General features: G+C 61.6%; 52 protein-coding genes, 1 tRNA gene and 1 riboswitch (1 of these 54 only partly in view). Of the genes, 40 read left to right on the forward strand and 13 right to left on the reverse strand.

The window, feature by feature from the left end:
• Positions 1–154 precede the first annotated feature (154 nt).
• Positions 155–373: a hypothetical protein gene (locus tag P0G09_RS12525; protein WP_080545308.1), complete on the reverse strand. Its 219-nt coding sequence runs from the start codon at positions 371–373 to the stop codon at positions 155–157.
• 655 nt (positions 374–1,028) lie between these two features.
• Between P0G09_RS12525 and P0G09_RS12530 the strand changes: the two genes are divergently transcribed.
• Both P0G09_RS12530 and P0G09_RS12535 read left to right on the forward strand, forming a co-directional pair.
• The gene (locus tag P0G09_RS12530; RefSeq protein ID WP_275252833.1) at positions 1,029–2,948 is read left to right on the forward strand and encodes a flavocytochrome c; all 1,920 of its coding nucleotides are present in this window, start codon (positions 1,029–1,031) and stop codon (positions 2,946–2,948) included.
• The gene (locus P0G09_RS12535; RefSeq protein WP_005935033.1) at positions 2,945–3,307 is read left to right on the forward strand and encodes a NusG domain II-containing protein; all 363 of its coding nucleotides are present in this window, start codon (positions 2,945–2,947) and stop codon (positions 3,305–3,307) included. The genes P0G09_RS12530 and P0G09_RS12535 overlap by 4 nt, the downstream gene beginning before the upstream one ends.
• 62 nt (positions 3,308–3,369) lie before the next feature.
• Here the strand turns inward: P0G09_RS12535 and P0G09_RS12540 are convergent, their stop codons facing one another.
• A complete protein-coding gene (locus P0G09_RS12540) occupies positions 3,370–3,774 on the reverse strand; it encodes a DUF1284 domain-containing protein (protein WP_005935032.1) in 405 nt (134 codons plus the stop codon).
• Positions 3,771–4,322 carry a biotin transporter BioY gene (locus tag P0G09_RS12545; RefSeq protein ID WP_035394764.1) on the reverse strand — a complete coding sequence of 184 codons (552 nt, stop codon included), beginning with the start codon at positions 4,320–4,322 and terminating at the stop codon, positions 3,771–3,773. The genes P0G09_RS12540 and P0G09_RS12545 overlap by 4 nt, the downstream gene beginning before the upstream one ends.
• 235 nt (positions 4,323–4,557) lie before the next feature.
• Between P0G09_RS12545 and P0G09_RS12550 the strand changes: the two genes are divergently transcribed.
• The 30 genes from P0G09_RS12550 to P0G09_RS12695 all read left to right on the forward strand — a co-directional run bounded on the left by P0G09_RS12550 (position 4,558) and on the right by P0G09_RS12695 (position 36,397).
• Positions 4,558–6,201, forward strand: coding sequence for an HlyD family efflux transporter periplasmic adaptor subunit (locus P0G09_RS12550; RefSeq protein WP_275252834.1), 1,644 nt, complete (start codon positions 4,558–4,560; stop codon positions 6,199–6,201).
• A gap of 12 nt (positions 6,202–6,213) precedes the next feature.
• Entirely contained in the window at positions 6,214–6,963 is a 750-nt protein-coding gene (locus tag P0G09_RS12555; RefSeq protein ID WP_005935028.1) for an ABC transporter ATP-binding protein, read from the forward strand.
• Positions 6,960–8,165 (forward strand): ABC transporter permease, encoded by a 1,206-nt coding sequence (locus P0G09_RS12560; RefSeq protein ID WP_275252835.1) that lies wholly within the window; start codon positions 6,960–6,962, stop codon positions 8,163–8,165. Before P0G09_RS12555 ends, P0G09_RS12560 begins: the two co-directional genes overlap by 4 nt.
• A gap of 206 nt (positions 8,166–8,371) precedes the next feature.
• Positions 8,372–10,561, forward strand: coding sequence for an S-layer homology domain-containing protein (locus P0G09_RS12565; RefSeq protein WP_275252836.1), 2,190 nt, complete (start codon positions 8,372–8,374; stop codon positions 10,559–10,561).
• Positions 10,561–11,340, forward strand: a complete 780-nt coding sequence (locus tag P0G09_RS12570; protein WP_275252837.1) for a ComF family protein — start codon at positions 10,561–10,563, stop codon at positions 11,338–11,340. Before P0G09_RS12565 ends, P0G09_RS12570 begins: the two co-directional genes overlap by 1 nt.
• A 72-nt stretch (positions 11,341–11,412) precedes the next feature.
• A tRNA-Pro gene (locus P0G09_RS12575) sits at positions 11,413–11,487 on the forward strand.
• Positions 11,488–11,598: 111 nt separating this feature from the next.
• Entirely contained in the window at positions 11,599–12,870 is a 1,272-nt protein-coding gene (locus P0G09_RS12580) for a glycerate kinase (RefSeq protein ID WP_275252838.1), read from the forward strand.
• 38 nt (positions 12,871–12,908) lie between these two features.
• Positions 12,909–13,129, forward strand: a riboswitch (cobalamin riboswitch).
• Positions 13,086–13,310, forward strand: a complete 225-nt coding sequence (locus P0G09_RS12585; RefSeq protein ID WP_275252839.1) for a hypothetical protein — start codon at positions 13,086–13,088, stop codon at positions 13,308–13,310. (Overlaps the previous riboswitch by 44 nt.)
• Positions 13,307–14,542: a sirohydrochlorin cobaltochelatase gene (locus tag P0G09_RS12590; protein WP_097773372.1), complete on the forward strand. Its 1,236-nt coding sequence runs from the start codon at positions 13,307–13,309 to the stop codon at positions 14,540–14,542. The genes P0G09_RS12585 and P0G09_RS12590 overlap by 4 nt, the downstream gene beginning before the upstream one ends.
• A gap of 118 nt (positions 14,543–14,660) precedes the next feature.
• The gene (locus P0G09_RS12595; RefSeq protein WP_275252840.1) at positions 14,661–15,512 is read left to right on the forward strand and encodes an iron transporter; all 852 of its coding nucleotides are present in this window, start codon (positions 14,661–14,663) and stop codon (positions 15,510–15,512) included.
• Positions 15,512–16,648 (forward strand): ABC transporter substrate-binding protein, encoded by a 1,137-nt coding sequence (locus P0G09_RS12600; protein WP_275252841.1) that lies wholly within the window; start codon positions 15,512–15,514, stop codon positions 16,646–16,648. Before P0G09_RS12595 ends, P0G09_RS12600 begins: the two co-directional genes overlap by 1 nt.
• Positions 16,649–16,651: 3 nt before the next feature.
• Complete coding sequence (locus P0G09_RS12605; RefSeq protein WP_223455106.1) at positions 16,652–17,668, forward strand: iron ABC transporter permease; 1,017 nt, start codon at positions 16,652–16,654, stop codon at positions 17,666–17,668.
• Positions 17,665–19,581, forward strand: a complete 1,917-nt coding sequence (cbiD, locus tag P0G09_RS12610) for a cobalt-precorrin-5B (C(1))-methyltransferase CbiD (RefSeq protein WP_275252842.1) — start codon at positions 17,665–17,667, stop codon at positions 19,579–19,581. Before P0G09_RS12605 ends, cbiD begins: the two co-directional genes overlap by 4 nt.
• 1 nt (position 19,582) lies before the next feature.
• Positions 19,583–20,344 (forward strand): precorrin-4 C(11)-methyltransferase, encoded by a 762-nt coding sequence (gene cobM, locus P0G09_RS12615; protein ID WP_005935005.1) that lies wholly within the window; start codon positions 19,583–19,585, stop codon positions 20,342–20,344.
• Positions 20,341–21,339 (forward strand): cobalamin biosynthesis protein, encoded by a 999-nt coding sequence (locus P0G09_RS12620; RefSeq protein ID WP_275252843.1) that lies wholly within the window; start codon positions 20,341–20,343, stop codon positions 21,337–21,339. Before cobM ends, P0G09_RS12620 begins: the two co-directional genes overlap by 4 nt.
• On the forward strand, positions 21,332–22,066 hold the full coding sequence (gene cobJ, locus P0G09_RS12625; protein ID WP_005935001.1) for a precorrin-3B C(17)-methyltransferase: 735 nt from the start codon (positions 21,332–21,334) through the stop codon (positions 22,064–22,066). Before P0G09_RS12620 ends, cobJ begins: the two co-directional genes overlap by 8 nt.
• Positions 22,063–22,800, forward strand: a complete 738-nt coding sequence (gene cobK, locus P0G09_RS12630) for a precorrin-6A reductase (RefSeq protein ID WP_156059719.1) — start codon at positions 22,063–22,065, stop codon at positions 22,798–22,800. Before cobJ ends, cobK begins: the two co-directional genes overlap by 4 nt.
• Positions 22,797–23,999, forward strand: a complete 1,203-nt coding sequence (gene cbiE / locus P0G09_RS12635; protein ID WP_275252844.1) for a precorrin-6y C5,15-methyltransferase (decarboxylating) subunit CbiE — start codon at positions 22,797–22,799, stop codon at positions 23,997–23,999. The genes cobK and cbiE overlap by 4 nt, the downstream gene beginning before the upstream one ends.
• Entirely contained in the window at positions 23,996–25,381 is a 1,386-nt protein-coding gene (locus P0G09_RS12640; protein WP_275252845.1) for a cobyrinate a,c-diamide synthase, read from the forward strand. Before cbiE ends, P0G09_RS12640 begins: the two co-directional genes overlap by 4 nt.
• Positions 25,378–26,442, forward strand: coding sequence for a nicotinate-nucleotide--dimethylbenzimidazole phosphoribosyltransferase (cobT, locus tag P0G09_RS12645; protein WP_275252846.1), 1,065 nt, complete (start codon positions 25,378–25,380; stop codon positions 26,440–26,442). The genes P0G09_RS12640 and cobT overlap by 4 nt, the downstream gene beginning before the upstream one ends.
• Positions 26,436–26,957: a bifunctional adenosylcobinamide kinase/adenosylcobinamide-phosphate guanylyltransferase gene (locus P0G09_RS12650; protein ID WP_275252847.1), complete on the forward strand. Its 522-nt coding sequence runs from the start codon at positions 26,436–26,438 to the stop codon at positions 26,955–26,957. The genes cobT and P0G09_RS12650 overlap by 7 nt, the downstream gene beginning before the upstream one ends.
• Positions 26,954–27,706: an adenosylcobinamide-GDP ribazoletransferase gene (locus P0G09_RS12655; RefSeq protein WP_275252848.1), complete on the forward strand. Its 753-nt coding sequence runs from the start codon at positions 26,954–26,956 to the stop codon at positions 27,704–27,706. Before P0G09_RS12650 ends, P0G09_RS12655 begins: the two co-directional genes overlap by 4 nt.
• Entirely contained in the window at positions 27,703–28,020 is a 318-nt protein-coding gene (locus tag P0G09_RS12660) for a bifunctional adenosylcobinamide kinase/adenosylcobinamide-phosphate guanylyltransferase (protein WP_005934987.1), read from the forward strand. The genes P0G09_RS12655 and P0G09_RS12660 overlap by 4 nt, the downstream gene beginning before the upstream one ends.
• A complete protein-coding gene (locus P0G09_RS12665) occupies positions 28,014–28,613 on the forward strand; it encodes a histidine phosphatase family protein (protein ID WP_156059725.1) in 600 nt (199 codons plus the stop codon). The genes P0G09_RS12660 and P0G09_RS12665 overlap by 7 nt, the downstream gene beginning before the upstream one ends.
• A complete protein-coding gene (gene cbiB, locus P0G09_RS12670) occupies positions 28,610–29,560 on the forward strand; it encodes an adenosylcobinamide-phosphate synthase CbiB (RefSeq protein ID WP_275252849.1) in 951 nt (316 codons plus the stop codon). The genes P0G09_RS12665 and cbiB overlap by 4 nt, the downstream gene beginning before the upstream one ends.
• A gap of 96 nt (positions 29,561–29,656) precedes the next feature.
• Entirely contained in the window at positions 29,657–30,706 is a 1,050-nt protein-coding gene (locus P0G09_RS12675; protein WP_275252851.1) for a histidinol-phosphate transaminase, read from the forward strand.
• Positions 30,703–32,205 carry a cobyric acid synthase gene (locus tag P0G09_RS12680; protein WP_275252852.1) on the forward strand — a complete coding sequence of 501 codons (1,503 nt, stop codon included), beginning with the start codon at positions 30,703–30,705 and terminating at the stop codon, positions 32,203–32,205. Before P0G09_RS12675 ends, P0G09_RS12680 begins: the two co-directional genes overlap by 4 nt.
• Entirely contained in the window at positions 32,202–32,873 is a 672-nt protein-coding gene (locus P0G09_RS12685) for a precorrin-8X methylmutase (RefSeq protein WP_156059729.1), read from the forward strand. The genes P0G09_RS12680 and P0G09_RS12685 overlap by 4 nt, the downstream gene beginning before the upstream one ends.
• Before the next feature lie 123 nt (positions 32,874–32,996).
• Positions 32,997–34,367, forward strand: a complete 1,371-nt coding sequence (locus P0G09_RS12690; RefSeq protein ID WP_275252853.1) for an MATE family efflux transporter — start codon at positions 32,997–32,999, stop codon at positions 34,365–34,367.
• Positions 34,368–34,549: 182 nt separating this feature from the next.
• Entirely contained in the window at positions 34,550–36,397 is a 1,848-nt protein-coding gene (locus tag P0G09_RS12695; RefSeq protein ID WP_275252854.1) for an HD domain-containing protein, read from the forward strand.
• Positions 36,398–36,540: 143 nt separating this feature from the next.
• Here the strand turns inward: P0G09_RS12695 and pflA are convergent, their stop codons facing one another.
• The 7 genes from pflA to P0G09_RS12730 all read right to left on the reverse strand — a co-directional run bounded on the left by pflA (position 36,541) and on the right by P0G09_RS12730 (position 45,716).
• On the reverse strand, positions 36,541–37,296 hold the full coding sequence (gene pflA, locus P0G09_RS12700; protein WP_097773391.1) for a pyruvate formate-lyase-activating protein: 756 nt from the start codon (positions 37,294–37,296) through the stop codon (positions 36,541–36,543).
• Positions 37,283–39,535, reverse strand: coding sequence for a formate C-acetyltransferase (pflB, locus tag P0G09_RS12705; protein ID WP_275252855.1), 2,253 nt, complete (start codon positions 39,533–39,535; stop codon positions 37,283–37,285). Before pflB ends, pflA begins: the two co-directional genes overlap by 14 nt.
• Before the next feature lie 635 nt (positions 39,536–40,170).
• Positions 40,171–40,623 carry a hypothetical protein gene (locus P0G09_RS12710; RefSeq protein ID WP_275252856.1) on the reverse strand — a complete coding sequence of 151 codons (453 nt, stop codon included), beginning with the start codon at positions 40,621–40,623 and terminating at the stop codon, positions 40,171–40,173.
• Positions 40,624–40,713: 90 nt separating this feature from the next.
• Entirely contained in the window at positions 40,714–41,739 is a 1,026-nt protein-coding gene (locus P0G09_RS12715; RefSeq protein ID WP_005934962.1) for a lysylphosphatidylglycerol synthase transmembrane domain-containing protein, read from the reverse strand.
• A 303-nt stretch (positions 41,740–42,042) separates the two neighbouring features.
• On the reverse strand, positions 42,043–43,644 hold the full coding sequence (locus tag P0G09_RS12720; RefSeq protein ID WP_275252857.1) for a glycosyltransferase: 1,602 nt from the start codon (positions 43,642–43,644) through the stop codon (positions 42,043–42,045).
• 23 nt (positions 43,645–43,667) lie between these two features.
• Positions 43,668–44,495: a hypothetical protein gene (locus P0G09_RS12725; protein WP_249259423.1), complete on the reverse strand. Its 828-nt coding sequence runs from the start codon at positions 44,493–44,495 to the stop codon at positions 43,668–43,670.
• 60 nt (positions 44,496–44,555) lie between these two features.
• The gene (locus P0G09_RS12730) at positions 44,556–45,716 is read right to left on the reverse strand and encodes an acyltransferase (RefSeq protein WP_275252858.1); all 1,161 of its coding nucleotides are present in this window, start codon (positions 45,714–45,716) and stop codon (positions 44,556–44,558) included.
• A gap of 376 nt (positions 45,717–46,092) precedes the next feature.
• Here P0G09_RS12730 and P0G09_RS12735 point away from each other — a divergent pair, with 376 nt between their 5' ends.
• The 4 genes from P0G09_RS12735 (at position 46,093) to P0G09_RS12750 (ending at position 50,732) form a co-directional block, all read left to right on the forward strand.
• Positions 46,093–47,601: a class I adenylate-forming enzyme family protein gene (locus P0G09_RS12735; protein WP_275252860.1), complete on the forward strand. Its 1,509-nt coding sequence runs from the start codon at positions 46,093–46,095 to the stop codon at positions 47,599–47,601.
• 29 nt (positions 47,602–47,630) lie between these two features.
• Positions 47,631–49,103, forward strand: a complete 1,473-nt coding sequence (locus P0G09_RS12740) for a class I adenylate-forming enzyme family protein (protein ID WP_275252861.1) — start codon at positions 47,631–47,633, stop codon at positions 49,101–49,103.
• 182 nt (positions 49,104–49,285) lie between these two features.
• Positions 49,286–49,528, forward strand: coding sequence for an acyl carrier protein (locus tag P0G09_RS12745; RefSeq protein WP_005934955.1), 243 nt, complete (start codon positions 49,286–49,288; stop codon positions 49,526–49,528).
• Positions 49,529–49,535: 7 nt separating this feature from the next.
• Entirely contained in the window at positions 49,536–50,732 is a 1,197-nt protein-coding gene (locus P0G09_RS12750; RefSeq protein WP_275252862.1) for a hypothetical protein, read from the forward strand.
• A 51-nt stretch (positions 50,733–50,783) separates the two neighbouring features.
• Here P0G09_RS12750 and P0G09_RS12755 read toward each other — a convergent pair whose 3' ends face one another.
• On the reverse strand, positions 50,784–51,746 hold the full coding sequence (locus P0G09_RS12755; protein ID WP_275252863.1) for a biotin--[acetyl-CoA-carboxylase] ligase: 963 nt from the start codon (positions 51,744–51,746) through the stop codon (positions 50,784–50,786).
• A 335-nt stretch (positions 51,747–52,081) separates the two neighbouring features.
• On the opposite strand from P0G09_RS12755, the gene P0G09_RS12760 reads away from it, so the two are divergent.
• From P0G09_RS12760 to P0G09_RS12775, 4 genes are read left to right on the forward strand one after another with little or no spacing between them, the layout of a single operon-like run.
• Entirely contained in the window at positions 52,082–52,612 is a 531-nt protein-coding gene (locus P0G09_RS12760) for a sigma-70 family RNA polymerase sigma factor (RefSeq protein WP_005934952.1), read from the forward strand.
• On the forward strand, positions 52,596–53,174 hold the full coding sequence (locus P0G09_RS12765) for a hypothetical protein (protein WP_275252864.1): 579 nt from the start codon (positions 52,596–52,598) through the stop codon (positions 53,172–53,174). The genes P0G09_RS12760 and P0G09_RS12765 overlap by 17 nt, the downstream gene beginning before the upstream one ends.
• Before the next feature lie 10 nt (positions 53,175–53,184).
• Entirely contained in the window at positions 53,185–53,865 is a 681-nt protein-coding gene (locus P0G09_RS12770; RefSeq protein WP_275252865.1) for a hypothetical protein, read from the forward strand.
• Complete coding sequence (locus P0G09_RS12775) at positions 53,846–54,340, forward strand: hypothetical protein (RefSeq protein WP_275252866.1); 495 nt, start codon at positions 53,846–53,848, stop codon at positions 54,338–54,340. Before P0G09_RS12770 ends, P0G09_RS12775 begins: the two co-directional genes overlap by 20 nt.
• Before the next feature lie 169 nt (positions 54,341–54,509).
• Here the strand turns inward: P0G09_RS12775 and P0G09_RS12780 are convergent, their stop codons facing one another.
• Together P0G09_RS12780 and P0G09_RS12785 are read right to left on the reverse strand one after the other, a co-directional pair.
• On the reverse strand, positions 54,510–55,655 hold the full coding sequence (locus P0G09_RS12780) for a glycoside hydrolase family 88 protein (RefSeq protein WP_005934947.1): 1,146 nt from the start codon (positions 55,653–55,655) through the stop codon (positions 54,510–54,512).
• Between the two features lie 3 nt (positions 55,656–55,658).
• Positions 55,659–57,120 carry the 3' portion of a glycoside hydrolase family 28 protein gene (locus P0G09_RS12785; protein WP_275252867.1) on the reverse strand. 95 nt of this gene lie beyond the right edge of the window, so 1,462 of the gene's 1,557 nt are visible here — the last part of the coding sequence; its start codon lies beyond the right edge, outside the window; its stop codon occupies positions 55,659–55,661.

Genomic DNA, 57,120 nt, shown 5'->3' on the forward strand with positions numbered 1-57,120 from the left:
GATTTTCAAAAAGTATGGGTTTTCGTGAGAGCAAGAATCGTCCCGTGGCCACAAATTTTCAATTCTTGAAAATTCTTGCCCTTTTGGGACAGCTTCTTGTTGGGGCGTGCCTGCCCCAAACCCTGCTTAGGAGTGAGTGCGATATACTAGGAATTTATTTATTGCTTGCATCGGTTTTGTCGTTTCCCTTTTTCTTACGAGACAAACCTAAACAAAGATGCGTCGAGCCAAGGCAAAGAAATGATGAACCAAGACACAACCATACAACAGCCATAGAATTATCATTTCCACTTATGAAGCTAATAAGTGAAGCCATATATAACAGAGCAGAAGCTGCATAGAATAAGATAGATTTCTTGGTTTCTTTTTTCATAAATAATCGCCTCCACAAATCGATTTGTTGAGTCAATTATACCACGTTCTTTATCGAAATTACACCCTCTACATGGGAGAACTTGGCCGATTTACTGCGTACGTGCGTACCCATCTTCCGTATACACGTATGCGGCGATTTGCCCGAAACGCACTCTATACAGCCGTTCCCCCTCGGAGAGCCCACTACACTTTGCAGACCACAGGGATGAAAGTGTCATAGTGGGTTATTACACTTCCGCAGAAGTGCCTTTCCCTCGCCGCAGACAGCCGGGTGTGCCTTTGCGAGAGCCTTTTGTGCGGCGAACCCACATCGCCCATGGGCGATGTGAGCAGGGATTCCAAGGGGCGTAGTACCCTTGGCACACGGCTTTGGTACAAAGTCTAGTGTGTTACACCTTGATAGAGGTGTACAGACCCCCGATATGCAAAAAGTCCCATGTTCAACACCTTGACGGTGCGAACATGGGACTTGATGATTCCTCGGCCTAGCTGGGTACTCGTAACCAATCCTGACAGGCAGTTGCCATGTCACTTCTCGAAAACTGTTTTACGAATACCCAGCAAATGGGCAGCCCCCTTTTTATGCTGAGATATGTTCGCGCAGGCTAACTGCCTGCAACGTTGCTTCAACTAAGAAGGAAAAAGAAGAAACCATGAAAAACACGAAGATGAAACAGAGCATTGCAGCGCTGGCCATGGCTGCTGTCGTTGCAGTGAGCCTGCTGGGCTACGGCTGCGGCAGCAAGTCCGCCTCCACCACCGGCGCTGGTGCTACCGGCGATTTTACCGGCACTGCCAAGGGCTTTGGCGGCGATGTTACCGTTACCCTGACCCTGACCGACGGCAAGATCACCGGCTGCACCGCTGAGGGTGCCGATGAGACCAAGGGCGTTGGCTCCAAGGCAATCGAGCAGCTGCCCGGCGAGATCGCCGAGAGCGGCAGCATTGCAGTGGACGGCGTGTCCACCGCAACCATCACCTCCAATGCCATCAAGGAGGCAGCCGCTGCTGCTATCACCGCTGCTGGTCTGAAGCCTGAGGATTTCCAGACCGCTGTGGAGAACAACGCTGAGCCTGCTGAGGACTCTACCGTTGATACCGACATCGTCATCGTGGGTGCAGGCGGCGCAGGTATGACCGCTGCCCTGACTGCCACCAGCGAGGGCAAGAGCGTTGTCATCGTGGAGAGCCAGTCCATGGTGGGCGGCAACTCCGTGCGCGCTACCGGCGGCATGAACGCCGGCAAGACCGTGTATCAGGATGAGAACGAGTTTGCCGAGGGCGCAGGTGTCGAAAAGACCCTGAAGGCTGCTGCTGAAAAGTATGCTGACAACGAGACCATCACCGCTCTGGCTGCTACCGTGGCCGAGCAGTGGGCTGCCTACCAGGCCAACCCCACCGGCTACTTTGACAGCGTTGAGCTGATGGAGCTGGATACCATGATCGGCGGCAAGGGTATCAATGACCCTGCTCTGGTGGAGACCCTGTGCTCCAACAGCGCTGATGCCATCGACTGGCTGGGTGAGCAGGGCATCACCCTGCACAGTGTTTCCAGCTTCGGCGGCGCATCCGTCAAGCGAATCCACCGCCCGGTGGACGCTGAGGGCAAGACTCTTTCCGTGGGTTCCTACATGATCCCTCTGCTGGAGGAGAATTGCCAGAAGGCTGGTGTCCAGATGATGCTGAACACCACCGCCACCGAAATCCTGACCGATGACAACGGCGCTGCTGTTGGCATCAAGGCCACCGGTGCTTCCGGTGAGACCATCACCATCAACGCCAAGGCCGTGATCCTGACCTCCGGCGGTTTCGGCGCAAATCTCGATATGGTCGTTGAGTACAAACCCGAGCTGAAGGGCTTTATGACCACCAACGCCCCCGGCATCCTGGGCCAGGGCATCAAGATGGCACAGGCCATCGGTGCTGACACCGTGGATATGGATCAGATCCAGATCCACCCCACCGTTGAGGCCAACACCGCTGCTCTGATCACCGAGGGTCTGCGCGGCGACGGCGCTGTGCTGATCAATGCCGAGGGCAAGCGCTTCATTGATGAAGTCGGTACCCGTGATGTGGTTTCCGCTGCCGAGATCGCTCAGACCGGCAGCTACAGCTGGCTGGTGGTGGATCAGGCTATGGTGGATGCCTCCAGCGTCATTCAGGGCTACATCAAGAAGGGCTACACCGTGACCGGTGAGACCTATGAGGAACTGGGCAAGGCAATGGGCGTTGATGAGGCTGCTTTTGCCGAGACCATGAACACCTGGAACGGCTATGTTGAGGCCAAGAACGACCCCGACTTCGGCCGCACCAGCTTTGCAGACAAGCTGGATACCGCTCCCTACTATGCCATCAAGGTCACCGCAGGTGTGCACCACACCATGGGCGGCCTGAAGATCAACACCAACACCGAAGTCCTGAACGAGAACGGCGAGGTCATCCCCGGCCTGTTCGCAGCAGGTGAGGTGACCGGTGGTGTCCACGGTGCAAACCGCTTGGGCGGCAATGCCGTGGCTGACTTCACTGTCTTTGGCCGCATTGCAGGCGCAGCTGCAAGCAAGTACGCTGCATGAAACGCCTGAAAAGCTGGCAAAAAAATCTGATCTTTGCGGCCGTGGTGCTGGCCGCGGCAGCACTCCTGTTCGTGCTGTACCGTGCCAACGCCCCCAAAGCGGAGCCGCTGGTGGCCGTGGTCGATTTCGGCGACGGCATTACCGAGACGATCCCGCTGGACGAGGACCACGATTATCTGTATGATGTGGGCGATTACATCGTGCATCTGCAGGTAAAGGATGGGGCCATCGCCTTCCTCGACAGTCAGTGCCCGGACCATGTGTGCGAGCAATTCGGCTGGCTGAGCGAGCAGGATGCCTGGGCCGCCTGTGTCCCCGCAGGGGTCTATGTAACGGTGCAGGCCGCAGAAACAGAATAAAACAAAGAGGCCGCCGTGCAGGAGATGATCCTGCACGGCGGCCTGTTGTATAGGGGGAAATGTTATTTCACGTATTTGCCTTCGCAGATATTCTTGCAGCAGGCGCTGATGGGGAACCAGCAGCAGTCCCGGCAGATATCGGCCAGCATCTCGGGGGTGGCTTTGGCATCGATCTCCCGGATGAGGGCCTGATAGTCGTATTCCTTTTCCTCCAGCCCGAAATACTCCACGGTCTTGCGGTCGTACCGCTTGACCTTTTCCTGTGTGTCGCACAGGTCGGTGCCCAGCTTGTTGGGGCAGCAGGAACAAAGGGTGTCGGTGGAGAAGGTGAGCTGGATCTTCGTCCCGGGCACCTCCCGCAGCTGGTGAACGACATCGTTCATGTGCTCCACAAAGGCTTCGCTGTAGCCATGGCCGGAATAGCCCTGGGTGCAGAGCAGGTGATGCGGGCGCAGTACGATGCTCATGCCTTTTTTACCCCCGGGATCCGCTTCCGGATGTTCAGGCCCAGCACGCAGGCCAGCACAGCCTTGATGATGGCGGTGGGGATGAAGGGAAGAACGCAGGCGGAAACGGCCACAGACACGGTGCTGTGGGCGACGATCACGAACAGGATGACACCCACGATATAGTTGACCACAGTGCCCACGACAACCGCCACGGGAAAAGCACCCTTGAAGGCATCCCTGTGCTCCACGCCCAGGCCGATGATGTAGGCCATGATGGGGAAGGAGATCAGGAAGCCGCCGGTGGGGCCGACAAACTTATCGATGCCGCCGGAGAAGTTGGCCAGCACCGGCACGCCCACAGCGCCCAGCAGCAGGTAAACGAGCGTGGCAATGGCGGACAGCTTGGAGCCCAGCACCACGGCCGCCAGCGTGATGGCGAAGGTCTGCATGGTCATGGGCACACCCAGCGGCATGGGGATGGAGATCTGTGCCATCACGGCGATGACGGCGGCAAACAGGCCCGCGTAGCAGATATCGCGCACCGAGAACTTACTGGTCTGATTCATAGAAAAAATCCTCCTCTGGTTTGGTACAAACAACGTCCCGATTAAACCAGAAAGCGGCAGACAGGTCAACTTGTGATTTGCGCAAAGGTTTACAATCTGTGAAAATTTGCTGAAAAGCGTTCAAACGAAATTTGGACGCTTGTGTATCCAGGCAAAATGCGATACACTACATCTATACATAGGAAAGGAATCTGACAGGCCGCCCTATGGTGGGCCTGAATCTGATAGGAGGAACATGATGATCTGGAACAAGAAGAAGGACGGCGCGGAGAACCCGGGTGCGGAAACGCCTGCGGCACAGACAACCAAGGCCCCGGTGCTGTTTTTGCAGAAGAACTGGAAATGGCTCGTGCCGGTGGTTTGTGTGGTGATCGCGGGCGGTGTGTTTTTGCTCAAGCCCAAGAGCGCCAACACCACAGCCGTGGACCCCAGCTATCTGGAAGCCAGCCCTGAAGTGCGGGATGTCTCCAATACCCTGAGCGGCACCGGTACCCTGAACCCTGCCAACACCTACACCGTGAAATCTCTGGTGGAAGGCAAGGTGCTCACCGGCGAGTTTGAGGAGGGCGACGTGCTGGATGAGGGGACCGTCCTCTACACGCTGGACAGCTCGGACGCTTCCACCAATTTTGAAAAGGCTGAGATCGCCATGCAGCAGGCACAGCGTAGCTATGACAAGGTGGTGGACCGCCAGTATGTGCGTGCCGAGGTGGACGGCACCGTGAGCACCCTGAAGGTCGCCAAGGGCGACGAGGTGACCAGCGGGCAGGAGGTCGCCATTATCCGCGACAGCTCCAAAATGCTGCTGACGCTGGAATTCCCCGCCGCCGATGCCGCCAATTTCAGCGTGGGCCAGACCGCCCAGGTGACGCTGGACGGCACCTTTGAGCAGCTGGACGGCACCGTGACCAGCGTGACCGGAACGGATGCCCTGAGCACCGGCAACCTGCTCACCCGCACCGTGACCATTGCCGTGCAGAACGCGGGCGGCCTGACCACCGCGCAGGCGGCCACCGCCTCCATCAACGGGGTCAGCTCCATCGGTTCTGCCACCTTTGGCTATCAGGCGGAGCGCACCCTGACCGCACAGGCTGCAGGTACTGTGACCTCCATCCATGTGCAGGAGGGCCAGACCGTTGCCGAGAACGATATCCTGATCGAGCTGAGCGGCGATGACCTGACCGAGAGCATCCAGTCTGCCTCTGAGACCCTGCGCAGCGCTGAGATCTCCCTGCAGAACCTGCAGGATACCATGGCCAACTATACCGTCACCTCTCCCATCAGCGGCACCATCATTGAAAAGGATGCCAAGGTGGGCGATGCGGTCAAATCCGGCGATACCCTCTGCGTCATCTACGACCTGAGCTATCTGGAAATGGTCATCAACGTGGACGAACTGCAGATCAGCTCCCTGTCTGTGGGCCAGAAAGTGCAGATCACAGCCGATGCCGTGCAGGATAAGAACTATGTGGGCACTGTGACCCGCGTCTCCATGAAGGGCGCTTCCAACGGCGGTACTACTACCTACCCGGTGACCATCCGCATTGACGAGACCGACGGCCTGCGCCCCGGCATGAACGCCAACGCTGAGATCGTGGTGGCTGAGGCTGCCAATGCCCTGACCGTGCCCAATGCGGCCATCGTCCGGGGCGGCTATGTGCTGGTGACCCAGGATTCCCCCAGCGCTTCCAAGGCGGATGCCACCATGGAGGCACCCGAGGGCTTTGTCTATGTGGCCGTCAAGACCGGTGTCAGCGATGATGATTACACCCAGATCGTCAGCGGCATCCAGGAGGGGGACACCATTGGTTACGACCCCAACTCGGTCAGCAGCGACAGCTACTACTATGACGATGGCAGCAGCATGATGATCTTCTGATGGGAGGATGGAATGAGCGCTCTGATCGAATTTGATGCGGTCTGCAAGTATTACCAGATGGGCGACACCACGGTAAAAGCTGCCGACCACATCACCATGAAAATAGAAAAAGGCGAGTTTGTTGCCATTGTGGGCCAGTCCGGCTCCGGCAAGTCCACCTGCATGAACATCATCGGCTGTCTGGATGTGCCCACGGCGGGCACCTACCGGCTGAACGGCCGGGATGTGGGCAAGATGAGCCGGAACGAGCTGGCCTCCATCCGCAACGAGATGCTGGGGTTCATCTTCCAGCAGTATAATCTTCTGCCCAAATTGAACCTGCTGGAAAACGTGGAGGTGCCGCTGGTCTATGCGGGCATCCCCCGCGCCGAGCGCCACCGCCGGGCCCGCGAGGTGCTGGAGCAGGTGGGGCTGGGCGATAAGCTGAAAAACAAGCCCAACCAGCTTTCGGGCGGCCAGCAGCAGCGCGTATCCATCGCGCGGGCGCTGGTGCGCAACCCGGCGATCATTCTGGCGGATGAGCCCACCGGCGCGCTGGACAGCCACACCGGCCGCGAGGTGCTGGGAATGCTGCAGGACCTGCATGGGCAGGGCCATACGGTGGTGCTCATCACCCATGACAACTCCATTGCCGTGCAGGCCGACCGCATCATCCGGCTGGAGGATGGTCAGGTGGTCTACGATGGCGACTCCCGCGCGCCGGAAGCCATCGTCCAGCCGACGCTGAACTTTGAACCGGCAGAACAGGAGGGGAACAAATGATCATTGAGACCTTCCGTCAGGCCCTCCAGAACGTGTGGAGCAACAAGCTCCGCACCTTTTTGACCATGCTGGGCATCATCATCGGTGTCATGGCGGTCATCGTCATCGTGGGTCTGGGCAACGGCATGACCCAGAGCATGCGGGACAGCTTTTCGGCGCTGGGCACGAATGCCCTGTCCATTCAGGTCTGGGGCTACGGCTCCCGCACCGCCTCGGTGGAGGATGTGTATAAGATCGCGGATAAGAACAAGGAGCTCATCTCCGCAGTCTCGCCCCAGATCGATTTCAGCAACAACACCCCCAAGGTGGGCACCACGACCTACCGCTACGGCACCAGTGTTTACGGTGTGGACGAGCACTACGCCGAGATGAAAAACTATACCCTCGCCCAGGGGCGCGGCCTGCAGTACATGGACATCAAGGACAACAAGCAGGTCTGCATCATTGGTGATTACCTCAACCGGGTGGCCTACGGCGGCAACGCGGTGGGCCAGACCATCAAGCTGGGGGCCTACAAGTTCCGGATCGTGGGCGTGCTGAACGCCAAGGTGACGGACAAGAACATGCAGCAGGGCTCCGACGATGACTGCATCTATCTGCCCTACACCACGGCCATGCGGCTCTCCAACCAGTCCAGTGCCAAAAACTTTGTTGCAATTATGACGGACGAGAGCCGGGCCAACGAGGCCAAGGCGGTGGTGGAAAGCGGCCTGTACGACCTGCTCAAGAGCGACAACGCTTATTACATCTACAGCGCCAGCGAGTGGCTGGAGGAGATGAACGAGATGATCAACATGGTCATCATCATCCTTACCGGCATTGCCAGCATCTCGCTGCTGGTGGGCGGCATCGGCATTATGAACATCATGCTGGTGTCGGTGACCGAGCGCACCCGGGAGATCGGCATCCGCAAGGCACTGGGTGCCAAGGAGCGGGTGATCCTGTCGCAGTTTGTGGTGGAAGCCGCCACCACCTCCGCACTGGGCGGCGTGCTGGGCATCGTCCTTGGCTATATCGTGTCCATGGCGGCAAACCGCATCCTGCCCATGATCTCCAGCAGCATTGATGTGACCGTCAGCCCCTCGTTCAACTCCATCGTGGTGGCCTTTGGCATCTCAGTGGGCATCGGTGTGCTGTTCGGCTATCTGCCCGCCAAGCGCGCCGCAAGGCTGAACCCCATTGAAGCGCTGAGATATGATTAAACCTCTTACCGTTTCGGTCTGGCTTTGCCAGCGCCTTGCGGAGCTCCCCTAATAGGGGCAACAACGACGACCGCCGCCAGTGGCGGATGAAGGGAGGAGTTGTTGGGGCCGCGGCCAGCAGGATGCAAGTGCAAGGCTTTGCACGAAGCAGATGCTGGGAGCCGCAACCCGGAATACATTAGAAACTATTTTAAGGAGGATTTTCCATGAAAAAGCGAATCCTTGCATTTCTGCTGGCGGTAAGCATTGCCGTGTCGATGCTGGTGCTGCCGGCATCGGCAGCGGGCAACGCCAACACGGCGGTCCAGCTGTCCATCACGCTGAACGCGATGGACAGCAGCCAGCAGGCTGCTCTGAACGCTGTGGTCACCCGCGGTGCACTGGCCCGGATGCTGGTGTCCTACTCCACCTACCGCGAGAGCGTGGGCTCTCAGGGCACGGTGGGCACCCTGTTCACCGATCTGCCCGGCACTTCGCCCTATGCCCCCTATGTCCGCATTGCAGTGCAGAATGGCTGGATGAACGGCTACACCGACGGCTCTTTCCGGCCCGACAATGCCGTGACGCTGGAAGAGGTGGTCACGGCCATCCTCAAGCTGATGGGCTATAAGATGACCGACCTGAGCGGCTCCTTCCCCAACGCACAGCTGAACAAGGCCAGTGAGCTGGGCCTGCGCAATCAGGTGGACCGCAGCCAGGGCGAGGTGCTCAACTACGAGGAGTGCGCCCTGCTGTTCTACAACGCCCTGACAGCCAACACCGCCAGCGGCAGTGCCTACGGCAGCAGCCTGGGCTTCACGGTCTCCAATGGTCAGGTGGATACCTCCAGCGTCATGCTCAAGAGCCTGAAGGGCCCCTTTGTGGCGGGCGATACGGTCCAGCTGCCCTTTGTTCCCAAGATGGTCTACCGCAACGATAAAGCGTCGGAATCTGCGGAACTGAACAAATACGATGTGTATTATTACAGTGAGAGTTTACAGACACTGTGGGTCTACACCCGCCGCGCCGCTGGCCGCATCACGGCAGTTTCGCCCAGTGCCAGCGCCCCCACCAGTGTAACGGTGGCAGGCACCAGCTATACGCTGGGTTCCTCTGCGGTGGCCTCCCAGGTGTCCTCCCTCAACGGCGGCGGCGTGGGCGAGGTCGTCACCCTGCTGCTGGGCATGAACAATGAGGCTGCCGGGATCGTGACCGGCGAGGAAGCCGACAGCGTGTTCTACGGTGTCGTGCAGACCGCCACCCGCAGTCTGGTGGAAGAGAACGGCGCGGATGTTCTGCAGAAGGTCTCCGTCATGTGCACCGATGGCATTGCCCGCACTGTGAACGTGGACAAGAGCCTGAACTTTCCGCAGGGGTGGCTGGTAGAGATCAAGGTCACCCCGGAGGGCGAGAGCGTGGAACACATCGAGGACCGCCGCGTCAACGGCACCATCAATGCCACTGCGCTGGGCGCTGCCGCCCTGGCCGACGATGTAGAGATTCTGGATACAACTTCGGAGGGTGTGGCTGGGACGGTTCGTCCCAGCCGCCTATCGGGGGTAACGCTGAGTGACCTCGATGTCCGCTACTATACCGTCAACGATGCCGGACAGATCGACCGGCTCATCCTGAACGATGTGACCGGCGACCTGTGGAGCTACGGCGTGCTGGACGATGTGAAAAATCTGGCCATGAATTATTCTGACCTGAAGAGCCTCGTCACCGGCATTGCGGCGGGAGATTCCGCTTCCGGCACCACGACCACGACAGGCACCACCACCGGAGCGGCCACGGGCGGCACCGACGGCTCCGACGGCTCCGGCTCTACCTCGGATACCACCACCACTGTGACCGGTGCCACGGCGGTAGACCGCCTGTCCAACCTGCTGGTGCCCACCACCAGCGAGATTCTGTGGGGCATCGTCTCGGGCGATATCCTGAGCACGGCCTGGCAGAAGCTGACCAGCAACACCGGCTCCCTGATGAGCATTGGCTTCCAGCAGATCGCGGAGATCACGGGCACCCCCTTCAAGCAGATCTTCAATTACATCGGCGGCGGGGCGACCTATATCTGCTACGTCAACGGCGCGGTGGCCAGCTACACCACGGCCATCAAGTATCCGGTGCTGGCGGGCGGCATTGCCGTGCGGCAGGAGACCACCGGCTCTGTCAAGGCCATGATGCAGCTGATGCCCCTGAAGATCGACAAGGTCGGCGCGGCCTCGGTGCTCTCGGGCAATGAACGCTACGAGATGGCAGACAATGCGCAGGTCTACCTGTGGTACAAGGGCCAGTATTACCCCACCAAGCTGGCTCAGGTGGATGCGGACGGCTACCAGCTGACCGGCTGGTACGATAATTTCGGCTGCGCTGCCGGAAAAAAGGTCCGCGTCATCATTGCGGTCAAGAACGACTGATGCTTTATTACAGCGGCCTGAGCCGCACACTGCGGCAGCTGCGCTGGGTGCTTTACCCGCGCCGCTGCCCTTTTTGTGATCGGGTGCTGGGAAACCAGCCTGCCTGCCCGGACTGCGCCGATGGGCTGGCAGAGCTGCGCCGTGCACCCTCCATGCGGCTGCGCGGCTCCGAGCACTACCTGGGGCGGCTGGATGGGGCAGCCGCACCCTACCGATACACCGGCCTTGTCCGCCGCGCGGTGCTGCGGGCGAAATATCAGGGCGCGCCCTGGGCAGCTGTGGAGCTGGGCGTGGAGATGGCCCGCCTGCTCTTTGGCAGCGAGATCAGAATGTGCGGCTCTGAGCCCCTGCCCGAACCGGTACCGGGCCTGGACCGGAGTTACGACTGCATCCTTCCGGTACCGGCCTCCAGCAAAAAGCGCGGCTACAATGTGCCGGAGCGGATGGCACAGCCCCTTGCCCGGGCGGTGGACGTGCCGGTGGTCACGGACGCGCTGACCCGTGCCCGCTCCACCCGGCGGCAGGAGGGACTTTCCCTTGACGAGCGGCTGGCCAATGTGGCGGGTGCCTTCCGGGTGGCCCGGCCGGAGGCTGTGGAGGGAAAGCGCATCCTTCTGGTGGACGATGTTCTGACCACCGGAGCCACGGCCTCGGCCTGCGCGCAGGCTCTGCTGGATGCCGGTGCGCAGAGCGTGTTCGCTGTGGCGCTGGCTACGGTGGAGTTTCCGCAACCGGTGGGCAGCACAACGGCCATTGCCGAAAATGAAGAAGAAATTTGAAAATAGTGCTTGACAAAACACCATTCTTCGGGTATACTGATTGAGCTGTGAGCGACAAGCTCGATCAGATGTCCGGGTGTAGCGCAGTTTTGGTAGCGCGCTTGAATGGGGTTCAAGAGGCCGTGAGTTCGATTCTCGCCACTCGGATTGAAACAAGACCGACGATTTCAAAAGAGATCGTCGGTCTTGATTTTTTATTCGGCTGTTTCTGGTGCGCTGTCCCGGAGGGGCGGGCACCGCTGCAAGGAGGGCGAGTCTATGAATGCTGCACTGCGCCGGGATGCGGATGTGATCCTTCGTTCCAGCCTGAACGCTGTTCTGCCGGATGAGGCGGTGCGCCGCGCGCTGCGGGATCTCCGGCCCGGGAAGGGCCGGGTGCTTCTGGTGGCGGCGGGCAAGGCGGCCTGGCAGATGGCACACGCGGCTGTCAGGGTGCTGGGCCGGGTGGACGGCGGCGTGGTCGTGACCAAGTATGGCCATGTGAAAGGTGAGATCCCCGGTGTGGCTTGCTGTGAGGCGGGCCACCCGGTGCCGGATGCAAACGGTTTTGCGGCCACCCAAAAGGCGCTGGAGCTGGTGCAGGGGCTGACCGCCGGGGATACGGTGCTGTTCCTGCTTTCCGGCGGCGGCAGTGCGCTGTTCGAGCAGCCGCTCGTTCCCGGGGCAGAGCTGCAGGACATCACGAGCCAGCTGCTGGCCAGCGGGGCCGACATTGTGGAGATGAATACCATCCGCAAGCGGCTTTCCGGTGTGAAGGGCGGGCGGTTCGCGCAGCGCTGTGCCCCTGCGCAGGTGTTCAGCATCGTGCTGAGCGACATTCTGGGGGACCCGCTGGATATGATCGCCAGCGGCCCGGCGGTGCCGGATACCTCCACCTGCGCCCAGGCGCTTGCCGTTGCCGAAAAGTATCATCTGGCACTCTCAGCACAGGCCCGGGCCCTGCTGGCGCAGGAAACGCCCAAAACGCTGGACAATGTGACCACCCGGATCACCGGCAGCGTGCGGGAGCTTTGCCGTGCCGCGGCCAGCGCCTGCCGGAATCTGGGATATGAACCGGTTCTCCTGACCGACCAACTCTGCTGCGAAGCACGGGAAGCAGGCAGCTTTCTTGGCTCCATTGTCCGCACCCAGGCAGGGCAGGGGAAAAAGCTGGCCTACATCGCGGGCGGCGAGACCATCGTTCACCTGACCGGAAAAGGGCTTGGCGGAAGAAATCAGGAGCTGGCCCTTGCGGCTGCGCCTGCCATTGCCGGGCTGAACGCGGCGGTATTCTCTGTGGGCAGCGATGGCACAGACGGCCCCACCGATGCCGCCGGCGGCTATGTGGATGGGGATACCCTTGCCGCGCTGGAGGCCGGGGGCTGGAGCGGATACGCTGCTTTGCAGAACAACGATTCCTACCACGCCCTGAAAGCAGTGGATGGCCTGATCATCACCGGGGCAACGGGCACCAATGTCAACGATGTGGCGGTGGCCCTGATCGGGGAAAAAACACCGCCTGTGAGCCCGGAAGTTTCCCCGGAGTGGTGATTGCATTCCTCCGTTGAGTATGTTATACTGAACAGCGAACTGAATAGAAAACAGCAGGTGCGTACCGCCCCGCGGCTCTGGCCGGGGGCAGGCACGTTAAAAGGGAAGCGGGTGCAGATCCCGCACGATCTCGTCACTGTGATAAGGGAGTTTACCGCCAGGGTGCAGCTGCATCGGTCACTGGAACGCATGTTCCGGGAAGGCGGCGGTGGATGTTGAGCTTTCAGCCAGGAAACCTGCCCGCTGTTGGTACGGGGGCGCAAGCCCCAGATCACGAGGAATTGGTTGTACCCAAAAAGCCTGAAAAAACTGAAAAGGGTCTTTTTGCTTTGCCGTCCCGCAAGCAGAAAGGCCCCTTTTGTTTTGCCGGGCACTCTTTCCTGTACCTTCTGTTCAGCAAAAATTATGTTCAAAAACAGGAAAGGAACGAACAAAAATGAGAAAACGCACCATCCACAAAGCAGCGGCCGCTCTGACCGCTCTGGCCCTCTGCGCCGGTGTACTGACCGGCTGCGGCGGTGCCGCAAGCAGCACCACTGCTTCCAGCACGGCAGGATCTGCTGCCAGCAGCGAGGTTTCCGGCGAGGAGGCTGACGAATTGGCCGCAAAGAACGTTGCAGACCTGATCGATGCCATCTATGTGCAGGAGCGCACCGATGACACCGATGCCCAGTGTGAGGCCGCCAAGGCCGCATGGGATGCCCTGACCGATGCCCAGAAGGAGCTGGTCGAGGGCGAAGAGGCTGACCCTGACTACTTTGGCCGCGACACCGGCGATGCTTCCAAGGACGACAGCCGCAATCAGGACGACATCGGCGAGAATGAGCTGCTGGTGGTCTCCTTCGGCACCTCTTTCAACGACAGCCGAGTGAAGGATATCAAGGGCATCGAGGATGCGCTGCAGGCCGCTTATCCCGATTGGTCTGTCCGCCGCGCCTTTACCGCACAGATCATCATCAACCATGTTCAGGCCCGCGACGGCGAGAAGATCGACAACATGCAGCAGGCTCTGGACCGCGCTGTGGCCAACGGCGTGAAGAACCTGGTCGTCCAGCCCACCCACCTGATGCACGGTGCAGAGTACGACGAGATGATGGAGATGATCGACGAGTACAAGGACAAGTTCGAGAGCGTCGCCGTTGCTGAGCCCCTGCTGGGCGAGGTTGGTGCCGACGCTGCCGTCATCAACGCCGACAAGGAAGCTGTTGCCAAGGCCGTTACCGCTGCCGCTGTGAAGGATGCCGGTTTCGACAGTCTGGAGGCCGCCGCTGAGGAGAAGGTCGCCTTCGTCTTTATGGGCCACGGCACCTCCCACACCGCAAAGGTGAGCTACAGCCAGATGCAGACCGCCATGCAGACCCTGGGCTACAGCAACGTGTTCATCGGCACGGTGGAGGGTGAGCCCGAGGAGACCGCCTGCGAGAACGTCATCGAGGCTGTCAAGGCCGCCGGTTACACCAAGGTCATCCTGCGTCCCCTGATGGTCGTTGCCGGTGACCACGCCAACAACGATATGGCCGGTGCGGATGACGATTCCTGGCTGAGCCAGTTCCAGGCCTCCGGTGACTTCGCATCCGTGGAGTGCCAGATCGCCGGTCTGGGTGAGATCGAGGACATCCAGCAGCGTTACATTGAGCACACCAAAGCCGCCATTGATTCCCTGAACGGCTAATATTCCGCATTCCAATGCCCGAAGGGAGAGATCTTTTCGGGCATTTTTTATGGAGAGCTTCCCCGCATGAGGAGAAACACTCCCATTTCAAATTCTGAATTTTTGAGGTATTTTGTTTATGCACTGCAAACAGCTTGTTTCCCTGTCCGTTGCTTCTCTGATGCTGGCCGCCGTCCTCACCGGCTGCGGCGGGGCTTCTTCCACTGCTTCCTCTGCTGTCAGCTCGGAAGCCGCTTCTGCCGTGAGCGCTGCCGCCGCTTCCGAAAGCACCGAAGCCGCCCTGCCGGACGGCGTGTACACGGCTGAGTTCGACACCGACAGCGGCATGTTCCACGCCAACGAAGCCTGCAATGGCATGGGCACCCTGACCGTGGAGAACGGGCAGATGACCTTCCACGTCAGCCTGGCCTCCAAGAAGGTCGTCAACCTGTACGTTGGCATGGCCGCCGATGCCGAGGCCAACAAGGCAGACTGGCTGCTGCCTACCACCGACACCGTCACCTACTCCGATGGCACCTCGGAGGAGGTCTACGGCTATGATATCCCCGTGGCCGCTGTGGACGAGGACTTCCAGCTGGCACTCCTCGGGACCAAGGGCAAGTGGTATGACCACACCGTGAGCATCCGCAATGCGCAGCCCAAGACGGAAGAAGCTGCCGAGACCCCTGCGGACGGTGAATACAGCGTGAATGTGACCCTGGAGGGCGGCTCTGGCCGTGCCACCGTGGAAAGCCCTGCCGCCCTGACCGTGGCGGACGGCAAAATGACCGCTGTCATCCTGTGGAGCAGCCCCAATTATGATTACATGATCGTGGATGGCGAGAAGTATCTGCCCACCAACACCGAGGGCAACTCCACCTTTGAAATCCCTGTTTCTGCACTGGACACCCCGCTGGCTGTCACTGCCGATACCGTAGCCATGAGCACCCCCCATGAGATCGAGTATACGCTGACCTTTGCGCTGAACTGATGAAACTGACGAGACAACAATTCCTGCGCGTTCTGCCTGCTACAGTACTGGCCCTGTCGGGTTGCGCCGCCTCCGAAACAGCGCCCGCCAGCACAGAAGAACTGGTCTTTGACCATGCCTGTCCACTGGATTACGCCACGCAGTTTACTGCCGACTGCTATGAGGGCGGCTATACCATGCTGACCCTGACCGAATCGGGGGAGCAGTTCCTTGTGACCCCGGAGGATGCCGCTGCGGTGGAAGGCCTGCCCGAGAGCGTGACGGTGCTGCGTCAGCCCATCCGGAACATCTACCTTGTCTCCACCTCGGTGATGGACCTGTTCCTCGCGCTGGATGGGCTGGACAGCGTGACCCTTTCCGGTACCCAAGCGGAGGGCTGGTATCTGGATGAGGCCAGAGCCGCCATGGAGGACGGGCGCATTGCCTATGCGGGCAAGTACAGCGCTCCGGACTACGAAAAGATCCTTGCGGCCAACTGCGGCCTTGCCATCGAGAACACCATGATCTACCACACCCCGGAGGTCAAGGAGCAGCTGGAACGGTTCGGCATCCCGGTGCTGGTGGAGCGCTCCAGCTATGAGAGCGGCCCGCTGGCCCGGCTGGAATGGCTCAAGTTCTGGGGCATCCTGCTGGGGAAAGAGGAGCTGGCGGAACAGGAGTTTGCCCGGCAGGTGGAGCGCCTTGCACCGCTGGCCGAGCAGGCTCCCACCGGCAAGCGCTGTGCCTTTTTCTCCATTACAGCCAACAACCTTGCCAATGTGCGCAAGGGCGGCGACTATGTGGCCCAGATGATCGAGATGGCGGGCGGTGATTATGTTTTTGCGGACCTGACCGACAACGGCAACAACCTTTCCACCATGAACCTGCCGCTGGAGGATTTTTACGCCGGTGCAAAGGATGCGGATGTGCTCCTTTACAACAGCACCATTGAGGGCGTGGTGCATACCACGGAGGAACTGGTGGCAAAATGCCCCCTGCTGGCCGAGTTCAAGGCCGTGCAGAGCGGCAGTGTCTGGTGCACCACCCAGAGCTTTTTCCAGCAGAGTACGGCGCTGGTCGATTTTGTGCTCGATCTGCACCGTGTCTTTACGGAGAACGACCCCGCCGACCTGCAATTTCTGAGGAAAGTAGAGTAACCTATGACCAGCAAAAAGCGCCTGATCCTTTCTTACGGCATCCTTGCCCTGCTGCTGGCGGTGCTGTTTGCCGCCAACCTGTTCTGGGGCAGTGTGTCCCTGACACCGGGGGCAGTGCTGGCGGCCCTGACCGGCCGCGGGCAGGACGCTTTGAGCGTGGGCATCATCACCCAGCTGCGCCTGCCCCGGGCCGTGATGGTGGTGCTGCTGGGGGCGGCGCTCTCGGCGGCAGGCTACCTGCTGCAGACCTTTTTTGCCAACCCCATTGCAGGCCCCTTTGTCATGGGCATTTCCAGCGGGGCCAAGCTGGCCGTGGCACTGGTCATGGTGGCTTTTCTGAACCGTGGCCTGCTCACCAGCTCCCTTACCCTGATCACAGCCGCCTTTGCGGGGGCCATGGCCTCCATGGCCTTTGTGCTGGCGGTCTCCCGGCGGGTGCAGCGGATGAGTATCCTTGTCATCTGCGGCGTAATGATCGGCTACATCTGTTCGGCCGTTACGGAGTTTGTGGTGGCCTTTGCCCAGGACAGCAACATCGTCAACCTCCACAACTGGTCTCAGGGCAGCTTTTCCGGCATGACCTGGGGCAATGTGCGGGCGGCGGCGCTGGTGGTGCTGCCCGCTCTGGCGGCAGCGTTCTGCCTTTCCAAGCCCATGGCCGCCTACCAGATGGGGGAGGCCTACGCCCGGAGCGTGGGCATCAATGTCAAAGCCTTTTCCCGGCTGCTGGTGCTGCTTTCCAGCCTGCTGGCCGCCTGTGTCACGGCCTTTGCGGGGCCCATCTCCTTTGTGGGCATCGCGGTGCCCCATCTGGTCAAGCAGCTGTTCGGTAGCGCAAGGCCGCTGGTGGTGCTGCCCGGGTGCTGCCTGGGCGGGGCGGCCTTCTGCCTGCTGTGCGACCTCATCGCCCGCAGTATGTTTGCCCCCACCGAGCTTTCGATCAGCGCCGTAACGGCAGTATTTGGTGCACCGGTGGTCATCTGGCTGCTGGTGCGCCGGGGTCAGGAGGGTGTGCGATGAAATACCGCTGTGAAACGAAAGAACTGGCCATCGGCTATGGCAGCGCGCCCCTTGCTTCCGGCATCACGCTGGGGGCGGTGCCGGGGCAGATCCTGGCCCTCATCGGGCCAAACGGCGCGGGCAAATCCACCCTGCTCAAAACGCTGGCGGGCCAGCTGGCCCCCCTGGGCGGGGATGTCCTGCTGGATGGCCGCAGCCTGACCGATTACACCGGCCCGGCCCGGGCCCGGAAGCTGGCCCTGATGCTGCCCCACACCCGCCGCACCGAGCTGACTTCCTGCTTTGAGTTTGCCGCCGCCGGGCGCATCCCCTATACCGGGCGGCTGGGCATCCTGTCCGATGCCGACCGGCAGGCCGTGCGGGACGCGCTGGAACTGGTGGGGGCTTCCCCTCTGGCGGGCCGGGATTTCAACTGCATCAGCGACGGCCAGCGCCAGCGCGTTCTGCTGGCCCGCGCCATCTGCCAGCAGCCCGGAGTTCTGCTGCTGGACGAGCCGACCTCTTTTCTGGATGTCAAGGGCAAGATCGAGCTGCTGACCATCCTGCAGAAACTGGCCCATGAGCAGGGGCTGGCCGTGATCGTCAGCCTGCACGAGCTGGACATGGCGCAGAAGATCGCGGATGCGGTGGTCTGCGTGTTCCCGCACAGCGTTTCGGGGGTGCTGACCCCAAAGGAGGCCTTTGCCCCGGAGAACATCCGGGCGCTGTACAGCCTGACCAAGGAGCAGTACGAGGCCGTGTTCGGCCCGGAAAAGCCTGCCGGGCCAAAGTTTGAACATTACGTCCGCAGTGGGCAGAAGCTGCTCCGCTGCGGGTACACCACCGGCACCTGCGCGGCGCTGGGTGCGGCGGGGGCCGCGCGGCTCCTGCTCACCGGCCATGCCCCGGAGAGCGTTGCCCTGCGCACGCCGAAGGGCATCGTGGTGGAGGTGGCCCCGCTGTACTGCCGCCCCGCCGGAGCCGGTGCCGAATGCGCCATTGAGAAGGACGGCGGGGATGATGTGGATGTGACCACCGGCCTGCCCGTGATCGCCGCCGTAGAATTGCTGCCCAATACCACCGAGATCCGCATCTCCGGCGGCAAGGGCGTGGGCCGGGTGACCAAGGCCGGGCTGGACCAGCCGGTGGGGGAAGCTGCCATCAACCATGTGCCCCGGCAGATGATCGCCGAGGCCCTGCAAAGGGAAGCCGAGAGCGCCTGCTACACCGGCGGCTTTGCCGTGACCATCTCCATCGAGGGCGGGGAAGAGGTGGCAAAGCGCACCTTCAACCCCCACATCGGGGTCGAGGGCGGGCTTTCGGTGCTGGGAACCAGCGGCATTGTGGAGCCTATGAGCCAGCAGGCGATCCTGGACACCATCCAGCTGGAAATGAATCAGGCCGCTCTCCGGGCGGGCAGCCCCAGGCGGCTCATCCTGGCACCCGGCAATTACGGACTGGACTATCTGCACGAAAGATACCCGGAGTTTCACGCTGTTCCGGTGGTGAAAACCTCGAACTTTATTGGAGACACGCTGGATATGGCTGCTGCGGCCCGCTTTGAAGAGGTGCTTCTGGTGGGCCATGTGGGCAAGCTGGTCAAGGTGGCGGGCGGTATTATGAACACCCATTCCCACACTGCTGACTGCCGCACCGAGCTGTTCTGCACCCATGCGGCGCTCTGCGGCGCATCCCGGGAAGTCTGCGCCGCCCTGATGAACGCTGCCACCACCGATGCCTGTCTGGAACTCCTGGACAGCGCCGGCCTGCGGGCTCCGGTGCTGGAAAGCCTGCTACGGGCGGTCCAGCTCCACCTTGACCGGCGGGCCTGCGGGGCGTTCCGGGTGGGGGCGGTGCTGTTTTCCAACCAGCACGGCCCGCTGGGAGCCACCGACACTGCCGCACAACTGCTGAACGAATGGAAGGAGCATTGAGATGGTACATTTTGTAGGCGCAGGCCCCGGCGCACCTGACCTCATCACCCGGCGGGGCGCGGCCCTGCTGCAGGAAGCCGACTGCATCATTTATGCGGGCAGTCTGGTCAACCCGGCCTTGCTGGGGCTGGCAAAGCCGGAGTGCGCCGTTTACAACAGCGCCGAGATGACGTTGGAACAGGTGCTGGACGTGATGCGCCGGGTGGAAGCCGCAGGCGGGACCACCGTGCGGCTCCACACCGGCGACCCCTGCCTGTATGGGGCCATCCGGGAGCAGATGGACGCACTGGATGCGGACGGCATCCCCTACGATGATACCCCCGGCGTGTCCAGCTTTTGCGGGGCGGCGGCGGCGCTGAACGCCGAGTACACCCTGCCCACCATCAGCCAGACCGTGATCATCACCCGGATGGAGGGGCGCACCCCGGTGCCGGAAAAGGAGAAGCTGGCCAGCCTTGCCGCCCATGGGGCAACCATGGTGATCTTCCTCTCCATCGGCCTCATCGACAAGGTGCAGCAGGCCCTGCTGGCAGGCGGAGCCTACACGCCGGAGACTCCTGCCGCCGTGGTCTACAAGGCCAGCTGGCCGGAGCAGAAGGTGGTGCGCTGCACCGTGGGCACGCTGGCCGGGAGCACCCGCGCCAACGGCATCACCAAAACGGCGCTCATCGTGGTGGGGGAATTTCTGGGCACCCGGTATGAGCGGAGCAAGCTCTACGACCCAACCTTTACGACGGAGTTCCGCAAGGGGGCAGACCAGTGACCCGCGCCTATCTTGCCTTTACGGAAAAAGGACTGGCGCTGGCCCAAAAGCTGTCCAGTGCCCTGCCCGGCACCGTAGACCGCTGTGGCCATGGTGGGCCTAGCCTTGCCGATTGGGCTGCGGAGCAGTTCGCCCATGCGGATGCCCTGATCTTTGTGGGGGCTGTGGGCATTGCGGTGCGGGCCATTGCGCCCCACTGCTGGAACAAGGCGGTGGACCCTGCCGTGGTGGTGCTGGACGAGTGCGGCCATTTTGCGGTGCCGATCCTTTCGGGCCATCTGGGCGGGGCCAACGATCTGGCCCGGGCGCTGGCGGCGGTCTGTGGTGCGGTGCCGGTCATTACCACGGCCACCGATGCCAACGGGGTGTTTGCTGTGGATGCGTGGGCCAGGCACCAGAACTGCGCCGTGCTGGAGCCGGGGCGCATCAAGCGCGTCAGCAGCAGGCTGCTGGCGGGCGGTCCGGTGCGATACCGGTCGGAATTCCCCATCACCGGGCAGGCCCCTGCCGGGGTGGTCCCGGCGGGGGAGGCAGAGCACGCCGACTTTGCCCTGACCCTTTTCCCGGCGGGCGATGCGCTGCACCTGATCCCGAAGATCGGTGTGCTGGGCATCGGGTGCAGACGGGGGACAAGCGCCGCACAGCTGGAAGCGGCCTTTGCACAGTTCTGCGCGGCCCACGGCCTTGCGGCAGCGTGCATCACGGCAGCGGCCAGCATCGACCTGAAAGCCCATGAGCCGGGCCTGCTGGAATTTTGCAGAATCCACGGCTGGCCGGTGCAGTTCTATTCTGCCGCACAGCTGCAGAACGCCCCCGGGCAGTTCACACCTTCGGCCTTTGTCCGGAGCGTGACCGGTGTGGACAATGTCTGCGAGCGGGCGGCGGTGCTGGCGGCAGGCGGCACGATCATTCTTCCCAAACAGGCGGGCAACGGCGTGACCTTTGCGCTGGCGCTTCGTCCCTTTGCCCCGGATTGGAGGTGGCAGGATGCCTAATGTTGTTTTTGTTGTCGGGCTTGGGCCCGGGGATCCCCGGTTTCTGACCGCACAGGCGCAGAGCGCCTTAACGCAAGCCGAGGTGCTGTGCGGCTATACGGTCTATCTGGATCTGGTGCGCCCCTACTTCCCGGACAAGCTCTATTATTCCACTGGCATGACCAAGGAGATCGACCGCTGCCGCTGGGCGCTGGAAACGGCCCGGAGCGGCAGGGCGGTGGCGCTGGTCTGCTCGGGAGATGCCGGGGTCTACGGCATGGCAAGCCCTCTGCTGGAGCTGGCCGAGCACTTCCCGGACGTGACGGTGGAGGTGGTGCCCGGCCTGACCGCCGCCCTGAGCGGCGGTGCGGTGCTGGGTGCCCCGCTGGCCCACGATTTCTGCGTGCTCTCCCTCTCTGACCGGCTTACGCCGTGGGAGGTCATTGAGCGGCGGCTGGCGGCAGCAGCCATGGGGGATTTCTGCATCGCGCTGTACAACCCCTCCTCCAAGGGGCGGCCGGACTATCTGGCGCGGGCGGTGCGCATCCTGCTGGCAAACGGCAAAGCACCCGGAACGGTCTGCGGCATCGTGCGGAACATTGGCCGGGAGGGGCAGGAAAGCCGCGTTCTGACGCTGGCTGCGCTGGAAACCACCCCGGTGGATATGTTCACCACCGTGTTTGTCGGCAACGCCCAGACCCGCCAGCTGAGCGGGCGGATGGTCACGCCGCGGGGGTACCGCGCATGAGGGCCGTGGTATTCAGCGGCACCACCGAGGGCCGTGTGTTTTCAAAGCAGCTGGCCGCACTGGGGGCCGAGGTACTGGTCAGCGTGGCCACCCCGCTGGGGGCCGAGGAACAGGGCGAAAGGTCCGGCATCACCGTCCACTGTGGGCGGCTGACCCCGGAGGAGATGACCGCCCTGCTGCAGGGGGCTGACCTCTGCGTGGATGCGACCCATCCGTATGCGGTGGAGGCCACCCGAAACATCCGGGCAGCCTGCAAAACAGCAGGCACGGAGTACCGCCGCCTGCTCCGGCCCGAAAGCCCGCTGCCCGCCGGGAGCATGGTGTTTGCCTCTGCGGCCCATGCGGCGGGATTTCTGGCCCGGACGCAGGGAAATGTCCTGCTTGCCACCGGGGCCAAGGAGCTTTCTGCCTTCGCTGTGCTGGAACCGGCACGGCTCTTTCCCCGTGTCCTGCCCACCCGGGAAGGCATTGCCGCCTGCGAGGGGGCAGATATCCCCCATAAGAACATCATCGCCATGCAGGGGCCGTTCTCCTATGCGTTGAACCGGGCGCTGATGGAGCAGTTTGCCATCCGCTTCCTCGTTACCAAAGATGGCGGCGCGGCGGGCGGCTTTGAAGAAAAAGCCCGGGCAGCGCAGGACACCGGGGCTCAGCTCATCGTCATCCGCCGCCCGGCCGAGCAGGGCGAAACGGCGGAACAGATCCTGACACATTGTAAGGAGATGCTGCAATGATCACACTCATCGGGATGGGGTCGGGCACGCCGGAAAGCCTGACCGCGCAGGGCCTTGCCGCCCTGCAGAACGCCGGACTGATCCTGGGGGCAAAGCGCCTGCTGGAACAGCTGCCGCAGGGCTGCACGGAACACCGGAAGGCCCTGTATCAGCCTGAGGATGTCCTTGCCGCGCTGGCGGCTGACCCGGAGGTGGATGCTGCCCTTGTGTACAGCGGCGACACCGGGTTTTACTCCGGTGCGGCCCAGCTGCTGCCGATGCTGCGGGCCTTTGGCATCTCCTGCCGGGTGCTGCCGGGGCTTTCCAGCGTTCAGCTGCTGGCCGCTGCGGTGGGCCGCTCCTGGCAGGAGTGGAAGCTGGTCTCGGCCCACGGCTGTGCCTGCGACCCGGTGGCCGAGTGCCTGACAGCCGGGGGAAAGCCTGTGTTTTTCCTGACCGGCGGGGTAGAAACGCCTGCCTCCCTCTGCGGCCGATTGGCTGCTGCCGGGCTGGGCGATGCCCATGTGCTGGTGGGCGAAGAGCTGGGCCGGGCAGAGGAAAAGATCCTGTTCGGCACGGCGCAGGAGTTTGCGCAAAAGCAGTTTGCAAGCCTGAGCGTTCTGCTTGTGGAACACGTTCCTCAGCCGCCCCGGCGGGTGCCCGGCTTCCCGGATGAAGCCTTCCACAGGGGAGAGGTGCCCATGACCAAGCAGGAGGTGCGGGCGGCGGCGCTGGCCAAGCTGGCCGTGCAGCCTGCCGATACCCTGTGGGATGTGGGAGCGGGCACCGGCAGCGTGAGTGTGGAGCTGGCACTGGCTGCACCCCGGGGGCATGTGTATGCCGTGGAGTGTGACCCGGAGGCCTGCGGGCTCATCCGGCAGAACCGGGAAACGTTCCACGCCTGCAACCTGACACTGGTGGAGGGCCGCGCCCCCGCTGCGCTGGCTGACCTGCCCGCCCCGGATGCCGTGTTCATCGGCGGGACCAAGGGGGGCATGGAGGCTGTGGTGGACACGGTGCTTGCCCGGAATCCGAACGCCCGCATCTGCATCTCTGCCATTGCGCTGGAAACGCTGAGCGCCGCCGTGGCGGCACTGACTGCCCACGGCCTTGCTGCGGAGGTAACGCAGATCGCAGTCAGCCGCACCCGGCCTGCGGGCAGACTCCACCTGCTGATGGCCAATAACCCCATCTTCCTTATCACAGGAGAACGCAAATGATCCAATTTCTTGTGGCCGCGCCCTGTTCCGGCAGCGGCAAAACCACACTGACCTGCGCTCTGCTGGCGGCGCTCAAGCGGCGGGGGCAGGACCCCTGCTCCTTCAAGAGCGGGCCGGACTATATCGACCCCATGTTTCACCGGGCCGTGCTGGGGGTGGAGAGCCACAACCTCGACCTGTTTTTCTCCGCGCCGGAGACGGTGCGCGCGCTCTATGCGCAGGCCGCCGTCGGGCACGGGGCAGCCGTGTGCGAGGGTGCCATGGGCTTTTACGATGGACTGGGCGGCGTGAGTGATACCGCCAGTGCCTGGCATCTGGCCGATACGCTGGGCCTGCCGGTGCTGCTGGTGGTCCAGCCCAGAGGGGCCAGCCTGACGCTGGCGGCCCAGATCAACGGACTGAAGCAGTTCCGCACCCCCAGCCATCTGGCGGGCATCCTGCTCAATGACTGCGCCCCCCATTTGTATGCTCTGCTGGCTCCCATGCTGGAACGGGAGACCGGCCTGCCGGTGCTGGGCTATCTGCCCCACCTGCCGGATGCCGCCCTTGAGAGCCGCCACTTAGGCCTGAAAACTGCCGGGGAGATCGCGGACCTGCAGCAGAAGATCAGCCGGATGGCCGATGCGCTGGTGATGGATTGGGAAAGGCTGTCTATCCTGACCGAAGGAGCAGCGCCTTTGGTGCACACAGATCGGCTCCCCCCTGCGGGAGAGCTGCCGCCCCAGGGAGGAGAGGAACAGCGCCCCCGCATTCCCATTGCCGTTGCAAGGGATGCGGCGTTTTGCTTCACCTACGCCGAAACGCTGGAAGCACTGGAGCGGGCGGGGGCAGAGCTCTGCTGGTTCAGCCCCCTGCAGGACTCCGCCCTGCCGGAGCAGATCGGCGGGCTCTATCTGCCCGGCGGCTACCCGGAGCTGTATGCCGGGCAGTTGAGCGCGAATCGCTCCATGCTGGCCTCTGTGCGCCGGGCTGTGGAGCGCGGTCTGCCCACGGTGGCCGAGTGCGGGGGCTTTCTCTATCTGGGTCAGAGCCTGGAGGATGCCAGCGGGGAACGCTGGCCCATGGCAGGCGTTCTGCCGGGACAGGGCTTCCGGGTGGGGCGGCTGGTGCGGTTTGGATACGCGGCATTGACTGCCCACGCCGACAGTATGCTGTTCCGCGCCGGGGAGCGTCTGCCGGTGCACGAGTTCCACCACTGGGATTCCACAGACAACGGCACCGACTTTACCGCCGCAAAGCCCAACGGGAAGCAATGGAACTGCGGCTTTGCAAATGAGCATTTCTATGCGGGCTTCCCGCATTTGTATTGGGCGGGCACGGCCCTGCCCCGGCGGTTCGTGGATGCCGCCGCACACTATCATCAAGAGGAACAGGACCAATGACAGAGCTTGAACTGAAACAGCTTCTTTCCAAGATCACCCGGCCGGACGAGACCGCACGCACCGCCGCCCATGCTCACTGGGCCAGCCTGGCCAAGCCGCTGGGCGGGTTGGGCAGGCTGGAGACCATGCTGGAGGATGCCGCCGCCCTGACCGGTACGGCAGAGCTGGCGTTTTCCCGCCGGGCCGTGCTGGTGCTCTGCGCCGACAACGGCGTGGTGGCGCAGGGCGTGAGCCAGACGGACCAGAGCGTGACCCGGGCCGTGGCCGAGAACCTTGCCGCCCGGCGCACCAGTGTCTGCCAGATGGCAAAAACGGCCCGCTGCGAAGTGGTGCCTGTGGACCTTGGCATGGCCGGGGAGCCGGTGCCCGGGGTGCAGAACTGCCGCATTGCCGCCGGGACGGCCGATTTCACCACCGGCCCTGCCATGACCCGCCAGCAGGCGGTGGATGCCATTGCGGCGGGCATGGGGCTTGTCCGGGCGCAGAAGGCGGCGGGGGTGCAGCTGCTGGCCACGGGGGAGATGGGCATTGGCAACACCACCACCTCCAGCGCCGTGGCTGCGGTTCTGCTGGGTCAGCCCGTGGAGCGGATGACAGGCCGTGGTGCTGGCCTTTCCGACGCGGGGCTTGCCCGCAAGCTGGATGCCATCCGGCGGGGCATTGCGCGGAATCGGCCCGATGTTGCTGACCCTCTGGATGTGCTTTCCAAGCTGGGCGGGTTCGACATCGCCGGGCTGTGCGGTGTTTTTCTGGGCGGCGCGCTGGAAGGCCTGCCCGTGCTGATGGATGGCTTCATCAGCGGGGTGGCGGCTCTGTGCGCGGTGCGGCTCTGCCCCGCCGCGGAAAAGGCCGTGTTTGCCAGCCACTGCTCCACCGAACCGGCAGCAAGGCTGGTGCTGGAAGCGCTGGGCAAAGTGCCCCTGCTCACCGCCGGGCTCCATCTCGGCGAGGGCACCGGAGCGGTGGCAAGCATCCCGCTGTGGGATATGGCACTGGCCGTTTACCGCGATTGCTATTCCTTCACGGAGGGCGGCATCACGCCGTATACCCCTCAATGCTGACGCTGGTATTGGGCGGTGCCGCCAGCGGCAAGAGCGGGTATGCCGAGAGCCTGGTGCTGAAAACCGCGCTTCCGCGCTATTACATCGCCACCATGCAGGTGTGGGATGCCGAGTGTGCCGCCCGGGTGGAAAAGCACCGGAGGATGCGGGAGGCAAAGCAGTTTGAGACCGTGGAGTGTCCCCTGCATCTGGAGAACATCCGTCTGCCTGCCCGGGGAACTGCGCTGTTGGAGGATCTGGGCAACCTGACCGCCAACGAGCTCTACGACCCCGCCGGGGCGGGAGAAAATGCGGCTTCGGCCATTTTGGAAGGACTGGACCAATTGGCCGAACAATGCACGCACCTCATCGTGGTCTCCAACGAGGTGTTCAGCGGCGGTGCCGACTACGCAGGCGACACCGGGCGCTACCTGAAAGCGCTGGCGCAGGTGAACAATGCCCTTGCCGCCCGGGCTGACCATGTGGTGCGGGTGGTGTGCGGCATCCCGGTCTATTATAAAGGAGTGGAAAAATGATTGGATTGCAGACCATTGCAGTGGCCTTTGCCATGTTTTCGGCCCTGCCGGTGCCGCAGTTCGCGTGGAACCAGAAGAACATGCGGTATGCCATGTGTGCCTTCCCGCTCATCGGGGTGGTCATTGGCGGGCTGTGGTGCCTGTGCGGCGCTCTGCCCCTGCCGATGCCCGCAAAGGCGGCGGGGTTCTGCCTGATCCCGGTCTGGATCACGGGCGGCATCCATCTGGATGGCTATGCCGACACCTGCGATGCCCTTTCCAGCTATGGCGACCGGGAAAAGAAGCTGGAGATCCTCAAAGACCCCCACTGCGGTGCCTTTGCGGTGATCCGGCTGTGCAGTTATTTTGCGGCCTACCTTGCCCTTTGCGCCTGCGTGGACTTCACGCCCCGGGTGGGCCTGTGCTGGACACTGGCCCTTGTGCTGGAACGGGCCCTCTCGGGCCTGGCCGTGGCATCGTTCCCGATGGCAAAGAACACCGGCCTTGCCCACACCTTTGCCACGGCGGCGGATCGAACTACTGTCCGCCGGGTGCTGATGGTGCTGGCCGCTCTGCTCAGCGCCGCCCTGCTGGCACTGGGCGGCTGGGGGCTGGTGCTGGCGGCGTTGCTGGTGTTTGCACGCTATCATGTTGTTTCAAACAAGCAGTTTGGCGGCATCACCGGCGATCTGGCCGGGTGGTTTTTGCAGAAAGCCGAGCTGTGGATGCTGGCGGCGCTGTGTGCCTGCCAGTGGGGAGGACTGTTATGATCTTTATCACCGGGCCGCTGTACAGCGGCAAGCGCACCTTTGCCCAGCGCCTGCCCGGCACCCGCATTGCGGAGGTGCAGGCCCTGGCCGCAGAGGCTGAGGATCTGGAAAAGCTTGCGGAGGAGCTCTCCGCTTATGATATCGTGATGGCCACCGAGGTGGGCGGCGGCGTGGTGCCCATGGACGCAGGGGAGCGGGCTGCCCGGGAAGCCGCAGGGCGGCTGGCCTGCCTGCTGGCGGCCCGGGCCGGGTGCGTGGTGCAGATGTTCTGCGGCATCCCCACAGTATTGAAAGGAGAACTGCCCCCATGCTGATCTATCTTCTGCGCCACGGCCTGACGGCCTACAACGCCGAAAAGCGCTATCAGGGCCAGCGGGATATCCCCCTGAGCCCTGCGGGCCGCGCCCAGCTGCGGCAGGCGGATCTCCGGCCGGAAACGGTCTATATCACCCCGCTCTGCCGCACCCGGCAGACCGCGGAGGTGCTCTTCCCGGGTGCAAGGCTCGTGGAGGTGAAAGACCTGCAGGAGATGTGCTTCGGCAGCTTTGAGGGCCGCAATTTCATTGAGATGGAGCACGACCCGGATTATCTGGCCTGGGTGAACGCCAATTGCGAAAGCCCCTGCCCGGACGGCGAGACCAAGGCTGTTTTTTCGGAGCGGGTGTGCAGGGCCTTTGCCGCACTGGTGGACAGGGCCCTTGCCGATGGGGAAGAGACACTGGTCATTCTGGCCCACGGCGGCACCCAGATGGCTGCCATGGAGCGCTACGCCCTGCCCCATGCGGATTATTACCACTGGTGCGCCCCCAACGCGGGCGGTTACGTTCTGGATGCAGGAGATTGGGCGGAGCAGCGGGTGCTGCACCTGCTGAAGACTGTGCAGTACACAAAGGAGGATGCCCGATGATCGAATACGCAGTACTCGGCGGTTTTGTGCTGGACTGCCTCTTCGGCGACCCGGCCTGGCTGCCCCACCCGGTGGTGTACATGGGCAAGGCCATCTCGGCGCTGGAAAAGCGCCTGCGGGCCCGCCTGCCCAAAACGCCTCAGGGGGAACTGCTGGGCGGGGCCATTGTGGCCTTCTGCCTGCCGGTGGGCACCTTTCTGCTGACGAGCCTTGTCTGCCTGGGAGCTGCCCGCATCAGCCCGTGGCTGGGGCTGGCCGTCCAGATGTTCTGGTGCGGGCAGGCACTGGCCGCAAAGGGGCTGGCGCAGGAGAGCACCAATGTTTACCGGGAACTGGTCAAGCCCGACCTGCCTGCCGCCCGCAGGGCGGTCAGCCGCATCGTGGGGCGGGACACCCAGGACCTGACGCTGGAGGGTGTGACCAGGGCCGCTGTGGAGACGGTGGCCGAAAACGCCAGCGACGGCGTGATCGCGCCCCTGCTCTATATGCTCATCGGCGGAGCACCGCTGGCCCTGACCTACAAGGCCATCAACACGATGGACAGTATGCTGGGCTACAAAAACGAAAAATACCTCTACTTTGGCCGCATCCCGGCCAAGCTGGACGATGCGGCAAATTACCTCCCCAGCCGCCTTGCCGCCCTGCTGTGGGTGGCTGCCGCGGCCTTTACGCACAATGACGCAAAAGGGGCGTGGAAGATCTGGCGGCGGGACCGCCGGAACCACGCCAGCCCCAACAGCGCCCAGACCGAGAGCGCCTGCGCCGGTGCGCTGGGGGTGCAGCTGGCCGGGCCCGCCTATTACTTTGGCGAATACTACGCCAAGCCCACCATCGGCGATCCGCTGCGCCCCATTGAACCGGAGGATATCCTGCGTGCCAACCGGATGATGTACGTGGCAAGCGCCCTTGCACTGGCGTGGGGCGTGGCAATACGGGCTATTTTGTAACGACCTCGCCCTCTCAGTCATGCTTTGCATGACAGCTCCCCCAAAGGGGGAGCCAAGAGCTGGGATCCAGAACCATCCAGGAAAAGGAGAACGAACATGCAACTAGTACATGGCGGCGATTGGGCCGGTTACCGGGCCGAGTTCGGGCGGGATGCGCTGGATTTTTCGGCCAACGTCAGCCCGCTGGGCCTGCCGGAAGGGGTGGCCCGGGCCATCACGGCGGCATTGCCCACGGCCGACCGCTACCCCGACCCCCTGTGCCGGGAGCTGCGGGCAAAGCTGGCGCTCCATGAGGGCGTGCCGGCGGAGCAGATCCTCTGCGGCAATGGGGCGGCAGACCTCATCTTCCGGCTGGTCTGGGCCAAAAAGCCCCGCCGGGCGCTGGTCACCGCACCCACCTTTGCGGAGTATGCCACTGCTTTGGAGAGTGTCGGCTGCACGGTGGAACGCTTCTTTTTGCGGGAGCAGGAGGACTTTGCGGTCACGGATGCGTTCTGTGCGGCCATCCGTCCGGGGGTGGACATGGTGTTCCTCTGCCAGCCCAACAACCCCACCGGCCAGCTGACGGCCCTGCCGCTGGTGGAGCAGGTCCTCCGCCGCTGCGCGGCGTGCGACACCTTGCTGGTGGTGGACGAATGCTTCCTTGATTTCCTGCCCGACCATGCCCTGCACACGGCAAAAGGCCTGCTGGGGGAGGGGAATCTGGTCATCCTGAAAGCCTTTACCAAGCTCTATGGCATGGCGGGCGTGCGGCTGGGCTATGCCCTGAGTGCCGACACAGCGCTGCTGGAACAGATGCAGGACTGCGGCCAGCCCTGGGGTGTGTCCAGTCTGGCGCAGGCGGCGGGCCTTGCCGCGCTGGAGGAGACAGCGTATGTGGAAAAGGTCCGGGCCCTCATTGCCGAACAGCGGCCCCGCCTGACGGCTGGGCTGCGGGCGCTGGGCCTGCGGGTGCTGGACGGCAGGGCAAATTACCTGCTGTTTCAGGCTCCGGAGACGCTGGGAGAAGCCCTGCGGCAAAGGGGTGCTGTGCTGCGCAGCTGTGCGAACTACCCCGGGCTGGGCCCCGGCTGGTACCGCACCGCCGTGCGCACCGGGCCTGAAAACGAACAGCTTTTGAAACTTCTTGCGGAGGTGCTGGAATGAGCAAGGCAAAGTGCATCATGGTGCAGGGAACCATGAGCGGTGCAGGCAAAAGCCTGCTGTGCGCCGCCCTCTGCCGCATTTTTGCGCAGGACGGTTACCGCGTGGCTCCCTTCAAGAGCCAGAACATGGCGCTGAACAGCTTTGTCACCCGGGATGGGCTGGAAATGGGCCGGGCACAGGTGGTGCAGGCGCAGGCCGCAGGCATCGAGCCGGATGTGCGGATGAACCCCATCCTGCTCAAGCCCAGCAGTGACGTGGGCAGTCAGGTCATCGTGAACGGCGAGGTGCGGGGCCAGATGCCCGCCGCCGCCTACTTCAAAATGAAAAGAGCGCTCATCCCGGAGATCCTCTCGGCCTACAACAGTCTGGCCGAAACTGTGGACATCATCGTCATCGAGGGGGCCGGAAGCCCGGCGGAGATCAACCTGAAGGCAGACGATATCGTCAACATGGGCCTTGCCCGGCTGGTGGATGCCCCCGTTCTGCTGGCGGGAGACATCGACCGGGGCGGTGTGTTCGCCCAGCTGTACGGCACGGTGGAGCTGCTGGAGCCGGAGGAGCGCGCCCGCATCAAGGGGCTGCTCATCAATAAATTCCGCGGCGATGTGGAGATCCTGCGCCCCGGCCTTGCTATGCTGGAAGAGAAAACGCAGCTGCCGGTGCTGGGGGTCGTGCCCTACCTGAAGGTGGACATTGAGGACGAGGATTCTCTTTCCACCCGGCTGGATGCGGGCAAAACGGTCCACCCGCTGGATGCGGAAATCCTCCGCCTGCCGCACATCTCCAACTTTACCGATTTCATGCCGCTGGAGCAGCACCCGCTGCTGGGCGTACGGTATGTGCAGAATACCCGCCAGCTGGGCACACCGGATCTCATCATCCTGCCCGGCACCAAGAACACAGTGGATGACCTGCTCTGGTTGCGGCAGTCCGGGCTGGAAGCAGCCCTGTTGAAGCTGGCGGCCAACGGCACGCCGGTGCTGGGGGTCTGCGGCGGGTATCAGATGCTGGGCGAGACGCTGGCCGACCCTGAGGGCACGGAGAGCGGTACGGCGCAGACCGTGCGGGGGCTGGGGCTGATGCCCACCCGCACGGTCTTTACCGGCCAGAAGCACCGCACCCAGGACACTGCCGCCGTGACCGCAGCTCCCTTTGCGGGCGCGGCCCTGACCGGATATCAGATCCACACCGGCCGCACTGAGGTGCAGGGTGTGCCCTTCTGCACACTGGCAGACGGCACACCCGAGGGCTGTGTGCAGGACAATGTGTTTGGCACCTACCTGCACGGCCTGTTTGATACCGGTGAACTCACCGAGAAGCTGGTGGCCCTGCTCTGCCAGCGCAAGGGCATCGCGCCGGACAGCGCGGCCCTCATCCCGATGGAGCAGTACCGCCAGCAGCAGTTTGACCTGCTGGCCGATGGCGTGCGCGGCGCGCTGGATCTGGATGCCGTTTACGCGGCCATGGGGTTGGAGAACCCGCGGAGGAATGCACAATGATCCCACAACATCATCTGCCCGCCGACATTGAGCGGACAAGCCTTTCCATCATCACGGCAGAGCTGGAAGCGTTGGGCCTGACCCCGCCGCCCGAGACTGCCGCTGTGGTCAAGCGGGTCATCCACACCACCGCCGACTTTGACTATGCGAAAAATCTGCGCTTTACGCCGGGGGCTGTGGCGGCAGGCATTGCCGCCCTGCGGGCCGGGACTCCTATCATCACCGACACCAACATGGCGCTTTCGGGCATTTCCAAGCCTGCCCTTGCCCGGCTGGGCGGCAGTGCCCTCTGCTACATGGCGGACCCCGAGGTGGCGCGGATCGCAGCCGAGACCGGAACCACCCGGGCAGTGGCCTCCATGCACCGCGCGGCGCAGGAGCACCCCGGGGCCATCCTTGCGGTGGGCAATGCCCCCACCGCCCTGCTGACCATTGTGGAGGAGATCGAGGCCGGGCTGCGGCCTGCCCTGGTTATCGCCGTGCCGGTGGGCTTTGTGAATGTGGTGGAAAGCAAGGAAGCGCTGTTTGCCGCCTGTGCAGCCCATGGCGTGCCTGCCATCGCGGCCATGGGCCGCAAGGGCGGCAGCACCGTGGCCGCTGCAGTCTGCAACGCTCTGGTCTACTCCGCTGCCGAGATGCTGGACCCAGCGGCAAGAGGGTGGAAATAGGGCGGAACCGGTGAAAACGCCCCTTTTTACGCTTTTGCTTGACTTTTTGGCAGAAACAAGGTATCGTTTATCTGTATGACGATTGATCTATGAGTTGAAGCTTTGCGTGAAAAAGGAAGCATTATGGCACAGACGATTCTAGAAGAAAAGAAAAAATCACGGCTGATGACAGAGGGCAGCATCTGGAAGAGCATCCTGCTCTTCTCGGTGCCGCTGATCCTGGGCAACATGCTGCAGCAGCTGTACAACACCGCCGATTCCATCATCGTGGGCAACTTTGTGGGCAGCAACGCGCTGGCAGCGGTCGGCTCCAGCGGATCGCCCATCTTCCTGCTCATCGGGTTCAGCCAGGGTATTGCCGTGGGTGCCGGTGTCGTGGTGTCTCAGTTTCTGGGAGCCAAGGACAGGGAGGGCGCGCACACTGCGGTGCACACCTCCCTGGCCCTTTCGGCCATTCTGGGTGCGATCCTGACCGTGTGCGGCATTGCCGTCAGCCGTGCCCTGCTCACCGCCATGAACACCCCCGCAGAGGTGCTGGAGGATGCGGTGCTCTATATGCGGCTCTATTTTGGCGGCGTGCTGTTCAGCGTGGTGTATAACATGGCGGCCGGTATCCTGAACGCCGCCGGCAACTCCAAGCGGAGCCTGCTCTACCTGGGCGTTGCCTCCATCACCAACATCGTCCTCGACCTTGTCCTGATCGCCGGATGCAAGATGGGCGTGGCCGGTGCGGCCATTGCCACCGATATCAGCCAGCTGGTGTCCTGTGTGCTCTCCCTGCGGTTTCTGATGCGGGTGGAGGACGATTACCGCGTGACGGCAAAGGAAGTGCGCGTGCACAAAAAGATGGCGGTCCGCATCATCAAGGTGGGCCTGCCCACCGGCATCCAGAACATGGTCATCTCCCTTTCCAATGTGCTGGTGCAGGTCAGCGTCAACGGCTATGGTGCCGCTGCCATGGCAGGCTTTGCCGCCTATATGAAGGTGGATGGCTTCAACATTCTGCCTGTGCTGAGCTTCAGCATGGCGGCCACCACCTTTGTGGGCCAGAACTTTGGTGCGGGCAAGATCGACCGTGTCAAAAAGGGCACCTTTGTCACCCTGGGTATGTGCATCGTTTACACCATCCTGACCGGCATCCTGCTGCTCGCCTTCCAGGACCCCATCATGCACCTGTTCACCGGCGATGAAACGGTCATTGCCTACGGCAAGATCTGTATGCTCTATTTCTGCCCCTTCTACTGGATGCTGGGCATCCTGCAGGGCCTTGCCGGTACGGTGCGCGGCACCGGCAAGAGCGTGCCGCCCATGGTGGTGCTGCTGATCTCCCTGTGCCTGTTCCGCATCGTCTGGATCCAGTTTGCCCTGCCCCTGTTTGCAGGCATTGAGGGTGTGCTGCTGGTCTACCCGGTGTCCTGGGCTGTGGGTGCAGTGTTGATGGTGCTCTACGCCTGGAAGGGCAAATGGATGCAGCTGCCGGAAGCAATTTCGTAAATTAAGCGCACCCGATCCCCCGGTGAAAGTGTGTTTATACAAAAATGACGTATGAATGCGCAAAAATATTCGGGGGGGGGGATAAAAATCTGCGAAAATCAGTTGATTTCTGCCGAAAAATGCCGTATACTGAATTATAGTTTCAAATTGAACGACGGACTTCGACAAAAGGGGCTGATGAGATGGAGTGCACACAGGCAGAGGCTTTTGAACAGTATATTCGGGACCTGCGCGTTGTGCGCTCGATCTCCCGGCCCAGCTTTCCGGAGGGCAAAGCTCCCGCTGCCGTGCTGGAAGAGATCCAGACCAACGCGCTGAGATGCAACACCCTGATGCGGCAGAATGAGGCATTGCTGGCGCAGTTTGTCTACGACCGCGACCCTGCCTCCCTGACCGAAACGGATATCCAGGGACTGAGTGCCTTTGCAGGCAGGCTGTTCAACTATGCGAACAGCGAGGATATAGGTGTGGCATTCAAGGTGCATCAGCTGCTGCTGGCAGCGGCCCGCAGCCGGGAAGACGTGCCCATGATTGTCAGGGAGCTGTACTACACAGGCATCACCCTGCATTATATGAACGTCCGGGATGAGGGAACTGGCATCAACCTGTTGGGAGATGCGATCCAGGTCTATTTTACGGAAGCTGCTGAATACATGTCACGGTATGAACAGCTGGACAGGAATACCCGGCAGTATCTCATCCGCTGTGTGGGCAACACCCGGCTGGGGATGTCCCGCGGCACCCATGCGGAAAGCTGCCGGTATCTGGAGCGGTTCCGCCGCGCAATGGACATCATCCAGTCTGCGCATTACCATGCGCTGGACCCGGAGTTCCCCTGGGAAAGCTACATCTATTCCATGCACATGGACCGCATGACCCTGCTGACCCATCTGCGGCAGGAGGAGGATCCCGAGGTGGCGCGGCAGGTGCTGGAATCGGCGGACTACATCTGGGAGCACAAGAAGAAACACAAGGGCCCGGATGCACGCCTGCAGAACTGGCGGGTGCCCTATTTTTACGCCGCTGCCCGCTACCATGCCGGGGTGGGCAGCCTGGAAGACGTGGTCAAGATCCTTCTGGAATCGGCGGGAAGCGTGGCGCAGGATGATTATTCTGCCGAGGCCATCAACCGGAAGCTGGTTCTGGCGGCCTATCTCTCGGTCTATGCAGAACGTCTGGACGAGGCGGGAGCACAGAGGTATCGTGCAACCGTGGAGCAGGTACGCCGTTCTGCGGATCAGTATCTGGAACAGATGCCGGCCAGCCAGTATCCCCGTGTGGTAAACTCTGCCGCCTGGGAGTTGAGCAAGATCAGCACCAGCTCAGATGAAACGGCGAACCGCCGGATGCTGGGCAGTATCCTGGCCGGGCACAAGCCGACCTATGTCCACTCGCTGATGGTGGCAGAGCTGACCCGTGCCCTGCTGCATCGGCAGATCGAGACAAGGCCCGAAACACTGGTGGGCCTGCTGGGCTGCAGGAGCGCGGCCGAGGTGCAGGCCCGGCGGGAAGAGCTCTGCCAGACGGCCTATGAGTGCGGCCTGTACCACGACCTTGGCAAGTGTGCCGTTCTGATGTACATCGACAACAACGCCCGCCGCCTGCTGGATGAGGAGTTTTTCTGCATCCAGAGCCACCCAAGGACCGGCGCTGACATTCTGAATAGAATGGGCTGCGGAAGAACGCTGGCCCTGGCGGCGCTCTATCACCACTGCTATTACAACGGCAAGGGCGGATATCCCAATGATGTACCCTCCTGCCCGCCGGAGATCAAGGGAATCGTGGATGCGCTGAGCGTGGCAGACTCGCTGGATGCCGCCACCGATAATATCGGTCGGTGCTACAACCTTGCCAAGCCCTTCCGCACGCTGCTGGAAGAGCTGCGGGCCCAGAGCGGCACCCGCTATGCGCCCAATGTGGTTGCCCTGTTCGAGGATGAGCGTTTCTGCCAGCAGCTGGCAGAGAACACGGATGCCGAGCGCAAAAGGGTGTATCTGCAGGTGTATCACGCCGGAGGTGAAGAAAAATAAATATCATAAGCAAAAGGAGCCTCTTGGGCTCACATCCCCTGTCTCTACAGGGAAATAGGTGTGAGTGCCAAAAGGCTCCTTTTCTTTTGCTCTTATGATATTAGATGCAAAAAGCTTTGTCAAGCACCGGCGGCTGCATCGCTTCAGCCGGGGTACTTAGCCACTTCCAGCAGTTCCTCGGCCCGGCGGACCTGTTCCGCCGTGGGGGGAACAGCATCGGGCAGGGGATAGGAGATGCCCAGCTTCTGCCACTTGAACAGCCCCAGCGTGTGGTAGGGGAGCACCTCCACCCGCTGCACCGTTTTCAGGCTGCGGATGAAATCTGCGGTCCTGCGCAGGCCCTCCTCGTCATCGGTGAGGCCAGGCACCAGCACATGCCGAATCCAGAGCGGAACGCCCAGATCAGAGATGTGCCGTGCCATGGCTAAGATGTTGGCATTGTCCCTGCCGGTAAGCTGACGGTGCTTCTCCGGGTCGATCTCCTTGAGATCCAGGATGACCAGACTGGTGGAAGCCATCAGGGTATCGAAGGCGGCCAGGTAGGCGGGGTCATCGGGCTGGAACGGCTGACCGGCCGTGTCCAGCGCGGTGTGCACCCCCTTGGCGCGCGCCAGCTGGAAGAATTTTGTCAGGAAGTCCATCTGCCGCAGCGGCTCGCCGCCGCTGACGGTGATGCCGCCCTTCTTGCCCCAGTAATTGCGGTAGCGCCAGACGTGTTGGAACAGCTTCTCCGGAGACCATTCCGTGCCGCCCTCAGCGCTCCACGTTTCGGGGTTGTGGCAGTATTTGCAGCGCAGGGCACAACCCTGCAGAAAGACAACGAACCGGACACCCGGCCCGTCCACCGAACCGAAGCTTTCCAGCGAGTGGACGAGACCGACAGGGTCACAGTGCGGCATGGCAGGTACGGGAGATCACGTCCATCTGCTGCTCGCGGGTCAGGTCGATGAACTTGACCGCATAGCCGGAGACGCGGATGGTGAAGTTGGCGTATTCTTCCTTTTCGGGGTGCTCCATGGCATCCAGCAGCTTCTCCTTGCCGAACACGTTCACGTTCAGGTGGTGTGCACCCTGGTCGAAGTAGCCGTCCATCACCTGCACCAGGTTCTCCTTGCGCTCCTCCTCGCTGTGGCCCAGAGCCTCGGGGTTGATGGTCTGGGTGTTGGAGATGCCGTCCAGAGCCCAGTGGTAGGGCAGCTTGGCAACAGAGTTCAGGGAAGCCAGCAGGCCGTTCTGCTCCGCACCGTAGCTGGGGTTTGCACCGGGTGCAAAGGGAGTAAAGGCGGCACGGCCATCGGGCAGAGCACCGGTGTACTTGCCGTACACCACGTTGGAGGTGATGGTCAGGATGGAGGTGGTAGCCTCGGAGTTGCGGTAGGTGCGGCGCTTCTTGATCATCTCCAGGAAGGTGCGCAGCAGCCAAACGCCGATCTCATCGGCACGGTCGTCATCGTTGCCGTATTTGGGGAAGTCGCCCTCCACCTCATAGCCGGTGGCCAGGCCGGTCTCGTCGCGCACGACCTTGACCTTGGCGTACTTGATGGCGCTCAGGGAGTCGATGACGTGGGAGAAGCCTGCAATGCCGGTGGCAAAGGTGCGGCGCACATCGGTGTCGATCAGGGCCATCTCGGCTTCCTCGTAGTAGTACTTGTCGTGCATATACTGGATCAGGTTCAGTACGTTGACGTACAGGCCGGCCAGCCAGTCCAGCATCTGGACATACTTGGGCAGGACTTCGTCATAGTTCAGGTACTCGCTGGTGATGGGGGCATAGTTGGGGCCGCACTGCTCGTGGCTCTTCTCGTCCACGCCGCCGTTGATGGCGTACAGCAGGCACTTTGCCAGGTTGGCGCGGGCACCAAAGAACTGCATCTCCTTGCCGGTCTGGGTGGCAGACACGCAGCAGCAGATGGAGTAATCGTCGCCCCACACGGGCTTCATCACATCATCGTTCTCGTACTGAACAGAGCTGGTGTTGATGGATACCTTGGCAGCGTACTTCTTGAAGTTCTCGGGCAGGGCAGAGGAGTACAGAACGGTCAGGTTCGGCTCCGGTGCGGGGCCCATGTTCTCCAGAGTGTGCAGGAAGCGGTAGCAGTTCTTGGTGACCATGCTGCGGCCGTCCATGCCGATGCCGCCCACTTCCAGGGTGGCCCACACGGGGTCGCCGGAGAACAGCTGGTTGTAGCTGGGGATGCGGGCAAACTTGACCATGCGGAACTTCATCACCATGTGGTCGATCAGCTCCTGGGCCTGGCTCTCGGTCAGGGTGCCGTTCTCCAGATCGCGCTGGATGTAGATATCCAGGAAGGTGGAGATGCGGCCCACGCTCATGGCAGCGCCGTTCTGGGTCTTGATGGCGGCCAGGTAGCCGAAGTACAGCCACTGGCAGGCTTCCTTGGCGTTCTTGGCGGGCTGGGAGATATCGCAGCCGTAGGCCTCGGCCATCTTCTTCATGCCCTTCAGGGCGCTGATCTGGCGTGCGATCTCCTCACGCAGGCGGATCACGTCATCGGTCATGGTGCCATCGCCGCAGTTGGCGAAATCTTCCTGCTTGAACTTGATCAGGGCATCGATGCCGTACAGGGCCACGCGGCGGTAGTCGCCCACGATGCGGCCGCGGCCGTAGGTGTCGGGCAGGCCGGTGATGATGTGGGTGTGGCGGGCAGCCTTCATCTCAGGGGTGTAGGCATCGAACACAGCCTGGTTGTGGGTGCGGGTATAGTCGGTAAAAATCTTGTGCAGCTCCTCGCTGGGCTGATAGCCGTAGGTGGTGCAGGCCTGCTCTGCCATCTTGATGCCGCCGTAGGGCATGAATGCACGCTTCAGGGGCTTGTCGGTCTGCAGGCCGACGATCTGCTCCAGATCTTTCAGGGTCTCGTCGATATAGCCGGGGCCGTAAGCGGTCAGGCTGCTGACGACTTCGGTCTCCATGTCCAGCACGCCGCCCTTGGCGCGCTCTTCCTTCTGCAGCTTCTGCAGGGCACCCCACAGCTTATCGGTCGCCTCGGTGGGGCCAGCCAGAAAGCTTTCGTCGCCGTCGTACGGGGTGTAGTTCTTCTGGATGAAGTCGCGGACATTGACTTCCTCTTTCCAGATGCGGCCCTCAAAGCCTTCCCACTGTTCAAAATTGATCATTGGAACCTCCTTGCTCCATTCCATGCGCAGGGTTAGCGCATTCTAACTATTGAGCCTTTGAAAAACCGCACTGTATCGGCGGCTTTCTGGGGGCGAAACGGTCTTGAACTGCCGTCTGCGGCAGTTCTAACTACAAGGTGTAGACAAAAATGAAAACCTGCCCACAAAATCTTGCGTTACTATAATAACAAGAACCACTTTAAAAAGCAATAGAAAACAAGTGGGTTTTCTTCCAAAGCAAGGGGGATTCTTTGGGCAGAATGTAGAAAAAAAGCTAAAACCCCGGCGACACACACCTTTTTCGGGAAAAATTGCAAATTGAGGGTTGACAAGACTAACCGTCTATGGTATTCTGTTCTCGCAGCGGCGGTTAGCTAATTCTAACCACGATGCACCAAAAAACGGAGCGTCTGCAAGCGCTCCGTTCCATTCCTCCATTCCATACTCTCTTTTTCTTGGCAGGATGCAGCATTCTGGTTTGCTCTGCATCCGCTGCGCGGCACACAGGGCTCTGGTACGGCACTGTGCGCAGATGAAAACAAAAACGGGACACTCAGCTTGACCACCTGAGTGCCCCGATTTTTGTTTTGTCCCGGTCGTTTGTCAGCCGCATCCCGGGGAGCGGACAACATTCTTTACACCACCGCATCCCGCAGCAGCTGGTAGATCGCCTCCGCGTTTCCATCAGGGGAGCGGAGGAAGACGAATTTTCCGTTTACCTGACAGACTCCGTCTGAATAGACGGTGAAAAGCAGGTTCTGGCTGGCATCGTCTGCAAAGCGCAGGGTGATGGAATGCGCTTCGTAGTCGTGGGAGTAGGAGCGGACATTCTGGCTGAATTTTTGGTAGCAGCTCGCGTTTTGCAGGATCTCGAAAAATGCCTGATAAGTATCATCGTCCGCAGAATAGGCACGGGTGGTGACCACAGAGGGGCTCAGGCTGACGGTATCCTCCACACTGACAGAGACGGAAGTGCTTTTATTGATGTCAGTTTTCAGGTCAACGCGGCGGTTGGAAACGAACAACAGCACGAACAACACGACCCAGAGGGCCATGATGGCATAAAAACGGAGACTTTTGTTTTCCATAAGGCGTTCTCCTTTGGTGGGCCGCACAGCTGGGCGGCCAGAGATCTTCAAAGAGTACGCTTTCATTATAGTGCCGGAATGCGCAGGATGTCAACTGTTCTCCAGATGCTTCTGCGCCGCAAAAGTGCCTGCGGCGCTGGCGGCGAACACAAAATAGTAGCTTGCGATGCGGAAGAGCATCAGGGTGCTCATGGCCTCGCCGCTGGTCATAAAGCTGCTGAACACCAGCAGAAAGGCTGTTTCAATGGAGCCCATGCCTGCCACATTGGGCAGGGCGTTGGAAAGGAAGAGCATCAGGCTGGTGAGCAGCTGTACCTGCCAGAAGCTCAGCCCGCAGGAAAGCCCCATGAACCGGATGCAGAACCACGGCAGGGTGAACATCAGAAACAGCTTGAGGGTCTGCACGGCAAGGATACGGGCACAGCGGCCCTTGTCGGCCAGCAGGAGGCGGCTCTCGGTGGCCAGAGTGTCCAGCTGCTCCAGCCACTTTTCCCGGCGGGTCTGCCACGGTTCTGTTTTGGGCAGAAAGCCCATGGCCCAGCGGGCCAGCCGCTGCACCAGCGGCGAGACACAGAGCAGCACCAGCGTCACGATGACCAGCGCCACCACGCAGTAGGCGGCGGGCAGATAGTGCATCACGCCGGAGGTGTTGGCGGCGAGCCACCGGTGCTGCAGCAGGAGCATCACAGTGGCATAGAGCAGAACGGTGGTCTTGTGGAATACATATTGCAGGGTCATCAGGCCCACACCGGGGCCCAGCGGCAGGCCGCAGTGGTAGAGATAGTAGGACTCCATGGGCACAGCCCCGGCACCCAGGCCGACCACGTTGCCAAAGATGCCCACAAAGGCGGCATCCAAGCCGCGCCGCAGGGTGAAGCCCGGCAGGCGGCAGCGGATGATGAGCCAGCAGACGATTCCCTCAAGCAGAGGGTATGTCAGGCCGATGGCCAGCACCAGCAGCACCTGCCAGAAGGAGAGCTGGGCCAGCGCGGTCGAGATCTCGGCCCAGTGGCTGCTGAAGATGAAAACCACTACACAGGTCAGCGCCAGCAGCACCAGCAGCGAAAGGATCGCCTTTTTGCGGGAGGGCTGCTGGGGGGTGTTGGTCTGTTCCATGGGACAAGGCTCCTTTCACGATACTGCTTGCAGTATAACACAGCGTAACCTTGTTTTTGTGAACTGAAACAAAATTTTTCTCGTCACTTTGTGTGATATGATAAAAAAGAACCTCTCAGGCTCACTTCGTTTGCCAAACCCGGGTTGCGGCACCCAGCATCCACTTCGTGTTGGAAACAACACTTGTGTCTTGCTGGCCGCGGCCCCAACAGCAACGCCCTTTATCCGCCACTGGCGGCGGTTGTTGCTGTTGCCCCTATGAGGAGAAGTGGCATTGCGAAGCAATGACGGAGAGGTTTTGTGTTACTTTTTCGCTGTCAGATCTTCCACAGCAGCCCGGAGCGTCTGCTCAAAAGCCTCCTTGGAATAATACTGCTCGTACATTTTACGGCATTCTGTCCGCATGGAGGCCAGCTCTTCCGGGTGCTCAATGGCGTGCTCCAGCAGGACAGCCAGCTGCTGCGGGTCGTCGTTGTGGTAAACGAAGCCGTTCCGCCCCTCGGAGATGAGCCCGGCGGTGCCGGTGTGCTCCGATACGATGGACGGCTTGCCGAAGATCAGACCCTCAGTGACAAAGGTGGGCATGGGATCATCGCGGGAAGCACAGACCAAACCGGTGCACTGCTCCATCAGGCTCTTGATCTCGTCACGGGTGAGCCGCTTGCAGTAGTACACGTTTTCCGGGTAGTCTGCGGTCAGGGCGCGGACGGAGTCCATCATCTCCTTGTCAGCGGCCTGGCCCACAAAGAGGAAGGAGGCCTTCTCCCGTACCTCGGGCGGCAGCAGGCGGATGGCCTTGCAGAAGATATCGTGGCCCTTGCGGCGCTCAAAGGAGCCCACCGTGGCAAACAGCGGGCGGCCGCGGTTGTAGCCCAGATCGGTGCGGACAAAGTTCTCTGCCGCGTAATCGGGCAGGCCGTAGATGAGCGGCCGGATCTCGAACTCGGGCCGCACGGCGTGCATGGCGTTGGCGGCGTGGCTGCCCACCGAGTAGACCCGGACATTCTCTCCCAGCTGGGTGGGGATCTGGTGGGCAATGTGGGGGTAGCCTGCAAAGGCATCGTGGAGCCACCACAGCACCGGCACGGCGGTGCCGCTCAGGGCACGGACAGCCCGAGCCATGACCACCGTGTTGGCGATGACGAGGTCGGCACAGAGAGCCATGCCCCAGGCATCGGAGACATTGCGGCAGGACGACCGGGTGATGACCGAGGCCCCGGCATCCAGGAAGAGATGCAGGGAGCCGCCGTCACTGGGGCCCAGCACAAGTACCTCATACCCCATGCTGCGCAGCACCGGCACGGCACTCACCAGCACGATGGGTGCGCCGGTCATATCCAGCACATGGCTCATAATAAAGGCACGTTTGCCATGGGCCGAAAACGCATCCTCGGCACAGATGCCGCGCTCGTAGTGGAGCAGAGCCTGCGGGATGAGAGCGGGCTTAGTGCAGAGCTGCGCGGCCAGCGCCAGCAGCTCAGGCACATTTTCGGGGTCATGGGCGGCGGCACGGCAGCGCTCCAGCAGGGCGCGGCTGACCACGGCGCAGCGGTTCTGCGCCTGCAGCGGCTGGCTCTGATAGAGGGCAGTCGCCCCGCCAAAGCCGAACACAGCGTTGCATACGGCGTAATCCGCCCCATCCTGCAGGGCTTTGGCAAAGAACATCAGGGCGGTGGACATCAGCTCCACGTCCTCGGCGGCCAGAAGCACGCCGTCCACGCTTGCGGTCAGTTCCCCGTCCAGCCGGTCCACCAGCCGGAACTTGCGGTGGAGCTGGTCGGTCAGGGTGGCTTTCAGGGCCGTGCTGCGGGCCGATGCGCAGACCAGCAGATAGGTGCTCTGGGTGTTGCTGTACTCCTGCAGGGCCAGCTGACGCTGCTGCAGGGGGGTGTAATTGTTGTACATGGCTGTTCCCTCCGTTCCGCTTCTCAGTTTCCACGGTGGAACAGGCGCATCAGGCTGCGGATGGGAGCAGTGAGCTTCCAGCTTTTACTGGAAAACACGCTTTCCAGCGAGGTCTCGTAGGCAGTGCTCCGGGCCTGCAGATCGGCGTTTTTCTGGTGCAGCTGTGCGATCTCCTGCTGCAGGGCGGCCACCATCTGCTGCTGGGCCGCGGCATTCTGCTCCAGCTGCTGGATATGCTGCTTTTCGCTGTCCTTGCGCAGCTGGAGCTGCTGCACGCCCTGCAGCACGGCGCAGAACAAAGGCTCGTCCGTCAGGGTCTCCAGCGGGAAGTAGCCGTAGCTCACCACCAGCTTCATCCCGGCGGGGTAGTGGGTGGTGCCCTCCAGCCGGTAGTTGGGGTCATCGCCCAGGAACAGGGTACTGCCGCCGGAAAGATTCAGGCCGTTGGTGGGCACGCAGATGATGCGGTCGTCTGAAAAGATCAGGTTGGTGATGCAGCAGGGCAGCTCACCCGGGTCGAACCGCAGGGCCTGCACGGCCACCGGCAGCTCAAAGGTCGCGGTCACAGCACCGGTCAGCTCGTCGGTGGTGCAGTCGGGCGCAGTCAGGGTGTCCTTTTCCGAAAAGCCGAAGCCTGCATCATAATAGAGCAGCGGCTGCAGCAGAGTGGGCGAGTCAGTATGCATCTCGCGCTGGGGGTGTGCCGCAAGGTAGGACTGCACCTTCTGTTCCAGGGCAAGGCAGCGTTCTGCCAGATGGGAAGCACCTTCGTCCGAAAGCTTGAGCTGCTGTTCCAGCTCGGCGATCTTTTCCTGCAGAGCCGCAGTGTTCTCAGGAGCTGCGTTGTTCATAACCGGATTCTCCTCATAATATTATTTCACTTCAGCAGAGGGTGCACCCTCTGCAAAAAATCAGTGTTTTGCCGCAAAATGACGCTCAGGCGTTTCGGTGCGGGCGCTGCGCCGGCGGGGCGCTTCCGCCGCCTTCTGCTCCCGGCGGGAGGTGAGCCAGAACTTCAGGTCCCGGCGGCGCACCAGCAGCTCGCAGATGAGCAGGGTGGAGCCCAGCGAAAGGGTGAACTGCAGCACCATGCCCAGCACCGGGTGAGCCGCAAACTTCTGGGGCATCAGATACCAGGGAATGGCCGTGAGCTCCACGGTGTGGACGCAGAAGATGAACAGCGAACGACGGCCAATGGCCTGAATGGCGTGGGTGACAACGTTCTCCACCCTGCGCTGGAACCAGATGACGATGGAAAGGATGCCCAGGCCCGTCACGGCATCCAGCAGGATGCTCACGGGGCCGAGGGTCCACTCGGCCATCGAGACGCAGTCGGTGCTCTTGGTAAGAAGCACCAGTGCGGCCACAGCCAGCGCCGCCGCGATCATCCCGCCGCGTAGACGGGGCGAGAGGGGCTGCTCAAAGATCTTATACTTCTTGGCAAGGTGTCCCACATACAGAGCCGGAACAGTGACCATGCCCTGGCCGATGCAAAAAGGAGCCTCCCAGGTGATGCAGATGCCCCAGCCTAACAGCATGGTACCCAGCACCGCCCAGTTTATGTACTGCTCCGGGAAGATATTCAGGATGAGATCCAGCAGGACCCATGCGATCATCAGCGAGAGCAGATACCACATGGGGCCGCAGGAGAAGAACAGCTGGCCGAAATAGGTGGCCGTGTGGGGTAGGCCCAGTGCAAAGCCGCCCAGCACCTTGTAGGTCTCGTAGGTGGCGTTGTGCAGGCTGCCGAACAGGCTGTAATGGATGATGAAATGGAACACGGTGGTGGCAATGCCGGTATAGATGTAAGGCTTGAGCAGCGTTTTGAACTGCTGGTCGATACACTTGCCGATGGAGCGCTTGCGGAAGCCGTAGCCGCTGGCAATGTAAAAGGCCGCCATCAGGGATTCGCGGTAGGCGAACATGCAAAAGGTCAGCGGGTTGATGTGGCTGGCATCGCCCATGGGGTAAAGCTCACCGGTGTGGGCAAAGACGATGGTCAGCATGCCGACACCCTTGAGCAGATCGAACATGCCCAGCGAATTTGCGGCACGGCGTTTGGTTCCCTCCATAAAAAGGTCCTCCTCTGCGCCGCACCCCGCCCCGGGATGGCAGAATTGCCGGATTTTTGGCGCATCATGTTAAAAATTAGAGATATTTATAATAAGTATAATGCTTTTTGCCCTTGCTGTCAATCAAACGCAGGGAGAAAGCACGGTAGGCGGATACCGGGAAAAGTGTACCACACTCACGGCCTGCCCGCAACAAAAGGCAGGATTTACATCCGGGTGCACAGATTGACTGCAAGTTTAAGTTGCACATTTGTGCAATTAAATCTTGCATTTAAGCCCTCTATGCGGTATACTCTAGGCTAGAGTACCCAGAAGATTCCATTTGGCGGAAACAAAAGGGAATAATTTAACAAAAATAAACAGGGAGTGTAAAATAATGGCAAACAAGGCTTGTAACGAAGTTGTGACCGTGGCAAATATGCCGATGACCGTTTTTGATATGATCTCTGCGATGCAGAATAAGTATGCTGACCGTGTGGCGTTCCGCTATGTGGAGGGCAAGGACACGGTGGTGGAAAAGACCTACGCTCAGTATGTGCAGGATATCCGCAAAGCGACCGGCTACCTGCAGCAGGAGCTGGGCGAGCCCAAGGGCAAGAAGATCGTCATCCTGAGCCGCACCAACTATGAGTATGGCGCGGTCGTTTTCGGCACCATGATGGCAGGCGCTGTCATCGTGACCCTGAACCAGGGCAAGACCTGGGCCGAGCTGGAATATGAGCTGGGCATGGTGGAGCCGGACCTCATCTTCAATGATGGCATCGATTACGGCTACCGCGCCCAGCTGGAAGCACTTTACGGCGCTCGGCTCCGCCCCATGGATGCCTGGACCGCTGCCCCTGAGGCTGAGATGGTCAACCGCATCGACCACGAAGGTCTGCTGATGCTGATGTTCACTTCCGGCACCACCGGCCGCAGCAAGGGAGTGATGCTGAGCGAGAAAAACTACTTCACCGCCTGCCAGATGTACATCGATGGCCTGAAGTCCGTCCTTGACCATGAGGAGCGGCTGGTACCCCAGTACCTCGACCAGACCTTCAGCCACTTTACGCTGGTGCCCATGTTCCATCTGGCCGGTTTCATCTGCTACTTTGTCTATGGCGTGCAGGGCTGGACCCTGAATCTCTGCTGTGATGCCCGCGACCTGCGCCGGGATATGAGCCTGATGCACAGCGATGCCATGTCTACCCCGCCGGTGCTGGTGGAGATGATCTGCAACGAGGTCAAGCGTGGCCATGCCGACCGCCTGAACGGGCTGTGGAACCTGAGCTGCAGCTCTGCCATCCTTGACCCCGCCATTCTGAGCAATCTGGTGAAGAATGGCTTCTACATCAATCAGTGCTACTCCATGACCGAGCTGGCCGGCTATGGCCTGCTGAACGTGACCCAGGAGGGCGACCACCTGCGTGCCCTGGGCAAGCCGGACGGCTTCTGTGAGGTCAAGGTGGACGAGACCGGCGAGATCTGCGTCCGCGGCGGCTGCGTGATGCTGGGCTACTATAAGGACCCCGAGGCCACTGCCGAGACCATCGACAAGGACGGCTGGCTCCACACCGGCGACCTGGCCCGCGTGGACGAGGAAGGCTACTACTATATGACCGGCCGCAAGAAGAACCTCATCATTCTGGACAGCGGCGAGAACGTCAGCCCCGAGGAGCTGGAAAAGCTGCTGGGCAAGTGCGATGCCATCAAGGAGTGCATCGTCAAGGAAATGGGCAAGAAGATCGGCACCGTGGTCTGCTGTGAGGATGACAAGCAGCAGCAGGTGAAGGCTTTTGTCACCGAGCTGAACCGCACCCTGCCCATGTACAAGCGCATCTCCGTTGTAGAATGCAGCGCCGAGCCCCTGCCCCGCAACGCGCTGGGCAAGCTGCTGCGCAAGTAAAATCAAACGGGAGAAAAAAGGAGCAGACCATGGTAAACAATGTCTATGATCTTGTTACCCGGACAATGGAGCAGGAATTCCCCGGGCGGGTGGCCTTCCGCTGGGTAGAGGATGCCACCGGCACCGTGAAGGAAAAGACCTATGCCGAGTATGCACAGGATATCCGCCGCGCTGCTGCCTGGTTTGCCCGGAACATCCCGGAGGTGGAGGGCAAGCGGGTGGTCCTGCTGAGCCGGAACTGCTATGAGTACGGCGTGAATACCTTTGGCGCTGTGCTGGCCGGGGCTGTTCTGGTAACGATGAACCAGAAAAAGACCTGGGATGAGCTGAGCTGGGAGCTGGAGCTGGCAGAGCCTGCCCTCATCCTGAACGATGGGGTGGACTACGGCTGCCGTGACCAGCTGGAGGCTGCGTATGGGGAACGCCTGCGGCCGATGGATGTCTGGAAGAATACCGCGCCCGGCAGGCTGGAAAAGAAGATCGATCCCAATGCCCTGATGGTCATGCTGTTCACCTCCGGCACCACCGGCCGCAGCAAGGCCGTGATGCTGGCAGAGCGGAACTTCTTTACTGTGATGCAGATGCACGTTGCTATGGGCGACCACTTGCTGGACTTCAAGCACCGGCAGCTGCCCGAGGACAAAAACGATGTCCTGAGCAACTTTGCCATCTTGCCCCTGTTCCATCTGGGCACCTTTATCTGCCTGTTCTCCTGGCCCTTCAAGGGCTGGGCCCTGAACCTTTGCAGTGACCTGCGGAATTTCTACCGGGATCTGGGGCTGATGCACAGCGATTCCATTGCCGTGGCCCCGGTGCTGATGGAGAGCATCTACAAGGATGTTAAGCGCGGCCGCGCCGATAAGCTGAACGGCCTGTGGAACCCCTGCGGCAGCTCTGCCATGTTCGACAGCGAGCTGCTGCTGGGTCTGGTGGAAAACGGCATGTACATCACCCAGTGCTACGGCATGACCGAGACCTGCGGCGATGGTCTGGTGAATTACGCCCAGGCAGAGCCCCATATCCGGGCGCTGGGCAAGCCGGACGGCCACTGTGAGTACAAGCTGGATGAGACCGGCGAGATCTGCATCCGGGGCGGCTGTGTGATGCTGGGCTACTATAAAGACCCCGAGGCCACTGCAGAGATCATCGACAAAGACGGCTGGCTCCACACCGGCGACCTGGCCCGTGAGGACGAGGACGGCTATTACTACATGGTGGGCCGGAAGAAGAACCTGATCATTCTGGGCACCGGCGAGAACGTCAGTCCCGAGGAGCTGGAAAGAAGGCTCAACGCCTGCCCTGAGGTGCAGGAGTGCGTGGTCAAGGAGATAGGCAAAAAGATCGGCGCGCTGATCTGCTGTGCCGAGGAAAAGCAGGCGGAGGTCCGGGCCTTTATCACCGGGTTGAACCGTACCCTGCCGCTGTACCAGCGGATCACGGCGGTGGAGTTCAGCACCGAGCCCCTGCCCCGCAACGCCATGGGCAAGCTGCTGCGCAGGTAAGCGCGGAAATTGTAAAAAAAGCGCAAAACCGGGCGGCCGGTGTGTTGCATTTCCTCCATAAAACAGGTATTATAAAACACAGGAATGCCCCGCCGGCTGGCTAAAACGGCCCGGCGCGTGGCATACTGAAACTGCGCCCTTGCAGGCGATAAAAAATCCCTCACGGAAAGGAAGATTTTTTGATGGAAAGAGCAGAAATCATGTCTCAGATCCTGGCAATTCTGGAGGATGTGGCAGAGATCTCGCCCGAGGATGTCAACGAAAACAGCGTGATGATGGATGATCTGGATCTGTCCTCTATGGAGATCCTGACCGTCGTGGCCGATCTGGAAGAGACCTTTGGTCTGCGCATCCCCGAAAAGGAGCTGCGCAACTTTGTGACCATCGGCGATCTGGCCGATTATCTGGCCGAGAACGCGGGGTAAATTCTGGATGAATGCAGAGCAGCGTGCGGTGTTTCAGGGCATCGTCTACTACTACCGTGAAAATCAGGTCCTCTGCCGCTATCAGGCCACGCTGAAGGAGGCCGTTGACCCGGTCCTTCTGCAGCAGGCATTGGATGCGGCCCGCCCGCTGGCAGAGTATTATTTCTGCCATGTGGTGTGGGAAAAGCGGGAGGCCCGTCTGGAGCCCAACACTGCCCCCTGCCGTGTGCTGCAGGGCAGCACCCAGCCAAAGATCCCCGAGGAGACGAACGATTATCTCTTCTCGCTGGGCTATGAGGGGAACACGGTCTATCTGGACTGGTTCCACTTCCTGGCCGATGGCCGGGGCAGCGCGCCCTTTTTCACCCTGCTGCTCAAGCTCTACTGCAACCTGCGCTCCAACGCCGGTTTTGTATGTGAGGCCCTTGCCTCTGACCCGCCCTACGATGTGGAACAGCTGCTGGCCCGCTACCCGGAGAGCCAGGTGGCCAACGACATGCAGAAGGACGTGCTGCAGATCCACGAGGGCACACCCCATTTTCAGCGGCTGCGGCTGGACAGGCAGAGCCTTGTGGATCTGGCGCAGAAGGAGGGCATGAAGCCCTTCAGCGCCCTCATGGGGCTGACCTGCCAGGCAGCGCAGCGGTATCTGGAAAAGAATGACCTTGTGTACAGCTATGCCGCCGACACCCGCGCGGCGCTGGGGGTGCCGCATGCCCTGTACAACTGCATTGCGTCCTTTCAGCTGTCCCTGCAGCTGGAACCGCAGGCCCGGCTCCACAGCTTTGCAAAGCAGCTCGACCATGAGATCCGGGAAAGCCTGACCCCGGAGCGCCGCCTGTTCCGCATGGCCGAACAGATGGGCTGGGTGTATCAGGTGTTCCGGCAGAAGGCCGCGCTCAAGATCAAGAAGCGTGTGTTCCAGATGGGCGAGTACATCAGCGGCTTCCCGGCAGATTTCTGGGTCAGCTACATCGGCAGCCCGCTGCTGCCGCACAGCCCGGAGCTGGAAGCGTACCTGACCGATTTCCAGACCTGGGTGCTGCCGGACGGTGCGTCCCTTGCAATGGAGGTCACCAGCCTGCACGGCGTGCTGACCTGCTGCATTGAGAACAAGGTGGACAAGCCCGGCTACCTCGAGGCCCTGCGCGACGTGCTGGAGCGGGAGGGCATCAAGGTGTTGGAAGCGGTACATATCTCTTAAAAGAAAATGACCCTTTCCGTCATGCGTCGGCGTGGCGGAAGGGGTCATTTTTCATATTGTGGAGGTGGGCCGGATGCTGACCTCGCCGTGCTGCAGGGCAATCTGCCTGCCGCCCTCGCGCTCCACCACCAGACGGCCCGCATCGTCAATGGAAAGGGCCTTTGCGGCATAGGTCTCGGCCCCGGTGCAGACGGTGACCCAGTGGCCCGGCACAAAACAGCGGGCCCGGTACTCGTCCAGACAGTCGAAGGCCGGGCAGAGGGAGAGCAGCTCCCGGGCAATGGCCCCGGCCAGCACCGCCCGGCTCACGGGTGCGGGGCCGCCGGGGTAAAGGCTGCCTGCCGTGCGGGCCAGCTCCTCGGGCCAGTCGGCAGGGGAGGTGGTCAGGTTGAGGCCGATGCCCACCACCAGCCATTCCAGCTGGCCGCTTTCCATGTCGGTCCCGGCTTCGGTCAGGATGCCGCAGACCTTGCGGCCCTGATAGTAAAGGTCGTTCACCCATTTGATGCCCAGTTCCAGCCCGCACAGGGCCTTGACAGCCCGGGCCACGGCCACCGCCGCACTGATGGTCGCGCTCTGGGCATCGGCAGCAGAAAGGGTGGGCCGCAGGATGAGGGAGAGGTAGACCCCCTTCCCGGCAGGGCTTTCGAACCGCCGCCCCAGCCGCCCGCGTCCCGCCTGCTGATGGGCCGTGAGCACCAGCGTGCCGTGGGGCGCGCCGCCCAGTGCCAGCTGCTTGGCTGTCAGGTTGGAGCTTTGCAGCGTGTCGTAGATGTGAATGGGGGCGGGGTAGGGGCCCACCGCTTCGGCGCAGAAGGGGTCACCGCCTGCCAGCCGGTAGCCCCGGCGCGGGGCGGAATCCAGCGCGTATCCCTGGGCCGAAAGCGCCTGTGCCGCCTTGTGGACAGCCGCGCGGCTCACGCCCAGCGCTTCGGCCAGCTGCTGGCCTGAGATATAGGCTCCCTCTGCCGCCGAAAGCGCCTGCAGCAGGGCCTGTTTGGTGCTTCCCCCCATGGAAAACGCCTCCTTCTTGTGCTATAGTAGTAATAGTATAGCATAACTTGAGGCATTGCAAAAGAAGAACCTCTCAGGCGCTTTGCGCCAATGACGGGTTGCGGCTCCCAGCATCCACTTCGTGCAATGCACTTGTGGATTGCTGGCCGCGGCCCCAACAACTCCTCCCTGTTTCCGCCACTGGCGGCGGTCGTTGTTGTTGCCCCTGATAGGGGAGCCAAGCAGCGCAATGCCGGAGAGGTTTATCCGTTTTTATTTTTCAAAATTTTTGCAGGAAAACCGCGCTCTGTTTCGTATTCAATTACAGAGCGGCAGGAAAGGAGGGATGCGGACCGTTGACAACACTGGAATTCAATGCGCTGGTGCGGCAGTATCAGGGGCTGGTCTACACGGTCTGCCACCAGCTGGTGCCGGACGAGGGCGATGCCCAGGATCTGGCACAGGAGACTTTTCTGGCCGCATGGCGGGCCATTGACCGCTGCCCGCCCGGGTACGAAAAGCAGTGGCTGGCGCGTATCGCTTCCAACAAAGCCAAGGACTACCTGCGCAGTGCGTGGGTGCGCCGGGTGAACACCCCGGGAGATGATATCCTTGCACTGGAAGGCGCGCCGCCCGGCTCCGACCCGGAGCAGCAGGTGCTGGATGCCATGAGCGAGGAGACCCTGACCGGGAAGATCCTGGGGATGCGGGAGCCGTACCGCACCCCCTGCCGCCTGATGCTGCTGGAGGGCCGCACCGCCGCCGAGGCGGCAGCCCTTTGCGGCAGGCCCCAAAAGACGGTGGAGGCGCAGATCTACCGGGCAAAGAAAATGCTGGCGGAGCAGATCCGTCAGGAAAGGAGGAGCGAAGATGGAATTGTTTCGTGAAGATGGCTGCATGACCGACATGGGCTTCCGGGCCATGATGGACGGCCAGCTGGATGAGCTGGGCAGGCTGGAAGCCGCCGAACACCTCTCTTATTGTGACCAGTGCATGGACCGCTACACGGCCCTTTTGACCGCCGACGCACTGGAAACACCGCCAAGGAGCGTGCAGGGCGCGGTGATGGGCACGATCTGGGCCCGCCTGATGCAGAATACCTATGGCAGGGCTGCCGTGGCCGGTGTGGCCGCTGTGCTGGCCCTGACCCTGTGGCGGAGCGGGGCGCTGCAGCAAATCATCCAGTATGGTGCCGGGCGGGAGACCGTGCTGGAGACCGACCAGAGCCAGCTCTGGGAACCCGGCCAGAATGACCCGGCCCCGGAGAACACCCCGCAATACCGCCCCATTGAGGACGACCGACCGCAGGCCGCGCCGGAACAGCTGGGGAGACCCATGGAGACAAAACAGGACCGCCGCTATGCCGGCGAAGGCTCCTCTTTGCTCCACAAGCTGCTCACGGATGTGACCGATAAGATCGCGGGCAACACCCCGAATACAGAGAAATGAGGGAACGATTATGAAGAAAAATGGCATCCTGACCCTGCTGTTTGCCTTTATCCCGGGCGCGGGCCAGATGTATCAGGGATATATGAAGCGCGGCCTTTCGCTGGTGCTGATGGCGGCTGCCATCAGCATGGCAGCCATGCTGATCCCGCCCATCGCGTTTGCGCTGCTGGTGGTGTTCATGTACAGCTTTTTCGACACCTTCAACCTGCGTGCCCAGATCAGCATGGGCACCGCCCCGGAGGACGATTATCTGGTCCACTTCGACCCGCAGGATAAGCGCCTTGCCCGGATGATGATGGATAGCCACAAGCTGGTGGGCTGGTGCCTGATCGCCATCGGTGCGCTGATCGCCTACGAGCAGATCATTATGAACACGCTGGGCGATATCCTGTGGCGCTGGGGCCAGAAGGCTCCGGTGTGGCGGGCCATCTATCTGGTGATGGATCAACTGCCCGAGGTTGTGCTCTGCGTGGCACTGATCCTGTGCGGCATCTGGCTGGTGCGTGGGCCCAGGGCAAAGAAGGCTGCTCCGGAAGCCGCCGCCCCGGAAGAGACCGATTTTCAGGAGTATCAGCCCGAAAAGAAGATGCCCAGCCTGCTGGATCACTTTGCCCGCAAGGCAGAGCCGGATACGACCGGTGAGGTGACCCTTGACCCGGAGGATGAGGACGATGGACGAGAAGAAGAATAACACAACAGAGACCCCGGCCTTCAAGGCCCCGGAAAACGCCCCGGTGCGCCGGGTGGGCACCCTGACGCTGGGAGTCTGCCTGATCGCCTGCGGCGTGCTGTTCCTCTGCTATTTCTTTGTGCCGCATTTCAACTGGGAGCTTGCGCTGAAGATCGCCCCGGCGGCAGGGCTGATCCTGCTGGGGTGCGAGGTGCTGTATTTTGCCGCAAGGCCCCAGCGCTGGAAGTACGATTTCCTCTCGGTGCTCCTCTGCATCGTGCTGATGGTCAGCGCCTTTGGCGGGGCCTGCCTGATGGCAGCCTTTGATTTTGCCCTGCACCGGGAGGAGTTCTGGATCGAATACGATGCCCGGCAGGAGCGGGGCCTGAATGGTGCGGAAAGCGACCGCCTGCGCCTTGATCTGGACGAGGGCACCGGCCCGAACCTCGATGAGGAAAATGAGGACAGCAGCGCGGCCTCCCACACGGAAGTGTGAGCCATACAAAAAACATATCACAGCAATACAAAAGATACCTTTTACAGGGGGCACCTGTCCGGGTATACTGAATGTGCACCCGGACGATGGGTGCTCGAAGAAAAAAGTGTAAAAGCGAACCGCCATGGCATCTGTCACCATGGCGGTTCGTTTTTTGCTGTGTCGTGTATTACTTGCGGGCGATCATCTCGGTGTAGGCCAGCACCAGGGGGCCTACGCCCTTGGCATCGTTGCAGACCACAGGCTCACTGAAGTAGTAGGCCAGGGAGCCGTCGCGGTGGTCCTTGCCGCCCAGACCTGCCACCAGGCAGATGCCATCCAGCTGCAGGCTGCCGTCCGGGTTCTTGGAGAGGTACCTGTCACAGGTGCCGTAGAAGGCTTTCTCAGCCCAGGCAGCCATCCGCTTGGGCAGGTAGCCCAGGCGCACGCCCTTGAGCACCGCATAGGCGAACAGGGCAGTGCCGCTGGTCTCAAGGTAGTTGCCCTCCACGCCGGGGTGATCCATCACCTGCCAGAACATGCCGGTCTCCTCGTCCTGGAACTTGTGCACATCCTCAATGGTCTGGCGGAGCTGTGCCATGATGCCGCGGTACTCGTTGTACAGCTGCTCGTCCATCCGCTCCAGCACATCCACCATGGCCACCATGAACCAGCCCATGGCCCGCAGCCAGAAGTTGGGGCTGCAGCCGGTCACGGGGTCAGCCCAGTACATCTGGCGGCTCTCGTCGTAGCCGTGGTAGTACAGGCCGGTCTTTTCGTCCCGCATGTGCTTTTTGATGTTCATAAACTGCTTGTAGCTGTCAATGCAGCCCTGCATCTTGTTGTAGCGGGTCTCATACTCCATGTAGAAGGGCTGGGCCATGTAGGTGCCGTCCAGCCAGACCTGCCAGGGGTAGATATCCTTGTGCCAGAAGTTGCCCTCCTTGGTGCGGGGCTGGGTGAGCAGCTGGCTGCGGATGGTGTCAATGGCCCGGCGGTACTTCTCATCCCCGAAGATGTCGTACAGGGTGAACAGGTTCTTGCCCTGGTTTACGTTGTCCAGGTTATACTCCTTGGGGTCATAGGTCTTGATGGAGCCATCCTCCTGCACAAAGAAGTCGATGAAGTCCTTGGAGAAGCTCAGGTACTTCTCGTCCCCGGTGGTCTTGTACAGGCTCAGGCAGGCCGTGATCATGCAGCCGTCGATGTAGTTCCACTTGTTGGGCTTGCCGCTGCGCACCTTTTCAATGTTCCACATGGGGGCCTCGGCGCTGGAATTGGCGATCAGGTAGTCCACATAATCGCCCAGCAGGGTGAGAATTTCTTCATGGGTCATGGGTCAGTCCTCCTCGAAATGGCCGACATTGGCAAAGCGCAGGCGCTCGCCCTCGTAGCCGGTGATCTTGACGTTGTGCAGGTCGATCTCCTTGACGTTCTCCGCGTAGATGGCCAGCTTTTTCACGTTGGGGCGGTTGTCCGCCATGGCGGCCTGACCGGCTTCGGCGTTGGGGTCAAAGGTGATGGTGACATTCTTCATGGAGACGCGCTCGATGGGCTGCTCAGGCAGGCCGTCGAAGTAGCAGCCCGCGAACTGTGCGTCGGTGGCCACGATATCCTCCATGGTCAGGCTGCCCAGCTTGGGGGTGTACTCATCCACCGGCATAGCATCGCGGCACTGGACATAGGGGCTGTGGCCGTCCGGGTCACAGAAATAGAACATGTTGATGACAAAGGGAGCCTTGACACCGCGCATCTCCACATTGCGGAACACCAGCCCGTCGATGACGGCGGTGTTGCCGCGGCCGCGCCGGGTCTTGACCCGCAGGCCGCGGTCGGTGTGGTCCATCAGGCACTGGGTCACCACCATATCCTTCACGCCGCCGCTCATCTCGCTGCCGATGACGATGCCGCCATGACCCTTGTCCAGCAGGCAGTTCCGGATCACAGTGTGCTCACAGCTCTTTTTCAGCTTCATGCCCAGGAACACCTTGCTGGCTTTCATGGCAATGCAGTCGTCACCCACATGGATGTTCGCACCGATGATGCGGATGTACTCGCAGCTCTCGGGGTCGATGCCGTCGGTGTTGGGGGCGTTGTAGGGGTTGTTGATGTTGAAGTTCAGCAGATCCAGATGCTTGACGAAGATGGGGTGGATGGTCCAGGAGTAGCTGTTCTGCACCGTGATGCCGTGCAGGCAGACATTCTCACTGTCCGCCGCGGCCACCGCGCGGGGCCGCCATGCGATCCGCTTGACCTTCTGGTTGATCCACCAGTCGCCGTTTTGGGCATCGCAGTCCAGCGTGCCCTCGCCGGTCACCACCACGTCGTGCACCTGCGTGATGTTCAGCAGACCGGCAAAGCTGTCCAGCGGGTTACCCTCCCAGCCGGTCAGGTAATATTCATCCACCTCGTTCTCACTGGGGATGACACCGGGCAGGATGGGATAGTGGGTGCGGTCGTTGTCGCCCAGCAGCACAGCGCCCTTTTCCAGGTAGAGGGTGGTGCAGCTCTTCATAAACAGGCTGGAGGTGCGGTAGCGCCCGGCGGGCACATAAATCGTGCCGCCCTTGGGGCAGGTGGAAAGGGCAGCCTGCAGCTTGCCGGTGTTGTCGGTGGTGCCATCAGCCACCAGGCCGTAGCGGGATGCGTCTACAAAGAAGGTCTCAGCCTCAGTGGTGAAATCGAGGGTCAGGGTCTCGCCCTCAGCCTGCACGGCAACCGTGTAGGGGATGCCGGGCAGCAGGCTGAACAGGGAGAACACATTGGTCTCGCAGGCGGTGTAAACAGTCTCACCGTTCAGC

The sequence above is a fragment of the Faecalibacterium sp. DFI.5.82 genome, from assembly GCF_029076575.1.
GTDB lineage: Bacteria > Bacillota > Clostridia > Oscillospirales > Ruminococcaceae > Faecalibacterium > Faecalibacterium duncaniae.

Bases quoted from the DNA above. Each gene is read 5' to 3' on its own strand.
- P0G09_RS12525 (WP_080545308.1), bottom strand. From the start codon at position 373: ATGAAAAAAGAAACCAAGAAATCTATCTTATTCTATGCAGCTTCTGCT.
- P0G09_RS12530 (WP_275252833.1), top strand. From the start codon at position 1,029: ATGAAAAACACGAAGATGAAACAGAGCATTGCAGCGCTGGCCATGGCT.
- P0G09_RS12535 (WP_005935033.1), top strand. From the start codon at position 2,945: ATGAAACGCCTGAAAAGCTGGCAAAAAAATCTGATCTTTGCGGCCGTG.
- P0G09_RS12540 (WP_005935032.1), bottom strand. From the start codon at position 3,774: ATGAGCATCGTACTGCGCCCGCATCACCTGCTCTGCACCCAGGGCTAT.
- P0G09_RS12545 (WP_035394764.1), bottom strand. From the start codon at position 4,322: ATGAATCAGACCAGTAAGTTCTCGGTGCGCGATATCTGCTACGCGGGC.
- P0G09_RS12550 (WP_275252834.1), top strand. From the start codon at position 4,558: ATGATGATCTGGAACAAGAAGAAGGACGGCGCGGAGAACCCGGGTGCG.
- P0G09_RS12555 (WP_005935028.1), top strand. From the start codon at position 6,214: ATGAGCGCTCTGATCGAATTTGATGCGGTCTGCAAGTATTACCAGATG.
- P0G09_RS12560 (WP_275252835.1), top strand. From the start codon at position 6,960: ATGATCATTGAGACCTTCCGTCAGGCCCTCCAGAACGTGTGGAGCAAC.
- P0G09_RS12565 (WP_275252836.1), top strand. From the start codon at position 8,372: ATGAAAAAGCGAATCCTTGCATTTCTGCTGGCGGTAAGCATTGCCGTG.
- P0G09_RS12570 (WP_275252837.1), top strand. From the start codon at position 10,561: ATGCTTTATTACAGCGGCCTGAGCCGCACACTGCGGCAGCTGCGCTGG.
- P0G09_RS12580 (WP_275252838.1), top strand. From the start codon at position 11,599: ATGAATGCTGCACTGCGCCGGGATGCGGATGTGATCCTTCGTTCCAGC.
- P0G09_RS12590 (WP_097773372.1), top strand. From the start codon at position 13,307: ATGAGAAAACGCACCATCCACAAAGCAGCGGCCGCTCTGACCGCTCTG.
- P0G09_RS12595 (WP_275252840.1), top strand. From the start codon at position 14,661: ATGCACTGCAAACAGCTTGTTTCCCTGTCCGTTGCTTCTCTGATGCTG.
- P0G09_RS12600 (WP_275252841.1), top strand. From the start codon at position 15,512: ATGAAACTGACGAGACAACAATTCCTGCGCGTTCTGCCTGCTACAGTA.
- P0G09_RS12605 (WP_223455106.1), top strand. From the start codon at position 16,652: ATGACCAGCAAAAAGCGCCTGATCCTTTCTTACGGCATCCTTGCCCTG.
- cbiD (WP_275252842.1), top strand. From the start codon at position 17,665: ATGAAATACCGCTGTGAAACGAAAGAACTGGCCATCGGCTATGGCAGC.
- cobM (WP_005935005.1), top strand. From the start codon at position 19,583: ATGGTACATTTTGTAGGCGCAGGCCCCGGCGCACCTGACCTCATCACC.
- cobJ (WP_005935001.1), top strand. From the start codon at position 21,332: ATGCCTAATGTTGTTTTTGTTGTCGGGCTTGGGCCCGGGGATCCCCGG.
- cobK (WP_156059719.1), top strand. From the start codon at position 22,063: ATGAGGGCCGTGGTATTCAGCGGCACCACCGAGGGCCGTGTGTTTTCA.
- cbiE (WP_275252844.1), top strand. From the start codon at position 22,797: ATGATCACACTCATCGGGATGGGGTCGGGCACGCCGGAAAGCCTGACC.
- P0G09_RS12640 (WP_275252845.1), top strand. From the start codon at position 23,996: ATGATCCAATTTCTTGTGGCCGCGCCCTGTTCCGGCAGCGGCAAAACC.
- cobT (WP_275252846.1), top strand. From the start codon at position 25,378: ATGACAGAGCTTGAACTGAAACAGCTTCTTTCCAAGATCACCCGGCCG.
- P0G09_RS12650 (WP_275252847.1), top strand. From the start codon at position 26,436: ATGCTGACGCTGGTATTGGGCGGTGCCGCCAGCGGCAAGAGCGGGTAT.
- P0G09_RS12655 (WP_275252848.1), top strand. From the start codon at position 26,954: ATGATTGGATTGCAGACCATTGCAGTGGCCTTTGCCATGTTTTCGGCC.
- P0G09_RS12660 (WP_005934987.1), top strand. From the start codon at position 27,703: ATGATCTTTATCACCGGGCCGCTGTACAGCGGCAAGCGCACCTTTGCC.
- P0G09_RS12665 (WP_156059725.1), top strand. From the start codon at position 28,014: ATGCTGATCTATCTTCTGCGCCACGGCCTGACGGCCTACAACGCCGAA.
- cbiB (WP_275252849.1), top strand. From the start codon at position 28,610: ATGATCGAATACGCAGTACTCGGCGGTTTTGTGCTGGACTGCCTCTTC.
- P0G09_RS12675 (WP_275252851.1), top strand. From the start codon at position 29,657: ATGCAACTAGTACATGGCGGCGATTGGGCCGGTTACCGGGCCGAGTTC.
- P0G09_RS12680 (WP_275252852.1), top strand. From the start codon at position 30,703: ATGAGCAAGGCAAAGTGCATCATGGTGCAGGGAACCATGAGCGGTGCA.
- P0G09_RS12685 (WP_156059729.1), top strand. From the start codon at position 32,202: ATGATCCCACAACATCATCTGCCCGCCGACATTGAGCGGACAAGCCTT.
- P0G09_RS12690 (WP_275252853.1), top strand. From the start codon at position 32,997: ATGGCACAGACGATTCTAGAAGAAAAGAAAAAATCACGGCTGATGACA.
- P0G09_RS12695 (WP_275252854.1), top strand. From the start codon at position 34,550: ATGGAGTGCACACAGGCAGAGGCTTTTGAACAGTATATTCGGGACCTG.
- pflA (WP_097773391.1), bottom strand. From the start codon at position 37,296: ATGCCGCACTGTGACCCTGTCGGTCTCGTCCACTCGCTGGAAAGCTTC.
- pflB (WP_275252855.1), bottom strand. From the start codon at position 39,535: ATGATCAATTTTGAACAGTGGGAAGGCTTTGAGGGCCGCATCTGGAAA.
- P0G09_RS12710 (WP_275252856.1), bottom strand. From the start codon at position 40,623: ATGGAAAACAAAAGTCTCCGTTTTTATGCCATCATGGCCCTCTGGGTC.
- P0G09_RS12715 (WP_005934962.1), bottom strand. From the start codon at position 41,739: ATGGAACAGACCAACACCCCCCAGCAGCCCTCCCGCAAAAAGGCGATC.
- P0G09_RS12720 (WP_275252857.1), bottom strand. From the start codon at position 43,644: ATGTACAACAATTACACCCCCCTGCAGCAGCGTCAGCTGGCCCTGCAG.
- P0G09_RS12725 (WP_249259423.1), bottom strand. From the start codon at position 44,495: ATGAACAACGCAGCTCCTGAGAACACTGCGGCTCTGCAGGAAAAGATC.
- P0G09_RS12730 (WP_275252858.1), bottom strand. From the start codon at position 45,716: ATGGAGGGAACCAAACGCCGTGCCGCAAATTCGCTGGGCATGTTCGAT.
- P0G09_RS12735 (WP_275252860.1), top strand. From the start codon at position 46,093: ATGGCAAACAAGGCTTGTAACGAAGTTGTGACCGTGGCAAATATGCCG.
- P0G09_RS12740 (WP_275252861.1), top strand. From the start codon at position 47,631: ATGGTAAACAATGTCTATGATCTTGTTACCCGGACAATGGAGCAGGAA.
- P0G09_RS12745 (WP_005934955.1), top strand. From the start codon at position 49,286: ATGGAAAGAGCAGAAATCATGTCTCAGATCCTGGCAATTCTGGAGGAT.
- P0G09_RS12750 (WP_275252862.1), top strand. From the start codon at position 49,536: ATGAATGCAGAGCAGCGTGCGGTGTTTCAGGGCATCGTCTACTACTAC.
- P0G09_RS12755 (WP_275252863.1), bottom strand. From the start codon at position 51,746: ATGGGGGGAAGCACCAAACAGGCCCTGCTGCAGGCGCTTTCGGCGGCA.
- P0G09_RS12765 (WP_275252864.1), top strand. From the start codon at position 52,596: ATGGAATTGTTTCGTGAAGATGGCTGCATGACCGACATGGGCTTCCGG.
- P0G09_RS12770 (WP_275252865.1), top strand. From the start codon at position 53,185: ATGAAGAAAAATGGCATCCTGACCCTGCTGTTTGCCTTTATCCCGGGC.
- P0G09_RS12775 (WP_275252866.1), top strand. From the start codon at position 53,846: ATGGACGAGAAGAAGAATAACACAACAGAGACCCCGGCCTTCAAGGCC.
- P0G09_RS12780 (WP_005934947.1), bottom strand. From the start codon at position 55,655: ATGACCCATGAAGAAATTCTCACCCTGCTGGGCGATTATGTGGACTAC.